Source organism: Microbacterium sp. p3-SID336 (genome assembly GCF_025143365.1).
In the GTDB taxonomy this organism is placed as follows: Bacteria; Actinomycetota; Actinomycetes; order Actinomycetales; family Microbacteriaceae; genus Microbacterium.
The window spans coordinates 1-51,586 of record NZ_JALXPE010000029.1; the positions used below are offsets into that span (position 1 = coordinate 1).

At 71.0% G+C, this 51,586-nt stretch carries 52 protein-coding genes and 1 pseudogene; 17 read left to right on the forward strand and 36 right to left on the reverse strand.

All coding sequences use genetic code 11. The annotated features are described in order from the left end of the window. Positions 1-7 precede the first annotated feature (7 nt). The 15 genes from rpsN to M3C17_RS10165 all read right to left on the reverse strand — a co-directional run bounded on the left by rpsN (position 8) and on the right by M3C17_RS10165 (position 13,837). Positions 8-313 carry a 30S ribosomal protein S14 gene (gene rpsN, locus M3C17_RS10095; protein ID WP_017829734.1) on the reverse strand — a complete coding sequence of 102 codons (306 nt, stop codon included), beginning with the start codon at positions 311-313 and terminating at the stop codon, positions 8-10. A 3-nt stretch (positions 314-316) separates the two neighbouring features. Further along, entirely contained in the window at positions 317-487 is a 171-nt protein-coding gene (rpmG, locus tag M3C17_RS10100; RefSeq protein ID WP_017203558.1) for a 50S ribosomal protein L33, read from the reverse strand. Then, positions 487-723 carry a 50S ribosomal protein L28 gene (gene rpmB / locus M3C17_RS10105; protein WP_025102729.1) on the reverse strand — a complete coding sequence of 79 codons (237 nt, stop codon included), beginning with the start codon at positions 721-723 and terminating at the stop codon, positions 487-489. The genes rpmG and rpmB overlap by 1 nt, the downstream gene beginning before the upstream one ends. 140 nt (positions 724-863) lie before the next feature. Beyond that, positions 864-1,589, reverse strand: coding sequence for a DNA-3-methyladenine glycosylase (locus tag M3C17_RS10110; protein ID WP_259977588.1), 726 nt, complete (start codon positions 1,587-1,589; stop codon positions 864-866). 1 nt (position 1,590) lies between these two features. Then, entirely contained in the window at positions 1,591-3,072 is a 1,482-nt protein-coding gene (locus tag M3C17_RS10115; RefSeq protein ID WP_259977642.1) for an Ig-like domain-containing protein, read from the reverse strand. Positions 3,073-3,616: 544 nt separating this feature from the next. Beyond that, positions 3,617-4,480, reverse strand: coding sequence for a DUF1980 domain-containing protein (locus tag M3C17_RS10120; RefSeq protein ID WP_259977589.1), 864 nt, complete (start codon positions 4,478-4,480; stop codon positions 3,617-3,619). After that, entirely contained in the window at positions 4,473-5,513 is a 1,041-nt protein-coding gene (locus M3C17_RS10125) for a permease (protein WP_259977591.1), read from the reverse strand. The genes M3C17_RS10120 and M3C17_RS10125 overlap by 8 nt, the downstream gene beginning before the upstream one ends. Next, the gene (locus M3C17_RS10130) at positions 5,510-5,926 is read right to left on the reverse strand and encodes a Fur family transcriptional regulator (protein ID WP_259977592.1); all 417 of its coding nucleotides are present in this window, start codon (positions 5,924-5,926) and stop codon (positions 5,510-5,512) included. The genes M3C17_RS10125 and M3C17_RS10130 overlap by 4 nt, the downstream gene beginning before the upstream one ends. Positions 5,927-6,108: 182 nt before the next feature. Then, the gene (locus M3C17_RS10135) at positions 6,109-6,987 is read right to left on the reverse strand and encodes a metal ABC transporter permease (protein WP_259977593.1); all 879 of its coding nucleotides are present in this window, start codon (positions 6,985-6,987) and stop codon (positions 6,109-6,111) included. Continuing rightward, positions 6,984-7,793 (reverse strand): metal ABC transporter ATP-binding protein, encoded by an 810-nt coding sequence (locus M3C17_RS10140; protein WP_259977594.1) that lies wholly within the window; start codon positions 7,791-7,793, stop codon positions 6,984-6,986. Before M3C17_RS10140 ends, M3C17_RS10135 begins: the two co-directional genes overlap by 4 nt. A 26-nt stretch (positions 7,794-7,819) precedes the next feature. Continuing rightward, positions 7,820-8,830: a metal ABC transporter solute-binding protein, Zn/Mn family gene (locus M3C17_RS10145; protein WP_259977595.1), complete on the reverse strand. Its 1,011-nt coding sequence runs from the start codon at positions 8,828-8,830 to the stop codon at positions 7,820-7,822. Between the two features lie 130 nt (positions 8,831-8,960). Beyond that, positions 8,961-10,652 carry a glycoside hydrolase family 13 protein gene (locus M3C17_RS10150; protein ID WP_259977596.1) on the reverse strand — a complete coding sequence of 564 codons (1,692 nt, stop codon included), beginning with the start codon at positions 10,650-10,652 and terminating at the stop codon, positions 8,961-8,963. Positions 10,653-10,689: 37 nt separating this feature from the next. Then, entirely contained in the window at positions 10,690-11,568 is an 879-nt protein-coding gene (locus M3C17_RS10155) for a carbohydrate ABC transporter permease (RefSeq protein ID WP_259977597.1), read from the reverse strand. Beyond that, a complete protein-coding gene (locus M3C17_RS10160) occupies positions 11,568-12,515 on the reverse strand; it encodes a carbohydrate ABC transporter permease (RefSeq protein WP_259977598.1) in 948 nt (315 codons plus the stop codon). The genes M3C17_RS10155 and M3C17_RS10160 overlap by 1 nt, the downstream gene beginning before the upstream one ends. Continuing rightward, complete coding sequence (locus M3C17_RS10165) at positions 12,512-13,837, reverse strand: ABC transporter substrate-binding protein (RefSeq protein ID WP_259977599.1); 1,326 nt, start codon at positions 13,835-13,837, stop codon at positions 12,512-12,514. The genes M3C17_RS10160 and M3C17_RS10165 overlap by 4 nt, the downstream gene beginning before the upstream one ends. A gap of 100 nt (positions 13,838-13,937) precedes the next feature. Here M3C17_RS10165 and M3C17_RS10170 point away from each other — a divergent pair, with 100 nt between their 5' ends. After that, complete coding sequence (locus M3C17_RS10170) at positions 13,938-15,158, forward strand: ROK family protein (RefSeq protein WP_259977600.1); 1,221 nt, start codon at positions 13,938-13,940, stop codon at positions 15,156-15,158. Between the two features lie 118 nt (positions 15,159-15,276). Here the strand turns inward: M3C17_RS10170 and M3C17_RS10175 are convergent, their stop codons facing one another. Together M3C17_RS10175 and M3C17_RS10180 are read right to left on the reverse strand one after the other, a co-directional pair. Continuing rightward, the gene (locus M3C17_RS10175; RefSeq protein WP_259977602.1) at positions 15,277-18,432 is read right to left on the reverse strand and encodes a DUF11 domain-containing protein; all 3,156 of its coding nucleotides are present in this window, start codon (positions 18,430-18,432) and stop codon (positions 15,277-15,279) included. Between the two features lie 220 nt (positions 18,433-18,652). Beyond that, positions 18,653-19,534, reverse strand: coding sequence for an aminoglycoside phosphotransferase family protein (locus tag M3C17_RS10180; RefSeq protein WP_259977603.1), 882 nt, complete (start codon positions 19,532-19,534; stop codon positions 18,653-18,655). 221 nt (positions 19,535-19,755) lie between these two features. Here M3C17_RS10180 and M3C17_RS10185 point away from each other — a divergent pair, with 221 nt between their 5' ends. Then, complete coding sequence (locus M3C17_RS10185; protein WP_259977604.1) at positions 19,756-20,259, forward strand: hypothetical protein; 504 nt, start codon at positions 19,756-19,758, stop codon at positions 20,257-20,259. 47 nt (positions 20,260-20,306) lie between these two features. On the opposite strand, the gene M3C17_RS10190 is transcribed toward M3C17_RS10185, so the two are convergent. The 4 genes from M3C17_RS10190 to M3C17_RS10205 form a co-directional block, all read right to left on the reverse strand. Further along, positions 20,307-21,659, reverse strand: coding sequence for a dihydrolipoamide acetyltransferase family protein (locus M3C17_RS10190; protein WP_259977606.1), 1,353 nt, complete (start codon positions 21,657-21,659; stop codon positions 20,307-20,309). Positions 21,660-21,781: 122 nt separating this feature from the next. Beyond that, positions 21,782-22,747, reverse strand: coding sequence for an alpha-ketoacid dehydrogenase subunit beta (locus tag M3C17_RS10195; protein WP_259977643.1), 966 nt, complete (start codon positions 22,745-22,747; stop codon positions 21,782-21,784). Positions 22,748-22,758: 11 nt separating this feature from the next. After that, the gene (gene pdhA / locus M3C17_RS10200) at positions 22,759-23,886 is read right to left on the reverse strand and encodes a pyruvate dehydrogenase (acetyl-transferring) E1 component subunit alpha (RefSeq protein WP_259977608.1); all 1,128 of its coding nucleotides are present in this window, start codon (positions 23,884-23,886) and stop codon (positions 22,759-22,761) included. A gap of 107 nt (positions 23,887-23,993) precedes the next feature. Continuing rightward, positions 23,994-25,061, reverse strand: coding sequence for a histidinol-phosphate transaminase (locus M3C17_RS10205; protein WP_259977609.1), 1,068 nt, complete (start codon positions 25,059-25,061; stop codon positions 23,994-23,996). Between the two features lie 216 nt (positions 25,062-25,277). Between M3C17_RS10205 and M3C17_RS10210 the strand changes: the two genes are divergently transcribed. Genes M3C17_RS10210 through M3C17_RS10220 form a run of 3 tightly spaced genes read left to right on the forward strand, consistent with a single transcriptional unit; the run spans position 25,278 to position 26,616 of the window. After that, positions 25,278-25,682, forward strand: coding sequence for a phage holin family protein (locus tag M3C17_RS10210; protein ID WP_259977610.1), 405 nt, complete (start codon positions 25,278-25,280; stop codon positions 25,680-25,682). A gap of 10 nt (positions 25,683-25,692) precedes the next feature. After that, on the forward strand, positions 25,693-26,343 hold the full coding sequence (locus M3C17_RS10215) for a hypothetical protein (RefSeq protein WP_259977611.1): 651 nt from the start codon (positions 25,693-25,695) through the stop codon (positions 26,341-26,343). Between the two features lie 45 nt (positions 26,344-26,388). After that, positions 26,389-26,616 carry a hypothetical protein gene (locus tag M3C17_RS10220; RefSeq protein WP_259977612.1) on the forward strand — a complete coding sequence of 76 codons (228 nt, stop codon included), beginning with the start codon at positions 26,389-26,391 and terminating at the stop codon, positions 26,614-26,616. Between the two features lie 42 nt (positions 26,617-26,658). Here the strand turns inward: M3C17_RS10220 and M3C17_RS10225 are convergent, their stop codons facing one another. From M3C17_RS10225 to M3C17_RS10235, 4 genes and pseudogenes are all read right to left on the reverse strand, one after another. Then, positions 26,659-27,060, reverse strand: coding sequence for a PIN domain nuclease (locus tag M3C17_RS10225; RefSeq protein ID WP_259977613.1), 402 nt, complete (start codon positions 27,058-27,060; stop codon positions 26,659-26,661). Beyond that, positions 27,057-27,218: pseudogene (locus M3C17_RS18785) on the reverse strand (type II toxin-antitoxin system VapB family antitoxin); the annotation flags it as partial. The pseudogene M3C17_RS18785 and the gene M3C17_RS10225, both read right to left, overlap by 4 nt. A 36-nt stretch (positions 27,219-27,254) precedes the next feature. Beyond that, positions 27,255-28,553, reverse strand: a complete 1,299-nt coding sequence (locus tag M3C17_RS10230) for a hypothetical protein (protein ID WP_259977614.1) — start codon at positions 28,551-28,553, stop codon at positions 27,255-27,257. Further along, positions 28,550-28,810 (reverse strand): hypothetical protein, encoded by a 261-nt coding sequence (locus M3C17_RS10235; RefSeq protein WP_259977615.1) that lies wholly within the window; start codon positions 28,808-28,810, stop codon positions 28,550-28,552. Before M3C17_RS10235 ends, M3C17_RS10230 begins: the two co-directional genes overlap by 4 nt. Positions 28,811-28,958: 148 nt before the next feature. On the opposite strand from M3C17_RS10235, the gene M3C17_RS10240 reads away from it, so the two are divergent. Next, positions 28,959-29,498 carry a low molecular weight protein-tyrosine-phosphatase gene (locus M3C17_RS10240; protein WP_259977616.1) on the forward strand — a complete coding sequence of 180 codons (540 nt, stop codon included), beginning with the start codon at positions 28,959-28,961 and terminating at the stop codon, positions 29,496-29,498. Beyond that, positions 29,495-30,877: an adenylosuccinate lyase gene (purB, locus tag M3C17_RS10245; protein WP_259977644.1), complete on the forward strand. Its 1,383-nt coding sequence runs from the start codon at positions 29,495-29,497 to the stop codon at positions 30,875-30,877. Before M3C17_RS10240 ends, purB begins: the two co-directional genes overlap by 4 nt. 48 nt (positions 30,878-30,925) lie before the next feature. Here the strand turns inward: purB and M3C17_RS10250 are convergent, their stop codons facing one another. The 3 genes from M3C17_RS10250 to M3C17_RS10260 all read right to left on the reverse strand — a co-directional run bounded on the left by M3C17_RS10250 (position 30,926) and on the right by M3C17_RS10260 (position 33,450). After that, a complete protein-coding gene (locus M3C17_RS10250) occupies positions 30,926-32,359 on the reverse strand; it encodes an MFS transporter (protein ID WP_259977617.1) in 1,434 nt (477 codons plus the stop codon). 72 nt (positions 32,360-32,431) lie between these two features. After that, positions 32,432-32,803 carry a hypothetical protein gene (locus M3C17_RS10255; RefSeq protein ID WP_259977618.1) on the reverse strand — a complete coding sequence of 124 codons (372 nt, stop codon included), beginning with the start codon at positions 32,801-32,803 and terminating at the stop codon, positions 32,432-32,434. Next, positions 32,800-33,450 (reverse strand): acyl-CoA synthetase, encoded by a 651-nt coding sequence (locus M3C17_RS10260; protein WP_259977619.1) that lies wholly within the window; start codon positions 33,448-33,450, stop codon positions 32,800-32,802. Before M3C17_RS10260 ends, M3C17_RS10255 begins: the two co-directional genes overlap by 4 nt. 293 nt (positions 33,451-33,743) lie before the next feature. Here M3C17_RS10260 and M3C17_RS10265 point away from each other — a divergent pair, with 293 nt between their 5' ends. After that, positions 33,744-34,676 (forward strand): hypothetical protein, encoded by a 933-nt coding sequence (locus M3C17_RS10265; RefSeq protein WP_259977620.1) that lies wholly within the window; start codon positions 33,744-33,746, stop codon positions 34,674-34,676. Here M3C17_RS10265 and M3C17_RS10270 read toward each other — a convergent pair. Continuing rightward, a complete protein-coding gene (locus M3C17_RS10270; RefSeq protein WP_259977621.1) occupies positions 34,664-35,503 on the reverse strand; it encodes a sulfurtransferase in 840 nt (279 codons plus the stop codon). The genes M3C17_RS10265 and M3C17_RS10270 overlap by 13 nt on opposite strands. Positions 35,504-35,599: 96 nt before the next feature. On the opposite strand from M3C17_RS10270, the gene ribA reads away from it, so the two are divergent. The 3 genes from ribA to M3C17_RS10285 are packed head-to-tail and all read left to right on the forward strand — an operon-like array spanning position 35,600 to position 37,166. Then, positions 35,600-36,259 carry a GTP cyclohydrolase II gene (ribA, locus tag M3C17_RS10275; protein WP_259977622.1) on the forward strand — a complete coding sequence of 220 codons (660 nt, stop codon included), beginning with the start codon at positions 35,600-35,602 and terminating at the stop codon, positions 36,257-36,259. 16 nt (positions 36,260-36,275) lie between these two features. Next, a complete protein-coding gene (locus tag M3C17_RS10280) occupies positions 36,276-36,746 on the forward strand; it encodes a MarR family winged helix-turn-helix transcriptional regulator (protein ID WP_259977624.1) in 471 nt (156 codons plus the stop codon). Between the two features lie 60 nt (positions 36,747-36,806). Beyond that, complete coding sequence (locus tag M3C17_RS10285; RefSeq protein ID WP_259977625.1) at positions 36,807-37,166, forward strand: helix-turn-helix domain-containing protein; 360 nt, start codon at positions 36,807-36,809, stop codon at positions 37,164-37,166. 50 nt (positions 37,167-37,216) lie between these two features. On the opposite strand, the gene M3C17_RS10290 is transcribed toward M3C17_RS10285, so the two are convergent. From M3C17_RS10290 to M3C17_RS10305, 4 genes are all read right to left on the reverse strand, one after another. Continuing rightward, positions 37,217-37,816, reverse strand: coding sequence for a ClpP family protease (locus M3C17_RS10290; protein ID WP_259977627.1), 600 nt, complete (start codon positions 37,814-37,816; stop codon positions 37,217-37,219). Then, positions 37,813-38,427 carry a ClpP family protease gene (locus M3C17_RS10295; RefSeq protein ID WP_259977628.1) on the reverse strand — a complete coding sequence of 205 codons (615 nt, stop codon included), beginning with the start codon at positions 38,425-38,427 and terminating at the stop codon, positions 37,813-37,815. Before M3C17_RS10295 ends, M3C17_RS10290 begins: the two co-directional genes overlap by 4 nt. A gap of 219 nt (positions 38,428-38,646) precedes the next feature. Beyond that, positions 38,647-40,077 (reverse strand): hypothetical protein, encoded by a 1,431-nt coding sequence (locus M3C17_RS10300; protein WP_259977629.1) that lies wholly within the window; start codon positions 40,075-40,077, stop codon positions 38,647-38,649. A gap of 151 nt (positions 40,078-40,228) precedes the next feature. Further along, the gene (locus M3C17_RS10305; protein WP_259977630.1) at positions 40,229-41,455 is read right to left on the reverse strand and encodes a PLP-dependent aspartate aminotransferase family protein; all 1,227 of its coding nucleotides are present in this window, start codon (positions 41,453-41,455) and stop codon (positions 40,229-40,231) included. Between the two features lie 112 nt (positions 41,456-41,567). Here M3C17_RS10305 and M3C17_RS10310 point away from each other — a divergent pair, with 112 nt between their 5' ends. Both M3C17_RS10310 and M3C17_RS10315 read left to right on the forward strand, forming a co-directional pair. Next, on the forward strand, positions 41,568-42,035 hold the full coding sequence (locus M3C17_RS10310) for an Lrp/AsnC family transcriptional regulator (RefSeq protein ID WP_259977631.1): 468 nt from the start codon (positions 41,568-41,570) through the stop codon (positions 42,033-42,035). Positions 42,036-42,104: 69 nt separating this feature from the next. Continuing rightward, positions 42,105-43,811, forward strand: coding sequence for an AMP-binding protein (locus tag M3C17_RS10315; protein ID WP_259977632.1), 1,707 nt, complete (start codon positions 42,105-42,107; stop codon positions 43,809-43,811). Positions 43,812-43,844: 33 nt separating this feature from the next. Here the strand turns inward: M3C17_RS10315 and M3C17_RS10320 are convergent, their stop codons facing one another. Further along, the gene (locus M3C17_RS10320) at positions 43,845-44,762 is read right to left on the reverse strand and encodes a LysR family transcriptional regulator (RefSeq protein ID WP_259977633.1); all 918 of its coding nucleotides are present in this window, start codon (positions 44,760-44,762) and stop codon (positions 43,845-43,847) included. A gap of 143 nt (positions 44,763-44,905) precedes the next feature. Here M3C17_RS10320 and M3C17_RS10325 point away from each other — a divergent pair, with 143 nt between their 5' ends. The 3 genes from M3C17_RS10325 to M3C17_RS10335 are packed head-to-tail and all read left to right on the forward strand — an operon-like array spanning position 44,906 to position 48,145. Continuing rightward, positions 44,906-46,279 carry an MFS transporter gene (locus tag M3C17_RS10325; protein WP_259977634.1) on the forward strand — a complete coding sequence of 458 codons (1,374 nt, stop codon included), beginning with the start codon at positions 44,906-44,908 and terminating at the stop codon, positions 46,277-46,279. A gap of 28 nt (positions 46,280-46,307) precedes the next feature. After that, a complete protein-coding gene (locus M3C17_RS10330; protein WP_259977636.1) occupies positions 46,308-47,528 on the forward strand; it encodes an FAD-dependent monooxygenase in 1,221 nt (406 codons plus the stop codon). Beyond that, entirely contained in the window at positions 47,525-48,145 is a 621-nt protein-coding gene (locus M3C17_RS10335) for an NADPH-dependent F420 reductase (RefSeq protein ID WP_259977638.1), read from the forward strand. The genes M3C17_RS10330 and M3C17_RS10335 overlap by 4 nt, the downstream gene beginning before the upstream one ends. A gap of 47 nt (positions 48,146-48,192) precedes the next feature. Here the strand turns inward: M3C17_RS10335 and M3C17_RS10340 are convergent, their stop codons facing one another. Then, the gene (locus M3C17_RS10340; protein WP_259977639.1) at positions 48,193-48,594 is read right to left on the reverse strand and encodes a hypothetical protein; all 402 of its coding nucleotides are present in this window, start codon (positions 48,592-48,594) and stop codon (positions 48,193-48,195) included. Positions 48,595-48,731: 137 nt separating this feature from the next. Continuing rightward, positions 48,732-50,204: an MATE family efflux transporter gene (locus M3C17_RS10345; protein WP_259977640.1), complete on the reverse strand. Its 1,473-nt coding sequence runs from the start codon at positions 50,202-50,204 to the stop codon at positions 48,732-48,734. Positions 50,205-50,423: 219 nt separating this feature from the next. Here M3C17_RS10345 and chvE point away from each other — a divergent pair, with 219 nt between their 5' ends. Next, complete coding sequence (gene chvE / locus M3C17_RS10350) at positions 50,424-51,575, forward strand: multiple monosaccharide ABC transporter substrate-binding protein (RefSeq protein ID WP_259977641.1); 1,152 nt, start codon at positions 50,424-50,426, stop codon at positions 51,573-51,575. Positions 51,576-51,586: the final 11 nt, after the last annotated feature.

A 51,586-nucleotide genomic window follows, 5' to 3' on the forward strand; every position in this document is an offset into this window, starting at 1 on the left:
TGGAGACTTACCAGCTCGACTTGGTCACGCCGGGCAGCTCGCCGCGGTGCGCCATGTCACGGAAGCGGACACGCGAGATGCCGAACTTCGTGAGGACGCCACGAGGGCGGCCGTCGATGACGTCGCGCGAACGGACGCGCGCCGGCGACGCGTTGCGCGGCAGCTTCTGCAGGCCGACGCGAGCGGCCTCGCGGGCCTCGTCGGTGGCGTTCGGGTCGACCAGGGTCTTCTTCAGCTCGGCACGACGCTCGGCGTAGCGCTCGACGATGACCTTGCGCTGCTCGTTGCGCGCGATCTTGCTCTTCTTAGCCATGGATCAACGCTCCTCTCGGAATTCGACGTGCTGACGGATGACCGGGTCGTACTTCTTGAGCACGAGGCGGTCGGGGGTGTTGCGGCGGTTCTTCTTGGTCACGTACGTGTAACCGGTACCCGCCGTCGAACGCAGCTTGATGATCGGACGGACGTCCTGAGCCTTCTTGGCCATTAGAGCTTCACACCCTTCGCCTGGAGGTCCTTGACGACGTTCTCGATGCCGCGCGCGTCGATCACCTTGATGCCCTTGGCGGACACGTTGAGGGTGATCTTACGGCCGAGCGACGGCACGAAATAGGTCTTCTTCTGCACGTTCGGGTCGAAGCGACGCTTCGTCCGGCGGTGCGAGTGCGAGACGTTGTGACCGAAGCCGGGAACAGCTCCGGTCACCTGGCACACTGCTGCCATGATGATGACTCCTTCATTACCGTGAGGCCGGACGGCCCCACCCAAGATCCCTTGTCTGCACGCGGCCTCGACCCGCCGATCTCTCGGCCGCGGAAGGGGAAGCATGCGAACTGCGCACAGGAGCGTGCGCAGACAAAGAGTCAGTCTAGCACGGGCGAAGCCGTGCGAAGGGCCGCGGCGTCGGCCGCCCCTCTCCCCCACCGGAACGCCGACACGGTGGGGTCGCCCGGGATCCAGAACCGCCAGGGGAAGGCATCCGTTCCCGCGATGCCGGCGACGCCCACCCGCGGCCCCTGCGCGATCTCCGCCGCCCGGGGCGCGAGCCACAGTTCCGCGCTGGCGCCGTCGCGTTCCTCGCCCGTGATCGCGTCGATGCCGTCGTGCTGCGCGTACCGGAGCCCCAGTGCCTGACCGAGCCGCCCTGGCCCGCGCGCGAGGTCCCGCCGCGCTGTCCTGCTCAGGGGAACCGCCGCCGACCGGCGTCTCGCCGCGTCGTCCGTTCCCGCCACGATCTCGCCGGCACGCAGCAGCACGCCGTCGCCCTGCCCCTCCGGCCCGCACGCCACGTTCACGCACGAGTGGATGCCGTGGCTCAGGTACACGTACAGGTGCCCCGGCTCGCCCCACATCGTGGCGTTGCGGGCGGTGCGCCCCATCCGCGCGTGCGAGCCGGGGTCGGCGAGGTCGCCCGTGCCCTGCCCGTGGTACGCCTCGACCTCGGTGATGCGCACGCGCACCTCGACGGGCACCCCGCCCTCGACGACGACCGTGCGCAGTTCTCCGCCGAGCAGCGTGGGCGCCACCTCGACGGCGGAGCGCATCACGTCGTCACGGGTCGCGCGGCGCAGGTTCACGAGGGCGGTCATGTCAGAACCGCGGAGCCGTCTGGCACCAGGACGCGTCGAACCCCGTGAGCGCCACGAGCTCCTTCCCGGAGTCCATGTCGATCAGGTGCGTCTCCACGTTCTCCGGCAGCGGCAGCAGCATGCCGTCGTAGGAGTTCTCTCGGAGATCGGGGGCGATCACCACCGCGGCGTACTGGCCGCTGGGCGACGCGCAGGCCTGCAGGATCGAATCCTCCGACCCGACCTCCACCAACGGCTCCGCGGCACCGGCCTCGTCCACGCGGATGACGGCCTGTCCGATCGGCAGACCGCTGTCGTCACGGGAGACCACGTGCCGCAGCGTCCCCCCGGGGAACGGCGTGATCGACGTGGCCGTGCCGTAATCCGGGTTCGAGGCGGCGAGCGGCTGCTCCGACCCGTCCGCGAGGTTCAGCTCCACGACCGTGCCGTCGAGCCGCTCGACGATCGCGGTGTACGTGCCGCGGGTGATGCCCTGGATCGTCGTCGCGAGACCCAGGGACTGCACGCCCGTGTCGGCGGAGCGGTCGATCAGGGCCAGCGCGCCGTCGAAGTCGATGAAGAGCACGGCCGCGCTGTCCGGCACGAACTGCCAGACGAACACACTCGCCTCCTCGCCGCCGACCTCGACGATCTGCGGGTCGTCGTCGCCGTTCAGCGACTGGGTCACGAGCACGCTCGCCCGACCCTCGGTGTCGCTCAGCTCACGGTCGGAGTAGTTGTAGCCGACGAGGTTGCCGCGCTCGGACACCTGGATCGCGCCCACGTACCCGTCCCCGGGCAGCTTCAGTTCACGCTGATCCGCGCCGTCGCGGTCCATCACCAGCAGGCGCGAGCCGTCGTCCTCCTCCACGGATGCCACGAGCTGGGTGGACGTGGCGCGGAAGTCGTTGATCCGCGGATGGGAGAACACGGGCACCGCGTTCTCGCCACCCAGGTCGGTGCGGAAGATGATGTCGTCCCCGTCGACGTCCCGCCGCAGCAGGTAGATGGTGGAGGCGGGAGTGGTGAAGCTGGTCGACAGCTCCGCGGACGGACCGCCGCCGACGCCGGTGACGTCGGCGACCGAGACCGTGTACGTGGTCTCGTCGTCGAGCGGCACCGTGAAGCGGACTCCGACCCCGCGGCCGGCCGCGTCGACCGTGAACGGCACCTCGGGTTCGACCGTCACCTGTGCAGGGTCGATCTCGGCGAGCGACTGGTTCGCGGTCAGGATGACCCGGCTGCCGGACGACTCGATGGCCTGCGCCTCGTCGACCTGGACGGCGGTCAGCCGCGGCCCCTGCAGCAGGCTGACGATGCCGAAGCCGGTGCCCACGAGCACCAGCACACCGAGGACGGCGCCGATCGTGAGCAGGAAACGGCGGCGCGACGTGAGGGGAGTGCGCCGTCCGTTGTCGCGGGAGCTTCCCCCCGGCAGGTCGTCTGTCGGGGTCCAGCCGGGCTCGGAGGGCTGGTCGGGTGCGGGGCCGGCGGCGGCGAGCACCGGTTCCGTCGCGCGCGGGATCGGCGGCGGGGTCGCACCGGTCCTGCGCGGCCCCGGCGGGCGCGGATCCTCGCCGCGCCCCGGGCGACCCCCGCGCGCCGGAGCCGGGGACTGGGCAGGAGCGTCTGACGACGCGGAACCCTCGGACGGGGTGGGAGCCTCAGACGGAGCAGGAACCTCGGACGGGGCGGGGGCATCGGACGCGGCAGGGGCCTCGAACGAGGTAGGGGCCTCGGACGGAACCTCGGACGGGGCATGAGCTCCTGACGGGGCGGGTGCCCCGGACGGGGCAGGAGCCTCAGACGGAGCAGGAACCTCGGACGGGGCGGGAGCCTCGGACGGAACCTCGGACGGGGCATGAGCTCCTGACGGCGCAGGAGCCTCAGACGGGGTGGGGGCCTCGAACGGGGCGGGGGCATCGGACGCGGCAGGGGTCCTGGACGGGGCAGGAGCCTCCGCAGCGGCGGCGCGCTCGGCGGCCTCCCTGGCGGCGCGCAGCTCGGCGCGGGTCCGTGGGACGGCGGGCTGCTCGGGGCGCTCGTCGTCAGTACTCATACGGGTCCTTCGGCTCGTCGATCGCGACGACGTCCGTCGGCTCGATGTGGAGCGAGCCGTCGGCGTCCGCGCGCACCGTCCCCTTCACCTCGACCCACTGCCCGGTGTCGTACTCGCCCGGGTCGACGTCCACGGGGAGGGCGGCGGTCTGCGCATCGATCACGCAGTGCGTGATGACCAGCCGCGTGAGGTTCACGCCGTCTCCCGAACCGGGCGTGACGAAGCCGGTCAGCGTCACCGGCGCGCCGTCGTACGCCGTGGTGTTGGTGGCGGCGGCGAACACGCTCGCCCAGTCGCCCACGCCGAAGGTCGACGTGTCGGCGACGCCCAGCGCCACGGTGTCAGCCCCGGCGAACAGCGTGGACTGCTCGCCCGCGCGCGACATCGCGAGCTCCACCGACAGCGATGCGGGGGGCAGCACCAGGGCCGCTGCGACGACGCCCGTCGCCACCACTCCCCCGGCGACCGCGCCGACACCCGCAAGCGAGCGGCGCGACGGCGCAGTGCTTCCCGCACCCGCCGCTTCCGCACCCGCCGCTTCCGCACCCGCCGCTTCCGCGTCTGCGGCCTTCGCCTCGGGGCGCGCAGAGGCGTGCGCAGGAGCCTGCGCGTGCCCATGGTCGTGCCCGTGGTCGCCCTCCGCGCCCAGCGGGAGGGTGCACGACCAGATCGCGCCTGCGAGGGTGACGACGGCCGCCGCGCACGCGAACCACACCGACTCCGGACTGATGTACAGGGTGAGCCGCCCGGTCACCGCGAGGCCGAGGGTGACCACCGCGACGACGGAGGCCAGCCCGACACCGAGCCAGCGCGTGGCCAGAGCGCGCCGGCGATCCACGTTCTGCTCAGACAAGGACGTTCACCCCGATCCCGATCGCGAACGCCGCGGCCAGCACGACGCCGGTGATCACCACGAGCGTGCGGGCGGTGAAGGTGGTGCGCATCAGCGCGAGCATCTTGATGTCGACGAGCGGCCCGACCAGGAGGAAGGCGACGATCGCGCCCGATGAGAAGGTCGAGGCGAACGACAGCGCGAAGAACGCGTCGACGTTGGAGCAGATCGCCACCACGATGGCGAGCAGCATCATCGCCACGATCGACAGCACGGGGTTGGAGCCGATGGCGAGCAGCACGTCGCGCGGGATGAGCACCTGCACGGCGCCGGCGAGCGCGGAGCCGATGACCAGCGCGGGCATCACGGCGCGCAGCTCGACGAGGAACTGCGTCAGACTGCGCCGCACCGGCGTGCCCGGCTCGTGCGTCACGCGCTCGCACGTGTCCACGAAGCGCTGGGTGAGCAGCGAGTCCGGCGAGGGGTGGCGGCTGTAGATCCAGCCGATGAGGTTCGCGATCAGGTAGCCGCCGACCAGGCGCGCCACGAGGATCCCGCCGTCCCAGCCGAAGGCCGCGTGCGTGGTGAGGATCACGATGGGGTTCACGATCGGCGCCGCGATCAGGAAGGTCAGGGCCTCCGCCGGGGCGAGGCCGCGCATCATCAGACCGCGCGCGAAGGGCACGTTGCCGCACTCGCACACGGGGATCAGCATGCCCAGCAGCGACAGTACGGCGCGACGCGCCCAGGCGCGGCGAGGAAGCCACCGGTGGATGACGTCGGCCGGGAGCCACACCTGCACGACGATCGACAGCAGCACGCCGAGGACGACGAACGGCAGGGCCTCGATCAGCACGCTGAGCGCGAGCGTGAGGCCGTCCTCCGCACGGGTCGGCAGGGACGCCGGGAACAGCGTGGGCAGGAAGGCGTCGATCAGGAAGAGGGCTGCGACGATCGCGGCGCCGATGCCGACCAGCGTCCAGGTCGAACGCGGCGACGGCGGCCGACGATGCGTGTGGCCCGGACGGGAGGCCGTTCGTGCCGACGAGGTCACGCTGTCGCTGCCCTGTCGGCCTCGCGCTTCTTGGCGCACGGGGTGCACAGCCCGAAGATGTCGACGACGTGCGCGGCGTCGGTGAAACCGTGCAGGGCGGCGGTGCGGTGCGCCCACTGCTCCACGTCCTTCGCCTCGATCTCGACCGTGAGCCCGCAGGACCGGCAGATGAGGTGGTGGTGGTGACCCTGCGTGGTGCAGGCGCGGTAGAGCGCCTCACCCTCGGGGCTCTGCAGCGAGTCGGCGTCTCCGGAGGCGGCGAGCCCCGCGAGAGCGCGGTAGACGGTGGCCAGGCCGATGCCCGTGTTGTCGTCGCGGAGGGCGGCGTGCAGGCTCTGCGCGCTCACGAAACCGCGCGCGTCGGCGAGAGCTTCGCGCACGCGTTCGCGCTGCCAGGTGTTCCGCTGAGCCATGCCCTCGATTCTAGGCCGGGCCGGGTTGGCGAGCGCTGGGAGCGCCCGCCGCCCCGCTCGCGCGGCGAAGACCGGCGATGCGCGAACGAACGGTTCGCGGCGTCGCCAGGCCCCTTCCGGCACCTGAACCCCACCGGGTCGCCGTCCCTCACGGATGGCGACCCGGTGCGTCGCCTCGCTGCTCAGGCCGCGAGGCGGCGGACGCGGGAGCGGGTCCTCTGCACGATCCAGCAGATGACGTAGATCGTGAACGACAGCGTGGTGATGTACGGACTGACCGGGAGGGTCCCCGCGAGCGCGAGCAGGATGCCGCCGACCGCCGAGACGAAGCCGAACAGCGCGGCGAGCAAGGGCACCGCCACAGGGCCCGCCGTGATCCGCATGGCCGCGGCGGCCGGTGTGACCAGCAGCGCCATCACGAGCAGCGCGCCGATGATGTGCACGCTCACCGCGACGATCAGACCCAGCAGCACCATGAAGAGCAGGCTCACCGCCCGGGTCGGCACGCCCCTGGCCGCCGCGGACTCCGGGTCGAGCGAGTCGAAGCGCAGCGGGTTCCACATCAGGAGCAGCCCCAGCAGCACCACGACGCTGATGCCGATGAGCCAGCCCAGGTCCGGGCTGGACACCGAGACGATCTGGCCCGTCAGCAGGCTGAAGCGGTTGGCGCTGCGGCCGTCGTACAGGGAGAGGAACAGGATGCCGAGCCCGAGCCCGAACGGCATCAGCACACCCACGATCGAGTTCCTGTCGCGAGCCTTGGCGCCGAGGATGCCGATCAGGATCGCCGCGACGAGAGCCCCGGCGAGAGAGCCGAACACGACACTGCCGCCGAAGAGCAGCGCCGCGGCGGCTCCCGCGAACGACAGCTCGCTCACCCCGTGGACCGCGAAGGCGAGGTCGCGCTGCATCACGAAGACGCCGATCAGCCCGCCGACGATGCCGAGCACGGCGCCGGCGATGATCGAGTTCGCGAGCAGGGCGACGAGCTCGCCGTAATCCTGGAACGAGAAGATGTCGTCCCAGCCGACGGCGGGGACGAGCGCGAGCGAGCCGGTCATGCGACCCCTCCGTGATCGTGGTGCTCGTCGTCGTGCACGTGGTGCGGCTCGGCGTCCGGCACGCCGACCACCACGAGGCGGTCCCCGGCACGGAGGACGAACACGGGAGTGCCGTAGAGATCGGTCAGCACGCGGGTCTGCAGCACCTCTTCCGGAGTGCCGAGCACGAAGCGGCCACCCGCGATGTAGAGGATGCGGTCGACTCGGCCGAGGATCGGGTTGATGTCGTGCGTGACGAACAGCACGGCGGCTCCGCGTTCGCGCCGCTGCCGATCGATGATGTCGGTGACGCCGACCTGGTTGGCGAGGTCGAGGTTCGACAGAGGCTCGTCGCACAGCAGCAGCGACGGCTCGTCCGCGAGGGCCTGGCCCACCCGGAGCCGTTGCTGCTCGCCACCCGACAGCAGCCCCACGCGGCGGTCGGCGTAGTGCGTGGCACCCACCGCCTGCAGCAGCGCGTCGACCTTGGCCCTGTCGCCGCGGTGCGGCAGCGGGAAGCCGAAGCGGCTGCCCTGCACCCCCAGCGCGACCAGGTCCCGTGCGCGCATGCTGGTGTCCGCCGCGATCGCCCGCTGCTGCGCGATGTAGCCGATGCGGGCGTTGCCGCGGTGCACGGGCTCCCCCGCCACCCGGATGGTCCCGCGCGACAGCGGCTGCAGCCCGAGGATGCTGCGCAGCAGCGTGGTCTTGCCGGATCCGGAAGGGCCGAGCACCGCGATGAACTCCCCCGGCTGCACGGTCAGGTCGAGGCCGGACCAGAGCTCGCGATCACCTCGCTGCAGTGCGCCGTCGGCGATCTCAAGCACGGGGGCGGGCCGCCCGCCGGCGTCGCTCACGGCTGGACGGCGGCGGCGAGGCTCTGGATCGCGTCACGCATCCACTCAGAGTACGACGATCCGTCCTCCAGCAGCTCCGTGAAGGCGACCACCGGGATGCCTGCGTCCTCCGCGGCCTTCTCGACGCGCTCGGTCTCCGCGCCTCCCGTCTGGGCGTTCGTCAGCAGCGCGGCGGCCTGACCCGAGCCGATCACGTCGAGCGCCTCGAGCAGCACGGCGGGGGCGACATCGCTGCCCTCTTCCACGGCCTCGGCGAAGCCCTGCGGGGTCACGTCGGTCAGACCGGCTGCGGCCGCGAGGTAGCCGGGCAGGGGCTCGGTCATGAACACGGGCGCTCCGGCGGCATCGGTCTTGAGGGTCTCCAGGTCGGCCTCGAACCCCTCCAGGTCGGCGATGAGCTCGTCGGCGTTCGCCGAGAAGGTGTCGGCACCGTCGGGGTCGAGCTCCGTCAGCTCGTCGGCGATGGCCTCGACCACGTGGATCATGGTGTGCGGGTCGAACCACACGTGCTCGTTGAACCCTTCGATGTGGTCGTGGCCGGCGTGGTCGCCCTCGTCCTCGGCATGGTCGTGATCGTGGCCGTCCTCGGCCGTCGCCTCCTCGTCGCCGTGGGCGTGACCCTCCCCCTCGTGCCCCTCGTTCCCGGGGTAGTCGTGCGAGAACTCGACCGCGGTCACCACGTGCGGACCGTCCGCATCCTGCAGCAGGCTGTCGATGAAGGCGTCGTACCCGCCGCCGTTCTCGACCACGAGGTCTGCCTTCTGCAGCGTGAGGCGGTCCCGCGCGCTGGCCTCGTACGAGTGCGGGTCCTGCGAGGCGGAGGTGATGATCGACTCGACCTCGACGCGGTCCCCGCCGATCTGCGCGGCGATGTCGCCGTAGATGTTGGTGCTCGCCACCACGGTGACGGTGTCGTCGTCCTGCCCCGTCGCGGCGGGGGTCGCGCATCCCGCCAGGGAGAGGGCGGCGACGGATGCGAGGGCGAGGGCGACGGCGGGCTTCTTCATGCCCTCACTCTAAACGCTAATGAGAACCATTATCAAATCAATGTCGAGAGCGCGGGGAACCGGCCGTACCGCGCGGCACACTCACCGAGTGCACCGCACGGCGATGACCGATCCCCCGCCGTCCCCGAGCTCAGTCGGCGATCCCGCCCGGGGCGATCCAGGCGGTGGCCTCTCCGGGAAGAGCCGTGCCCACGAGCGCCGCCGTCGCCAGCACCGCGTCCTCGGCCGCCGCGCCCAGGTCGAACGCCTCGGTGCCGAAGTTCGTCACGACCTCCCAGCCGTTCGGGCGGCGGAACCGCAGCACGTCATCCCGCCCGGTCTCGATCCACTCCAGGTCCTCCCCGGACTGGAGGATCCGGCGCAGCCGCAGCGCCTCGCGGTAGAGGTTGAGGGTGGACGCGGGGTCGGCGTCCTCCACCTCCACGGCGTGCTGCGCGAACCAGGACGGCTGCGGCAGATGCGCTCCGCCGCCGCCGAAGCCGTACGACGACCCGGACGCGGTCCACGGCAGCGGCACCCGGCACCCGTCGCGGCCGAGCCCGTCGAAGTCGGCTCCGCGGAAGAAGCCCGGGTCCTGGCGCTGCTCCGGCGCGATCTCGGCCACCTCGTGCAGGCCCAGCTCTTCGCCCTGATACAGGTAGGCGCTGCCGGGGAGCCCGAGCAGCAGCAGGGTCGCAGCGTGCGCGCGGCGCAGTCCGCCCTCGCGGTCGAGGCCCTCCTCCGGCCCGCCCGCGCGGACCCACTCGGTGCCCTGCTTCACGGCGCGGCCCCGCAGCGGCGGAAGGCCGTACCGGGTCGCGTGCCTGGTCACGTCGTGGTTCGAGAGCACCCATGTGGTCGACGAGCCCGCGGCGTGCGCCTGTGCCAGGTTGTCGGCGATGATGCGCGGGAAGTCGGCGGCGTCGAAGTCGGCCACGAGCAGGTCGAAGTTGAACGCCTGCCCCAGTCCATCGGCGGAGGCGTACTTCGCGCGGCGCTCGGGCGTCTCCACCCACGCCTCGGCGACGGCGGTGCGCGGCGGGTCGTACTCGTTGAACACCCGGCGCCAGTCGGCGTAGATCTCGTGCACGTCGTCGCGGTCGATCATCGGGTGGCTGCCGGACGAGCGATCCATCGCATCGAGCTGGGCGCGGGAGGGCAGCGGCTCGGTGAGGTCCTTCGTGAGCATGTGGGCGACGTCGATGCGGAACCCGTCGACGCCGCGGTCCGACCAGAAGCGCAGCGTGGTGAGGAAGTCCTCACGCACCTCGGGGTGGTCCCAGTTCAGGTCGGGCTGCTCCACGGCGAAGTTGTGCAGATACCACTGGCCGTCCTCCACGCGCTCCCACGCGCTGCCGCCGAAGATCGAGATCCAGTCGGTCGGCGGCTCGGAGCCGTCGGGCCCTGTCCCCTCGCGGAAGATGTAACGCTCGCGGGCGGCCGATCCGCGGCCGGCGGCGAGCGCCTCCTGGAACCAGGCGTGCTGGTCGGAGGTGTGGTTGGGGACGATGTCGACGACCACACGGATGCCGCGGGCGTGCAGCGCCTCGACCATCGCGTCGAAGTCGTCGAGGGTGCCGAGGCGGGGGTCGACGTTCCGGTAGTCGGCGACGTCGTAGCCGCCGTCGGCGAGCTCGGACGGGTAGAACGGGCTCAGCCACACCGCGTCGATGCCGAGCTCGGCGAGGTAGTCGGCTCGGGAGACGATGCCGGGGATGTCCCCGATGCCGTCGCCGTCGGCGTCCGCGAAGCTCCGCGGGTAGATCTGGTACACCGCGGCCTGGCGCCACCAGGTCGCGGTCTTGTCGTCTTCGCGGGTCTCGGTGAGCAGCGAATCGGTCATGAGGGGTGAAGCTCCTTGCTTTCGTGCGGTGGTCGGGTCAGCCCTTGACGGCACCCTGCGTGACGCCCTCCATCACCCAGCGCTGAGTGAAGAGGTAGGCGACGATCGCGGGCGCCATCGCCATCAGGTAGGAGGCGAAGGCGACGTTGTAGTTGTTGCTGAACTGGTTCTGGAAGAGGTTCTGCCGCACGGGCAGGGTCTGCAGGTTCGGATCGGAGATGATCAGCGACGGCATCATGAAGTCGTTCCAGGCGTACAGGAACGCGAAGATGCCGACGGTGGCGCTCATCGGGGCGAGCAGCGGGAAGATGAGCCGCCAGAACGTCTGCCACGTGCTGGCGCCGTCGATGCGCGCGCTCTCCTCGAGCTCGATCGGGATCGACCGCAGGAACGCGGTGAACAGCAGCACGCTGAAGCTGAGCTGGAACATCGTGGCGAGGATGATCACGCCGAACGGGTTGTCGAGCCCGACGCGGCCGGTGAGCTGGATCTGCGGCAGCGCCACCACCGGGAACGGGATGAACATCGCGGCGAGCAGATAGAAGAACGAGTAGCGGAACAGCCGCCGGTCCCAGTTGCGAACGATCGCGTAGGAGGCGAAGGCCGCCAGCACGATCGTGGCGATGACCGTCCCGGCGGTGACGAGCAGCGAGATGGCGGCGCCCACGGGGAACTTGGTGAGGGTCCACGCCTGCACGAATCCGTCGATGCTGAACGGCGCCGGGAAGGAGAAGGCGTTGCCGTCGACCGCCTGCCCCGTGGTCTTGAACGCCATCGAGATGGTCACGTACAGCGGGATGAGGACCGTCGCCGTGCACAGGATCAGGATGATGGTGCCCGACCAGTTGACGCGCTCCATCTTCTGCCGCTTCTTCCGCCCGGTCGCGGGAGCGGTCGTGAGGGTCTGCGTGGTCATCAGAACGTGTTCCTTCCACGGGTCAGCGAGAGCTGGAGGATGGAGATGAGGACGGCCACGATGAAGAAGATCGTCGCGTTGGCCATCTGATACGCGTAGTCGCCGCCGTTGAAGCCCGCGATGATCGTCATGGCGACGCTGCGGGTGGCGGTGCCGGGCCCGCCGTTGGTGAGGCCGACGATGATGTCGTACGCGTTCAGGAAGCCCTTGAACCCGAGGATGACGTTGATCACCACGTAGCCGGCGACCAGCGGAATCGTGATGCGGGTGAGCTGCTGCGTGCGGCTCGCGCCGTCGATGCTCGCCGCCTCGTACACCTCGCCCGGCACGGAGAGCAGCCCGGCGATGTAGATGAGCAGCGTGCCGGGAACGGCCTGCCAGGCGGTGACGATGACGATCGCGACCCACGCCAGGTCGGGGTTCGCGAGCAGGCTCGTCTCCAGCCACGGGATGCCGGCCGCCGCGCCGGCCGCGGGCAGCGAGTTCGAGAACAGGAAGTTGAAGACGTAGGCGATGATGATGCCCGAGATCACCATCGGGATCACGAAGATCGTGCGCAGCCCGGTCTTGAAGCGGATGCGGGAGGTGAGCCCGACGGCCAGCAGGAAGGCGATGACGTTCACGACGATCACGGTCGCGATCGAGAACCCGAACGTGAAGAGGTAGCTCTGCAGGATGGCCGGGTCGCTGAACAGGGCGATGTAGTTGGTCAGCCCGTTGAAGTTCCATTCGCCGAGGCCGATCGAGTCGGTGAAGCTGAAGAAGATGCCGATGACACCCGGGACCGTGATCGCCAGCGTGAAGATCACCAGGGTCGGCAGCAGGAACAGGTAGTAGATCGGCTCGACGCGGCGGGTGTGGCGGCGCATCTTCCGCTCCCCGCCGGTGACGATCGCGGTGGTGCTCGCGTCCGTCCGGGTGCTGGCGGTCGTGGTGCTGGTGCTCATGGCGCGGACTCCTCTGTCTCGCCCGATGCGGAATCCTCGGAGGTCGGGATGGGGGCGCGGAAGGCGATACGAGCCCAGTCGGCGTCCATGGTGCGGAGGATGGACGACGGCGGGGCGCCGAGCACCATGGCCTGCGCGTAGTTGAAGACCGGCAGCGTCTTGGGGACGAGCACCGAGGGGCCCTGATAGATCTGGCCGCCCTCGTAGTACGGGATCATGCCCTCGACGCGGGGGTCGTCGGGCGGAGCCGCCTCCGTGGTCGGGGTGAACCCGAGCTGCGACGCGTTGTACTCCTCGATGTTCTCCGGCAGGTAGAGGTACTCCAGGAAGTCGCGTGCGGCCTCTTGGTGTCGCGACTCCTCCGGGATCATCGCCGCGAGGTCCATGTTCACGCGCACGGCCAGGTCGTCGGGGTCGTCGGTCATCGGCAGGGGGAAGGTGCCGAGTTCCAGATCCGGGTCCGTCTTCGCGATCTCGCTGAAGGCCCAGGGGCCCTGCAGGTACATGGCGGCCTCGCCCTTCGCGAAGGCCAGGTTGCCATCGCCGTATCCGCGACTGGCGGCATCCTCGTTCGTGTAGTCGTTCACGAGCTGCATCATCTTGTCCATCGGCTCGGCGAAGTCCTTCTCGAAGGAGACCTCGGAGTCCGGACCGACCTCGGTGCCCTCGGCGGCGAGCGCGTCGAAGAACTCCAGCACGTCGAGTGAACCGCCCACGGCGTAGTCGTACCAGCCCTGAGCCACCGTCCAGTCGTCCTTGAACGTGCCGTAGAACGGGTCGATGCCGGCTTCGCGGAGCTGATCGCAGAGCGCGATGAGCTCGTCCCACGTCTGCGGCACCTCCAGGCCCTGCTCTTCGAAGATCTGCGCGTTGTAGATGACGGACGCCGCCATGACCGAGTAGGGCAGCGCGCTGGTGCGCCCCTCGCAGGAGCCGTACTGGTCCATGAGCGGCTGCAGGTCGTCGCGGATGTCCGCTGCGGCGTCGGTCTCGGAGAGGTCGGTGAGCGCACAGCGCTGCACGAAGCGTGCGACCTCGTAGTTGTAGTTGGCGAGCATGATGTCCGGCGGGTTGCCGCGGACGAAGCTCGCGGACACCACGTCGACGCCGGACGTGTCGATCTCGACGCGGACGTCGTCCTGCGACGCGTTGTACTCCGCCACGAGATCCGTCATGAAGGGGATGGCCTCGCGCTTGCTGAAGGTGAAGCGGATGGTCTCGGCCCCGTCGCCCGCTGCGCAGCTCGTGAGCGCGGCCCCGGTCAGCGCGAGGCCGAGCGCGCCGGCTGTCCAGCGCACCGCCCGTGTTCGTGATGCAGACACCGTCGTCCTTCCGTCCGTAGATGCGGGGAGTAAATCTAGTGAGCGAATTTAGTCCGTCAGGAGGTACTGTCTCATCTGGGCGACAGAAAGGTCAAGGGGAGTGACAGAGGTCTCGACAGGACTCGGCACCGGGCGCGCGAGCGTCAGCGCCGTGCTCGACTTCGCCTGGAACGCCGGCGAGTTCACCGCCACGGAGGCCATGGCCGGCACCTCCCTCACCCGTTCCACGGCCATCGACGCGATCGACACCCTCGTCGCCGCCGACGTGCTGCGCGAGCTGCCGAACGCGCGCGCCACCGGCGAGTACCGCTCCGGACGCCCCGCCCGCCGCTTCGCCCTCTCCCCCGACCTCGGCGTCGTGCTGGGCGTCGACGCCGGAGACACCCACCTCGCGGTCACCGTCGCCGACCTGCACGACCGCACCCTCGTCCATCACCGCGTCGACCTCGACCCCGCGCAGAGCGCCGCCGATCGCCGAAGCACGATCCTGCGACACCTCTCCGCGGCTCGCGAGGAGGCCGACGCGTCACCGGATCGCGTGCTCGCCGTGTGCGTCGGAGTGGCGGCGCCCGTCGACAGGGACGGGATCTCCCCTCCGCACCCCGACGGCTTCTGGGAGCGCACGAACCCCGGCCTCGCCGACGCCCTCCGCGACTGGGCGCCCGTGGTCCAGGTCAAGAACGACGCGCAGCTCGCGGCCATCGCCGAGGGCACGATCGGTGTCGCCGTGGACTGTCGCGACTACGTGGCCCTGCTCGCGAGCGAGCGCTTCGGCGGCGGGGTCGTGGTCGACGGGCACGTGCTGCACGGTGCGCACGGCGGTGTCGGCGAAGGAGTGGTGTTCGACCACATCGTCGGCGTCGGCTCGGCGTTCGGCCTCCGGTACGCGCTGCAGGAGCAGTCACGGGCTGTCGTCGAGAGCGGAGAGGCCGCGGCCGACGGGGCCCTCGGCCGACTCGTGGCGGACGGGCCCGTCGATCCCCGGCTCGTGCTCACCCTCGCGGCCTCCGGCGACCCCGATGCCCTGCGCGTGGCCGAGCGCGTCGGCGCCACGGTCGCCCGCGTGGTCGGCGTGCTCGGCAGCATGTACGACCCCGCGCGGGTCATCGTGTGCGGAGCGGTCGCGGAGAGCATCGAGCCCGTGCTCGCCGCTGCCCGCCGCATCCTCCCCGCGGAGCTGCACCTGCCGGCGCCCGAGATCCTCGCCTCGACGCTCGGCGCGGAGGTCGTGTCCGTCGGCGCCGTCGCGACCGCCCGCCGCGCCGCACGCGAGCACGCGGTGCCCCGGCTCGCCGCGCAGCGCCTCACCGCGACCGCCTGATCGCCGCTGGACCGACTGGGCATGAGCGGCCCGGTGAGTATGCCCGTCGACACAGCTCCGACTCGAGCAGCGCCCTCGATCGGCTCGTGCGGGCGCCGTTGGTCCGCGAGACCGACGATCAGGCGTGCGGGTCCCCGCCGACCTTCCTCCTGCGTGTGTATGCCGCGAGTGCACTGCCGGCGATGAGCAGGATCGCCGCGACCGTCAGCGCGATGAGCGGGACGGTTCCTCCCGTGTTGGAGAGACCCCCCTGAGATGGCCCTGGTGGCGGACTCGGGGGCGGTTCCGGCGCGGCGACGAGGACGGTCGTCGTCGTCGCCGGGTCGGATCCCACGGGATCGCCCGTCGGAGGCCGGCCGGTGGCCGTCGCGGTGTTCGTGACCGTTCCCCGGGTGATGTCGGCGGCCGTGATGGCGTAGGTGCTGGTAGCCGTGGCCTCCTCCCCGGCACGCAGCACTCCCGCCGCTCCGGGCCAGGTGTACGCCAGCGGCGGCAGACCTGCGAGCTCGTCGGTGACCACGACATCGGTGAGGGTCGTGTTCCCGGTGTTCGTGACGGTGAAGGAGTACACGACGGGCTGTCCGACTTCGGCCGGATCGGTGATTCCGCTGGCGTCCGCCGTCTTCACGAGCGTGAGGGACGGAGCCTGCACCAGTGGCGTCGTGGTGGTCGCAGGGCCCGAGTCGACGGGGGCACCCGTCGGGGGCTGCCCTGTGGCAGTGGCGTTGTTGGTCACCTCCCCGTCGTCGATGTCGGCGGCGGTGGTGAGGTAGGTGCTGGCGGCGGTGGCCTCCTGGCCCGGAAGCAGGACGCCGTCGGCCGCAGGCCAGGTGTAGGTCAGCGGCGGCAGGCCCGCGAGCTGGTCGATGATCGCGACGGCGGTGAGCGTCGTGTTGCCCGCGTTGGTCACCGTGAACGAGTAGACGATGGGCTGGCCCGGCTGGGCCGGGTCGGTGATGCCCGCCGCGTCCGCCGCCTTCACGAGGGTGAGAGCCGGCGCCTGCGCGAGGGGCGTCGAAGTGTCGGCCTCGTTGGAGGGGACGTCGGCGCCTCCTTCCGTGGTGCCGTTCGCGACAGCGGTGTTCGCGACGACACCGGCATCGATGTCGGCCTGCGTGATCGCGTAGGTGGCTGTCGCTGTGGCGTCCGCACCGGGTGGCAGGACGCCGGGATCGCTCGGCCACGTGTACGCGATGCTCGACAGTCCCGGGAGGCGGTCGGTGATCGCGACATCGCTGAGCTGGAGATTCCCGGTGTTGGTGATGGTGAACGAGAACGTGATCGGGTCTCCGGGGGCGGGCGGTGTGCTGAGCACCGGCGTTGCGGACTTGAGCAGCGACAGCGCCGGGGCCTGGTTCAGCGGCGTGGTCGTCGACTGGGGCCCGGCCGGGACGTCGTCGCCGTTCGGGTCGCGGGCTGTCGCGGTGGCCGTGTTCGTCACGGCGCCGGTCTCGATATCGAGCTGGGTGACGCTGTGGGTTCCGGTGACGGTGACGTCCTCCCCCGGGGCGAGAGTGCCTGGGACCCCTGGCCACACGGCGGTGATGGCACTCCCGAGGAGCGTGTCGGTCACGGCGACGCCGGTGAGTGTGACGTTGCCGGTGTTCGACACGAGGATCGTATAGGCGATGGGGTCCCCGACGCGGGTCGGCGACTGCACGCCGCTCGCATCAGCCGTCTTCACGAGGGAGAGCTGCGGCGCCTCGCTCCCGGAGATCACCGCATCGTCGCTCGCGGTGACCGGATCTCCCTCGGGCGGAGTGCCGGTCGCCTGCGCGGTGTTGGTCACCTCCCCCGCATCGATGTCCGCCTGCGTGAGGGTGTAGCCGGCGGTGCAGGTCGTCTCTTCGCCGGGCGCGAGGGTGGTCTGTGGACAGGAGGCTACCGGCGGAGTGCCCGCGCCGCTGAACGCCGTCTCGGCGACCGCCACCGCGGTGAGGTCGACGTTTCCGGTGTTGGTGACCAGGAACGAGTACGTCACCGGGGCCCCCAGCACGTACTGCGCCGGATCGGTGAGGTTCGCGGACTTCACGACGCTGATCGCGGGCGCATCCGCCGCCGTGAAGACCACCGTGCTCTCCCCGGGCTCGAGCAGGCCGCTGATCGGGCCTATGTTGGCCGGACCATTCGTGTAGGCGCCCTCGGTGTCGGACGTGATCGGGACCGTGAACGTGCAGGAGACGGTTCCCGCATCCATGTTGCCGGTCCCGCTGATGCTCGTGCCATCGACCGTGGCCACACCCGCGGGGCAGTCCGTGACCGGCTCGCCGGCGAAGCGGAGCCCCGCCGGGAGCGTATCGGTGAACGACCATCCGTTCTTCGCTTCGAGCTCGTCCGTATTCGTGATGGTGAAGGTCAGCGTGGAGGTCTGACCCACCTTCACCGTGGTCGGGCTGAAGACCTTGTCGAGCTGTGGCGTCGCATCGACGATCTGCGGGTCGTCGAAGCCGCTGTCGTTCCCGCGGAAGCCGCCGGCGGCGTTGAACAGCTGCACGCCGAGTGAGGTCGTGGTGGCGTCGGCCCGGAATCCCGCCGACTGCAGTTCCGCGACGTGGAACAGCCTCCCGCCGACGGTGATCTCGCGCGCTGCGGGGTCCGTGCACGGGTTGAGGCCGCTGGCGAGGGTCGTGACCGTGCCCCCTCCCGTGCCGGGAGCCGGTCCGCTGCCGGTCTGGTTCACGAGCAGGTTGAAGCTCAGCTGCGGGTCCACTCGGTTCAGCGTCGGGCCCTCTGACACGCAGTTCGCGGCGCCGTAGACCGCGCTGATGAGGTAGAAGTGACCCGGGACGATGCCCGCGGTGATCGGTTTCGCGGTCTGGAACTCGACGCCGGGTCCTGGCGCGGAGCCGCCGTTGGTGTACTCCGACAGGATCTGGTTCTGCTGCGCCGTCGTCAGCGGCTCCCCTATGTACAGCCCGATGGCGGTCGCCATCCCCTGGAGATAGGCCCAGGCGGTAGCGTCGCAGCCCGAATCGACGCCGGTCACCGTCGCGTTCCTCGGGGTGGACGACCGGAGGATCCAGCCGTTGCACTGATCGGCCGCAGGCGCCCAGTTCGGACTCGTGAGGTACGTCTCCGTGTTCGCCGCCGCGCCTCCGGTGTACTGGCCGATGCGGATGCCGCTGGTGGCCGTCTGGTTCTCGAAGGTCTCCAGGTACACGGCGGCGGCCGGCGCCTGCGGCACCCCCGGACTGCCGGGAGCGGCCACCGCAGCGGACACACCCCCGAGACCCGCAGCGCCGAGGAGGAGGGCCAACCCTGCTGCGATAAGCATCCGTGCGCGCCGACCAGCGCCCTGGATGTGTGAGACCTGCACCTGCGACGTGCGACTGGACATCTCGACTCACCTCGGTCGGATATCTCCCCCAGCCGGGAGGGTAGACCCGAGATCGAAGCCGTGCAAGGGACCTCACCCAGACCGGATGACGTGGCGGACCGCGCGCATCGAGCCCGTCCGCCGCCGCCTCCTCGCGCCCGGACGACTGTCGGTCGGGTCAGGTCAGGGCGTCGTCGAGGACCACGGCCGCGGGATCGATGAACGGCTTCCCGTCCTCGATGTCCCACAGCGTGTTCTGCAGCAGCCGCGCCCGCGTCCAGGTGGCGGCGCGCGGCCGCTCCAGCTCCAGGATGTCCGTCAGCAGGTCGAAGCGGCGCCGCACGATGGCCGCCGCGTCCACCGCCCTCGGGTCGCTGCTCCACCCGCTGTCCAGCGCGGGCCAGAGGTCGAATCCGGCATCCCCCACGAGCGGCTCCGGGTCGATCGCCAACCACGGCTCGCGCGTGCCGGCCAGCACATTGCCGAAGTGGAGGTCCCAGTGCAGGAAGCGCTCCCCCGCGTCGTGCGCGAGCTCCGCGACCGCTCCCGTCCAGCGGTCGACACGGCGGCGGTCCTCCGCCGGGAGCACGCGGGCCGTGTCCGCGGCGTCGAGCATCTCCTGCACGACGGCCTCCAGGCGGGGAAGACCCGCCACCGGCGGAGTGCTGTGCAGACGCGCGAGCAGGCCGCCCACCACGCGGATGGCCTCGTCCTCTCCCACGGACTCCAGGCTGCGATCCGCGTCCAGCCGCTCCAGCAGCATCGCGCCGCGCGCGGCCTCACTCCGCAGCATCCGGACGATCCCCCGCCCGTCCCACGCGGCCAGCCCGCGCACGGCCGCATCCACCTCCGGGCTCGGCGCCTGCACCTTCAGCGCCGCACGCTCGCCGTCCGCCGCGCGCACCGGCAGCAGCATCCCCGCCTCCCCGGAGCGCGCCGTGCCGTCGCGACGCAGGTCCCATGCGCGGAGGAACTCCTCCGCCGTCGCGCACAGCCGCTCCGCGCGGTCCGGTTCCTGCGCGCCCGCTCCCGTGTGGTCCGGTCCTTCGTGCGAGGTCATCGCTCCGTACGCCCCCCTCGGTCCGCTCCCGCCGTATGCCCTGCGATGTCGCTCCACCGTAGGCCGCCCGCCCCGCGTGCACATCCACCGGCAGGGGGACTCGCTCCGGGTGGCGACCGGCATGGGCCTGTCCTACTCCGCGCCTGCCTCGCCGGCCTTCCGGACGGGCGCGTGCCCTCACCGGTCTCGCGCTCGATGGAGGGCGCTATACGGTGATGACGATGACTGCGACGAAGCACCCTGCGGGGATGAAGTTCTACGAGATCCGCCCCACGAAGAGGCGACCGGTGTCCGGTGTCGGCACCACGGGACGCCTGGAGCCGACGGAGTTCGCCTACGCCCACTCGGAGCAGCGCGAATGCCCGAACTGCCTCCGCACCTGCATGCCCCGGCAGGATGCGCGGATCCGGAGTTCGAGCCGGAGGTTCCAGACCGTGATGACCGTCGCGTGCATCGTCACGGGGGTGTTCATGTTCTTCGTGTCGCTGATCGCGGAGGGCTGGCCGGTGCTGCCGATCGAGCCGAACTGGGGTCAGGCCGTGTGGCGCGGCGTGAGTGCCGTCATGGTGACGACCGGTGTGGTGTGGGCAGGAGCGCGCAGCGACTTCCGGAAGGACCCCATCGGCGACGTGCTGCGCGACTGGCGGAAGGCCGTGCCCTTCGCCTTCGCCCTCGTGGGCTGGGGCGCGTTCATGGTGGAGCTGCTCACCTCCGCCGCGCGCTGAGCGCACGCGGCTCGCGGCACCCCGCTCGCGCCGCTGCGCCCTGGCACTCAGTCGACGAGGAGGGCGGGCTCCTCCAGGATCGAGGCGACGTCGGCGACGAAGCGGCTCATGCCGTCGCCGTCGATCACGCGGTGGTCGAAGGAGCCGGCGACCGTGGTCACCCAGCGCGGGCGCACCTCGCCGTCCACGACCCACGGCTTCTGGCTGATCGTGCCCATCGCCACGATCCCGGCCTCGCCCGGATTGATGATCGGCGTACCCGCGTCCATCCCGAACACGCCGATGTTCGTGATCGTGATGGTGCCGCCCTGCTGATCGGCCGGCGGGGTCTTGCCCTCCCGAGCCGTGAGCGTCAGGCGGTTCAGCGCCCGGGCGAGGTCCTTCATGCTGAGGTCCTGTGCGTCCTTGATGTTCGGCACCAGCAGCCCCCGCGGCGTCGCGGCGGCGATGCCCAGGTTCACGTAGTGCCGCACGGCGATCTCGGCCCCGGCGTCCGTGTCGATCCAGGCCGCGTTCACCATGGGGGTGCGGCGGACCGCCCAGATCACGGCTCGCGCCATGATGAGCAGCGGCGAGACCTTGATGTCGGCGTAGTCGGGCGAGGCCTTGAGCCGCTTCACGAGCTCCATCGTCCGGGTCGCATCGACCTCCTTCCACACGGTCACGTGCGGAGCCGAGTAGGCGCTCTGCACCATGGCCGTCGAGGTGGCCTTGCGCACACCCTTAACGGGGATCGCCTCGGTGCGGTCGTCGCCGGCAGCCGAAGGCCGGAGCGGGGCGAGCCCGCGCGCCAGCCCCGAGGGTGCGCCCTGCGGCGCTGGCACCGTCTCCTCGCGCACCGTGCCCCACTCGGGCGTCTGGATGTTGCGGAACACGCTCGCCTGGGAGGCGTGCGTCATGACGTCGTCGCGCGTGACCTCGCCGTCCGCTCCGGTCGGAGTGACAGCGGTCAGGTCGACGCCGAGGTCGCGGGCGAGCTTGCGGATCGGCGGCTTCGCGATCACGCCGACCGACGAACGCACCGGCCGCTCGGCCGGGCGCTTGCGCCGCGAGGTCGCCCCGCCGCCGGAGCCGTAGCCCACCAGGACCGATCCGCCGCCCTCCTCGGGGGCAGGAGCCTCGGCCGTCACCACGGCACCAGGGCCGGCGTCGTCGCGCGCATCGGTCACGAAGGTGATGATCGGCGTTCCGACCTCGACCGTCGCGCCCTCGTCGACGAGCAGCTCCCCGACGACACCGGCGTGCGGCGACGGCAGCTCGACGAGCGACTTCGCGGTCTCGATCTCGCAGATCACGTCGTTGATCGCGACGCGGTCGCCCGGCGCCACCTTCCACGCGACGATCTCGGCCTCGGTCAGACCCTCGCCCACATCGGGCAGGGGGAAGTTCTGCGTGCTCATGGGTGATCCTCTCGTGGACCGCGTTCACAACTCAGGAGACTCGACCAGCTTGCGGCTCTCGGACCCCGTCTGAATGGGAGTCGGGGAGGAATCTCCTGAGTTGTGAACATGGACGGCGTGTGTCAGTAGGCGAGGGAGCGGTCGACGGCCTCGAGGATGCGGTCGGCATCCGGGAGGTAGGCGCCCTCGAGCTTGGCGGCGGGGAACGGGGTGTCATAGCCGGAGACACGCAGCACCGGAGCTTCGAGCGCGTAGAACGCCCGCTCCATCACGGTCGCCGCGATCTCGCTGCCCAGGCTCGTGTGACCAGGCGCCTCCTGCGCGTAGACCATGCGCCCGGTCTTGCGGATCGACCCCAGGATCGGCTCGTAGTCGACGGGCGACAGGGACCGCACGTCGATCACCTCGCAGCTCGTGCCCTCGGCCTCCGCGAGCGCGGCGGCCTGCAGCAGCGTCGTCACCATCGCGCCGTGGCCGACCAGGGTCACATCGCTCCCGGTGCGCACGACCCGCGACGAGTGCAGCGGGACGGCCGACGCGTCGAGCTCGACCTCGCCCTTCGGCCAGTACCGGCTCTTCGGCTCCAGGAAGATCACCGGGTCGTTCGACGCGATGGCCTCCTGGATCATCCAGTACGCGTCGTTCGCGGTCGACGGCGACACCACGCGCAGGCCGGGGGTGTGCGTGAAGTACGCCTCCGGGCTCTCCTGGTGGTGCTCGACCGCGCCGATGTGCCCGCCGTAGGGGATGCGGATCACGATCGGCAGGCTCAGCGCCCCCTCGTGCCGGTTCGTGAGCTTCGCGAGCTGCGTCGTGATCTGGTCGAACGCGGGGAACACGAAGCCGTCGAACTGGATCTCCACGACCGGCCGGAAACCCGCCATCGCGAGACCGATGGCCGTGCCGACGAGACCGGACTCCGCGAGCGGGGTGTCCAGCACGCGCTGCTCCCCGAAGTCGCGCTGCAGGTGCTCGGTGATGCGGAACACCCCACCGAGCTTGCCGATGTCCTCGCCCATCAGCAGCACCTTCGGGTCGTCCTCCATGGCTCTGCGCAGGCCGGCGTTGAGGGCCTTGCCGAGCGGCATCGTCTCCAGGGTCACCGGGCTTCTCCTTCGAACGACGCCTCGTACCGCGCGCGCCAGGCCTTCTGCTCCTCGATCAGCGGGTGCGGCTCGCTGTAGACGTGGTCGAACATGGCGTCGGGGCTGGGCGGCCCGAGCTGCACCGTGCGGGCACGCAGGTCCTCCGCGGCGTCCGCGGCCTCGGCGTCCACCTCGGCGAAGAAGCTCTCCGCGGCGCCCCGCCCCTGCAGGAACGCCCGCATGCGGACGATCGGGTCGCGCCGCTCCCACGACTGCTCCTCGTCGTTGCCCCGGTACTTCGTGGGGTCATCGCTCGTGGTGTGCGCGCCGAGGCGGTAGGTCACCGCCTCGATGGCCCTCGGCCCTCCGCCGGCACGCGCTTCATCGAGCGCGACGCGCGAGACCGCATAGCTGGCGAGCACGTCGTTGCCGTCGACGCGGACGCTGGGGATGCCGTAGCCGGCGCTCCGCTGCACGAGCGGCACGCGGGACTGGGTGGTGACGGGGACCGAGATCGCCCAGTGGTTGTTCTGCAGGAAGAACACCGTGGGCGCCTGGTAGCTCGCGGCGAACACCATCGCCTCGTGCACGTCGCCCTGGCTGGAGGCGCCGTCGCCGTAGTAGACGACGACCGCTTCGTCGCGCTCGGGATCGCCCGTTCCCGTGCGGCCGTCGAAGTTCAGTCCCATCGCGTAGCCCGCCGCATGCAGCACCTGCGAACCGAGCACGAGCGTGTACAGCCGCGTGTTGCCGTTCTTGGGGTCGGTGGGGTCCCACCCGCCGTGTGAGACACCCCGCATCAGCTTGATGATGTCGAGCGGATCCACGCCGCGGATGCGGGTGACCGCGTGCTCGCGGTACGACGGGAAGATCGTGTCCTGCGCGCGGGCGGCCCGACCGGAGCCCACCTGCGCCGCCTCCTGACCGCGACTCGGCGGCCACAGGGCCAGCTGCCCCTGACGCTGCAGGTTCGTGGCCTGGGTGTCGATGGCGCGGATGGTGACCATGTCGCGGTAGAACCGCTCCAGCTCCGCGTCGCCGAGCGCCTCGATCAGCGGCAGATAGCGCTCGGCCTCGGGGGTGGGCGCAAGGCGTCCTGTCTCGTCCAGGACGCGCACGAGGGAGGTGTCGGGGGTGCTCACGGCCCCCACGCTACTCGGCCCGGCATTCCGGGTCACGCATACCTAGGACGCCCGAATATCTGCCGGGAACTCGGAGGAATACGGGGAAGTCGGAGGCGCGAAGCCGATCAGCGAAGACCGGCGGCGACCTCCAGCACACGGTCGACCGAGGGCTCCTCGCCCACCGAGATGCGCAGGCCGTCGCCCGAGAACGGACGCACCACGAGGTCGGCCGCCACGAACGCCGCCGCGGCCTCGTCGGTGCGCGCGCCCGCGGGCAGCCAGACGAAGTTCCCCTGCGCGTCCGGCACGTCCCAGCCCTGCGCGCGCAGCCCTTCCACGAGACGCGTGCGCCGTTCGACGATGACTCCGACGCGCGCCATCAGCTCGGATTCGACGTCGAGGCTCGCGATCGCGGCGTTCTCGGCCGCGGAGGTCACGGAGAGCGGGATGCCGGTCGTGCGGGCGGCATCGAGCACCTTCTCGTTGCCGATCGCATAGCCGACGCGGAGTCCGGCGAGTCCGTACGCCTTCGAGAAGGTCCGCAGCACGACCACGTTCGGGTGCCGCTCGAACACGCGCTCCGCGAGCCCGTCGACCGCGTCGGGTGCGGTGACGAACTCCGCGTACGCCTCGTCGAGCACGATCAGCACGTCGGACGGCACGCGGTCGACGAACGCCGCGAACTCGGCGCTCGTGATGACGGGGCCGGTCGGGTTGTTCGGCGTGCAGAGCAGCACGGCCCTGGTGCGCTCGGTCACCGCGGCGGCCATCGCCTCCAGGTCGTGCCGCGCGTCAGCGGTCAGCGGCACCTGCACCCCGGTCGCGCCGGCGACGAGCGGCAGGCTCGGGTAGGCCTCGAACGACCGCCACGCGTAGACCACCTCGTCGCCCACGGAGGCGGTGGCGAGGATCAGCTGGTGCAGGATCGACACGCTGCCCGCGGCGACGTGCACCTCGTCGGGGCGCACGCCGAAGCGCTCGCCCAGTCGCGCACGCAGTCGCCCGGCCGTGGCATCCGGGTAGCGGTTGATCGGCGTGGTGTGCTCGAGCGCGGCCATGACGGAGGGCAGCGGGTCGAACGGGTTCTCGTTGCTCGACAGCTTGAACGCCTCGGGCCCTGCCTGCTTGCCCTGCCGGTACGGCGCGAGGGCGGCGATGGCGGGACGGATGCGGGGCAGGATCGGCTCGGTCACGCCTCGAGTCTACGAGGGCGGCCCTGCGCCTCTCCCCCGGCGCGAGAGCCCTTGGTACCATTCGGTTCACGACCGACGACGCGTTCGACCTGGTCGTCGGCGGCGCCGCAGGCGCGATCGACCTGGACGAATCGGAGCGTCGCATCCGCGCCAATCGCGTGCGGCGGAAGGTCGGCGGCTGACACGTCGGCGGGTCCGTGGGAGACTGATCGCACTATGCGCTTCATCATCCGCGTCGTCGTCAACGCCTTCGCCATCTGGGTCGTCACCCTGATCCCGGTGCTGCAGGTGACCGTGACCGCCTTCCCGCCGGCCCAGATGCTGCAGTTCGTGCTGACGCTGCTCGCCGTCGGCGCGATCTTCGCCCTGGTGAACACCATCATCGGCACGGTCGTGAAGATCGTCGCGTTCCCGCTGTACATCCTCACGCTCGGCCTGATCGGGTTCATCATCAACGGGTTCCTGCTGTGGCTCACGGCCTGGATCACGAGCGGCTTCGGGTGGGGTCTGTCGGTCGGCTCGTTCTGGTGGGGCGTGCTCGCGGCGCTGATCATCTCAATCATCAACGCGATCTTCGGCTTCGTCCTGCGCCCGCAGGAGAAGCGCTCGCGCCGCGACTGACGTGCCCGCTGTGCCGTCTGACGCCTCCCCCGAGCGACCCTTCGGGCTGACGCGGCGCACGCTCGTCGCGACCGCGTGGGCCGCCCCCGTCATCGCGTTCTCGGCAGCGGCTCCTGCGGCCGCCGCAAGCGCCGGCAACGACCTCACCGCGTGGCTGGTGACGGCCTGCGGCGCCCCCGACCGGCTGACGCTGAACCTGCGGAACGACTTCACCGCGCCGCTGCAGACCTACCTGGAACTGACGGGGGACGGCGAGCAGCCGAGCGCCGGGCCCGGACCGGTGCTCGCCCCCGGGGAGACCCGGTCCTTCGGGTTCGGCCTGCTGTCGAACGGCGGATGGACGGTCGGTGCGAGCACCGACGGCGGCCTCCGCTTCCGCGAGCGCACGGTGCTCTCCTGCCCGCCCCTCGGGCTCGACGCGCAGACCTCTTCCGCCGATGGCACGCTCACGGTCCTGCTGCGCAACGACGACCCGACCCCGAAAGACGTGCGCATCGAGTTCGACCTCGACGATGACGGCGTCGCCGACACCACCGACACGCTGACGCTCGCCGGCGGGGAGGAGCGCGCGGTGCCGTATCCCCTCCCCTCGACCGACTTCACGGTCCGGGTCGCGACCGACGGCGGCTACGCCCTCGTCGAGTCGTTCGCGTTCGCCTAGGCCGCGACCGTCGTTCCCGGTGCGGCCCTGCCGTAGCCTCGGACCATGCGACGGAATATCGGACTCGTTCTCGTGGGCGGCATCCTCATCGGAGTGTTTCTCACCTGGATGCTCGTCAAGGGAACGAACGCTGTTCAGGCGTGGATCGACCCGAATCCGTGGCTCGGCTTCGCCGCCTGGGGGCTCGCGTGGCTCTCCGCGCTCGGCGGGGCCGCACTGATCGCTCGCGTCGTGTTCCGTCCGGAGGGCGAACGGGGAGACGAGGTCGACTGAGACAGTCGGAACGACGAGCCGCCCGGGTGGATCCGGCTGGAATCACCCCGTCAGCTCGTCGCGCAGGGGACTGATCTCGGCGAGGAAGGCGAAGTCCCTGTCCTGGTGGAGGAGCGGGAGGTCTCGTCGGATCGCGACCGCGGCGATGACGCAATCGAGCATGCTGCGGATGGGGTGCCCGTTCAGAGCCGAGGATCGATACAGCTGGCCGGCGTCCCGGTAGTCGGTGACCGCGTCGACGGGGATCGACGGCAATCCGTCCGCCAGCGCTTCGACCCTGGCCAGCTCCTGAGGTCGAGTGGCTCCGGCGAGCAGCTCCACGACGATCGGCTCCGTGGTCGCGATCGCCGCGGACCGATCGATCAACTCCTCCAGACGTTCGACCGCCGGAGTCGCGTCCCCTCGCAGGTAGCCCACCCAGACCGAGGTGTCGACGAGGATCACTCGCGCCCCTGGGCGCGCGGGGCATCGTCACGGATCGCGTCGAGATTCCCGCTCCACCCCGACCCCTTCAGCCCCCGAAGGAACTCCGGGGTCAACGGCACGCCCACGAGCCGCCGCAAGGCCAGATCGACCGCCTCGCGCTTGGTGGTGAGGTCGAAGCGCCGCGCGCGGGGCTCGAGGCCATCGCCGCGACCTCACGGCGACACCCGCTCGGCGCGGTACTCGATGCGCTCCACGGCCACGGCCTCGCCGAGTTCGGCCCAGTACCCGTCGAGTGCCTCGGCGCGAGGGTCGACGGAGTCGTCCACCATCCGCGCGGTCTCCAGATAGGCGTCCCGCCCGTGCGCGCCGAGCCCGAGATCCTGCAGCCCCGGAAGGGGATCCACGGTCCGTCGCGCGGTGAAGCTGTCAGCCGAACCCGTGCCCGCCGCCGAACCGCCCGCGGCCAATTCGCTCACCGCGTCGTCCCAGTTCGCCAGTTGCACGAGCGTCTGGTCGTCGTCGAGCGTCTGGCCCACCGGGCTGCCGAGGGTGACCTGCATCGGCACCTCGAAGTCGCTCTCCATCGCCAGATGCGCCGCGATCATGCCCGATTGCGAGTGGGCGACAACATCCACCCGATCCCCCGCCTTCGCCCCGGAGGCGGCGAGCGCGTCGAGGGTCGCCTGATACGACGCCGACCGCTGCCCGGTGTACAGCTGCACGTTCGAGCGGTTGTCCCAGGGCTCCGCGCCCGCCGCATCCACGGAGGCGGAGCGCGTGCCCGACAGGTAGGCCACGTACCGGCTCGTGCCGTCGACCATGGTGTAGCGCTCGACGGCGACCTGAGCCCCCTTCCGCTCGGGGAGTCGGCGCAGCGCACCCACGAGGTCGGCGGGCGCTGACGGGGTGGAGGATGCGACCGGGCGTACGCGCACGGCATCCGCCCGCCCGCGCAGGGCGCCCCCGGGGCGCACCGTGGCGAGGCCGGTGGCGCTCCCGATCCCGTGGGCGAGGCGAGCCGTCGCAGGAAGCGCCACGATGCCGAGCACGTCGCGAAGGCTGGTGGGCGTCCTCGCGCCGAGGAGCTCCGTCTCCTCCCATCCGCGTGCGAGCAGGGTCGCCGCGATGCCCGCCTCGGGGTGCGCGGCGATCAGGCGGTCGAGCGCGACCTGCGCGGCCGCGGCTGCCGCGGCGTCCGTCTGTGCGAGCGCCTCGACCCTGGCGCGAAGCTCCACCACCTCGAACACGTCGGCCATGCGCTGTGCTCCGGTCGCCGCATCGTCGAGCTCGACGCCGAGCTCGTGCAGGGCCTGGGCCGCGGCGCGCAGCGCGGGGAGCGGCACCCCCGCGAAGGCCGCGGGCTCGGATGCGACGACCACCCTGGCCTCCTCGACGAACCCCGCGACGCGCTCGCACGAGGCCGCGGCGCCGGAGATCCGCACGGCCACCGCCCGCAGCTGAGCCGTGTCGACGGCGACCACCCCGCCGTGGTCGATGGTGAGGTCGCTCACGAGCCCGCCCGCATGCAGTGCTCCTGAACGCCGCGCAGCCGACTCAGCTCAGAGATCGCCGCGTGCCCGTGCTCCTCGAGCTGCTCGTGCAGCGCGCGCATGCCCGCGGATTCCCACGCCGTGTCGTCCCGGAGGGAACCCAGCGTCGCCGTGGTGTCGTGCAGCACCTCGATCGCCTCGCGCAGACGACCGTCCGCACGCAGACGGGCCCAGAGGTGCGAGGAGTCATCGAGTGCGAAGGCGGTGTCGGGGTTCATGGCCTCCACTCTGCGATGGCCCAAGCCCTCCCGCGGTGATCCGAGCGGGCGGCGGGCGGTGGCGGTGAAGAGCCCGCGGCATCGCACGGACGTGCAGGAAGGACGCCCTCCGCTGTGCAGGAGAGCAGAGGACGGGCAGAATGGATCCGTGACAGCCCAGGATCCCTTCCGCGTGATCTTCGTCTGCACGGGCAACATCTGCCGCTCCCCCATGGCCGAGGTCGTGTTCCGCGACCTGGCCGAGCGCCAGGGCCTCGGCTCGCGGATCGTCTCGCGCAGCGCCGGCACGGGCGACTGGCACCTCGGAGAGCGCGCCGATCATCGGACTCTCGACGCCCTGTCCCGCCGCGGCTACGACGGATCGCTGCACCGGGCCAGGCAGTTCACGTTCGCCTCCTTCGCCGAGAACGACCTCGTGGTCGCCCTCGACCGCACGCACGAGCGCATCCTGCGCGAATGGGCACGCGACGAGGACGAGGAGGGCAAGGTCACCCTCCTGCTGGCGTTCGACCCCGATGCCTCGACCCATGACGTCCCCGATCCCTACTACGCGGGCACGGAGATGTTCGATTCCGTGCTCGGTATGATTGAGAGCGCCACGCGGGGGCTGTTCCGTCAGCTCGAACCCGCTCTGCGCCTGCCCCGCACGCCCCGGACCTCCGGGGCCTCATCAGGAGGACTCCCCTGACTTTCCAGCCCTCGCTCCCGCCGCAGCCCCTGAGCCCTCTCGACGGCCGTTACCGCGGCGCCGTGACCGGACTCGCCGATTTCCTCTCCGAAGCCGGGCTCAACCGCGCGCGCGTCGAGGTGGAGGTCGAGTGGCTGATCGCTCTCACCGACCGCTCGCTGTTCGAGACGAGCCCGCTCGCGGAGGCCGACAAGGAGCGCCTGCGCGGCCTCTACCGCGACTTCGGTCAGGCGGAGATCGACTGGCTCGCCGAGAAGGAGGCCGTCACGCAGCACGACGTGAAGGCCATCGAGTATCTGGTCCGCGACCGGCTGTCGGCGCTCGGGCTGGACGGCATCGCCGAGCTCACGCACTTCGCGTGCACGAGCGAGGACATCAACTCCGCGTCCTACGCGCTCACCGTCAAGCGCGCGGTCGAAGAGGTCTGGCTGCCGGCGCTCGACACCGTGATCGCGAAGCTGCGCGAGCTCGCCGTCGAGCACGCCGACGCCCCCATGCTCTCCCGCACGCACGGCCAGCCGGCGACGCCCACCACGATGGGCAAGGAGCTGGCGGTGTTCGCGTGGCGCCTGGAGCGCGTGCGCGGGCAGATCGCCGCGTCCGAGTACCTGGCGAAGTTCTCCGGCGCCACGGGGACCTGGTCCGCCCACCTCGCGGCCGACCCCGATGCGGACTGGCCGACCATCGCGCGCGAGTACATCGAGGGGCTCGGGCTGGGCTTCAACCCGCTGACGACGCAGATCGAGTCGCACGACTGGCAGGTGGAGCTGTACGACCGCGTGCGGCACGCCGGCGGGATCCTGCACAACCTCGCGACCGACGTCTGGACCTACATCTCGCTCGGCTACTTCGCGCAGATCCCGGTCGCCGGCGCCACCGGCTCGTCGACGATGCCGCACAAGATCAACCCGATCCGCTTCGAGAACGCCGAGGCGAACCTGGAGATCTCGGGAGCCCTGCTCGCATCGCTCGGCCAGACGCTCGTCACGAGCCGCCTGCAGCGCGACCTCACCGACTCGACCACGCAGCGCAACATCGGCGTCGCCTTCGGGCACTCGCTGCTCGCGCTCGACAACCTGCGCCGCGGCCTGAACGCCATCTCCCTGTCGCGGGAGGTGCTGCTGGCCGACCTCGATGTGAACTGGGAGGTGCTGGCGGAGGCGATCCAGACGGTGATCCGTGCCGAGGTCGTCGCCGGGCGCTCCACCATCCAGGACCCGTACGCCCTGCTCAAGGAGCTGACGCGCGGGCACCGGGTCGGTGCGGCCGATCTGGCGGCCTTCGTCGAAGGACTGGAGATCGGCGACGCCGCGAAGCAGCGCCTGCTGGCCCTCACCCCCGCGGGCTACACCGGCATCGCCGAGCGCCTCGCCCGCTGACCCCGGCACGCGCTCGCACCGACGCATGCGGGATCCCGCACGCACCTCTCAGGATGCGGCTTCGCCGGAGTGCTCCTCCACGCGATCCCGCGGCATGAACCACGCGGCGATCAGCGTGAGGAGAGCCGTCACCGCGACCGCCACGAACACCCCGAACGAGGCCTGCACGATGGTGCCGGGGTCGTCCGGACCGCCGCCCGCGGCGAGCACCGCGTTGGAGATCGCCCCGAAGATGGCCACGCCCACGGCGCTGCCGGCTGAACGGGCGAAGGCGTTCATCCCGGTCACGGCGCCGCGCTCGCCCCAGCCGACCGAGGCCTGCGCGGCGATCAGCGTGGGCGCGGCCGTCCAGCCCAGCCCGAAGCCGAGCGCGAACGACACCACCGCGAGCACGTACGGGTTCGGCCACGGGGAGACCACGGCCAGCGCGACCGCCGCCGTCGAGGCGATGCTCAACCCGATCAGTGTCGTGCGGCGGAAGCCGATGCGCAGGTAGAGCCGCCCCACGTTCGCCGCGGCGATCGGCCACCCCACGGTGAGCGCGGCGACCGCGAGCCCGGACAGCAGCGGCGCGATGCCGAGCGAGCCCTCCAGGTAGGCCGGGGCGAAGCTGGTCACGCCGATCATCAGGGCTCCGACGCCCAGAGACACGATGGTCGTGGTGAGGATGAGCGGCCGCGCGACCAGGCGGAGGTCGACGATGGGCTCCGGTGCACGGCGCTCCACGAACGCGAACACGGTCAGCGCCACGACTCCCGCCCCGAAGCACAGCAGGCTTGGCACCGAGATCCAGTCCCAGGCGTTGCCGCCCTCGAGCAGGCCGAGGATGAGACCGGTCAGCCCGACCGTGAGCAGCACGGCCCCGGTGTAGTCGATGCGGTGGCGCTGCGTCTGCCGCTGCTCGGTGTACTTGCGCAGCAGCATCCACGCGGCGAGCAGACACAGCGGGATGTTGATCCAGAAGATCCACCGCCAGGCGTCCAGCTGCGCGAACACGCCGCCGAGCGCCGGACCGACGACGGAGGACACCGCCCACACACTCGCGATGTACCCCTGCACCTTCGCGCGCTCCGGCACCGTGTAGATGTCGCCGACGATCGTCATCGCCATCGGAGCGACCGCGCCGGCACCCAGGCCCTGCACCACTCGGAAGGCGATCAGCGCGGGCATGCTCCATGCGAACCCGCACAGGATCGAGCCGAGGAGGAACAGGGCGATGCCGAGCAGGATGATGGGCTTGCGTCCGACCGTGTCGGCGAAGCGCGAGTAGATGGGCACGCTCACCGCCTGCGCGAGCAGATACACCGAGAAGAGCCAGGGGAACTGCTGGTAGCTGCCCAGGTCGCGCACGATGCTGGGCACCGCGGTGGCGAGGATGGTCGCGTCGATCGCGATCAGCCCGGTCGAGAGCATGAGCGCCGCGAGTACGGGGCCTCGCTCCGACCGGAGTCCGATGGAGGCGCGATCGACGGGAATGCTCACCTCAGGCCCAAGCCGTCCCAGCGCACGACTATTCCGGATCGGCGGGAAGACGACACGACGATCCGCACGGCGTCAGGAAGCGCGAGGGTGTCCCGTGCCCTCGCCGCCGGACTCCCGCGGGCCGTCGGCCTCATCCTCGGAGTCCGCGTCGTACAGCACCGGCCGGTCGATGGTCTTGGTGACGTCGGCGGGGTCGACCGCGAGGATCAGCATCGCCAGGATCAGCAGCGTCGCGATGAAGGCGGAGCCGCCCACCACCAGGCTCAGCGCGAGCGGCGTGAGCCCCTCGTAGCTGCCGTTCGCGATCGCCTGGTTCACGCGCAGGGTGAAGGCGCCCGTCGACACGAGGGTCACGACCATCGCGAACACGCCGCAGCCGAGGGCGATGCCGAGCAGATGCAGGGGTCGCAGGATGTCCCGTCGGGTGGGCTTGTCGTCGCTCATCGTTCTCCTCCGTGCTCGACGGGGGCGGCGCCGTGCTGATCTGCGGGCAGCGTGCCGGCGGTGTCCGCGCGCTGGGGGGTCAGGCCGGCGATGCCGAGGAACACGGCGATGATCGCCGCGTACCCGCCGAACAGGCCGACGCCGAGGATGATGCCGGACAGCTCGAACGTGCCCGCCTCCTCGATCGTGTACTGCTGCACGAATCCGGACGGGACCAGCAGGAGGACCACGGCGAGCAGCAGCGTCAGCGCGCCGACGGTGATCGCATCGCGCGCGAGCGATCCGCCGGCGCGGCGGGCCCGGATACCGGCGAGAAGCTCGATGCCGCCGCTGAGCACCGCCCATGCGACGACGACGATGAAGAACATGTCGTCCGTGCGCCAGGTGGGGATGCCGCTGATCATCCCGGCGACCGCGCTCACCACGGCGAGCAGGACGGCGGGCCAGCGGGAGCCTGCGGGCAGCACCAGCCACGCCGCCAGCACGTGCACGAGCGCGGTGACCAGGACGAAGCCGCTGAACACGGCGAGGCCGACGGGCGCCGAGTGGTCGGACGAGAACGTGATCATCAGGGCGGCGACGGCGGCGAACAGCGCGCGCAGCAGTTGCACGTGGCGCATGGTGAATGCGCGGGCAGGGGCAGACATGACAGCCAGAGTCCTCCGGGGTTTCCCCCCAGTCTACGCGGGGGCGCGGAGCCGAAGCGCCGGGCGGATGCTCGTGAAGCCCGGCGGATCTCCCCAGATCGATTGCCGGGCCTCACGATGTACGCAGCACGGGGGGCATCACTGCGTCAGGCCGGACGATCGCGTGGTCGGGCACCCTTCCCGCGACATCGCAGCCCAGTGACCCACTTGCCCACCCGGTCCCCTGAGGTGCGCGCGTGCGGTCTTATGCTCACTTTAGAGAGGTGTTCTTCACATACCGGACGGGGGCTGTGATGGAGTACACGAATGGCGGGGGCCTGCACTCCTCACCCGATGGTTTCGCCGGCGCGCTGCGCGATGCGATCAACGCACGGCCAGTGACGCTGTCCTGGCTGCAGCGGCAGCTGAAGGACCGGGGCAACAGGGTCTCGATGGCGACGCTCAGCTACTGGCGCTCCGGCGCGCGCAGGCCGGAGGGGCCGCAGTCGCTCGCCGCCCTGGCCGACATCGAGGAGCTGCTGGGCCTGGAGGACATGGCCCTGACCCGGCTGCTCCGCCCGAACCGCACCGGGCCGCTGGGCCCGAACCAGTTCCCCATCGACCAGCTCGAGCTCGAACGGGCGGTCATGGACGTGTACGCGGCCCTGGGCACGCCCTATCCGGACACCTCCCGCGAGGTCACGACGCACTCCGTGACCGATGTGGATGCGCAGGGCGAGGTCTCCTTCTGCTCGACGCGGAGCATCGTGCAGTCGACCGTCGGCACCATCACCGCGATCCCGTTCCTGGAGATCACCCCGGGCGTCCGCACCACCGCCCCGCGGATCGAGGCCGTCGCCGGAGGGCGCATCGCCGCGCGCTCCTCCCACCCGAACGGCGAGGTGCACGGCGCCCTGTTCGAGCTCGACGTGCCGCTCGCGGCGCCGGACACCGCGATGGTGGAGTGGTCGGTGGCCTATCCGTCGGGGGTGCCGTCGTCGCGCGACACGGGTCACGCCGTCGCGCGGCAGTGCCGGGAACTGCTGGTGTGGACCCGATTCCACCCGGATGCCGTGCCCGACTGGTGCGAGGAGATGGTGGAGACCCCGTCCGGGCTGACCGTGACCCCGCTGCCGCCCATCCAAGGCACGTCGGTGCATCAGGTGCGCCGGGCGTTCGGGCCCGGGGCGCTGCAGCTGCGGTGGGGGTACGGTCCGCGCGATGCGCAGGAGGATCAGCCGGGCTGAGCGCCCGTGGCGACCGGACGGCCAGGAGTGTTCGACCACTGGCTCCACGACCCGGGGAAGACGGAGGCGTCGATCCCGACCTCCGCGAGCACGAGGGCTGTGTGGGCCGCCGTGACGCCCGAGCCGCAGTACGCGGCGACCGGGGTGCCCGGGGTCACGCCGACCTCGGCGAACGACGCCAGCACGGTGTCGCGGTCGAGGAGCTTCCCGTCCGGGTCGAGGTGCCGCAGGGTGGGCAGGTTGCGTGCGCCGGGGATGTGTCCTGCCACCGGATCGAGCGGCTCGCTCTCGCCGCGGTACCGCTCGGGTGCCCGCACGTCGAGCAGCACCCCGGTGCGCGGGAACGCCGCGGCCTCATCGATCGTGAGCGCCCCGCGGCCGAGTTCACGCAGCACGACATCGCCCTGCTCCGGCTCGACGTCGTCGGTGGTGAGCGGGAAGCCCGCCGCCGTCCAGGCGCGCAGGCCCCCGTCGAGCACGCGCACGTCGACGCCCGCCTGCTGCAGCAACCACCACGCGCGGGCCGCCGCAGTGCCCTTGGCGTCGTCATAGGCGATCACCGTGTCACCTTCCCGCACTCCCCACCGCCGGGCGGCCGCCTGCAGTGTCGCCGTCGAAGGGACCGGATGCCGCCCGTCGGAGGGCTCGCCGTGCGTGGAGAGCTCCCGGTCGAGCGAGACGAACACGGCGCCGGGCAGGTGGCCCGTGAGGTAGTCGTCGTGCCCCGCCTCGGGGCGGTCGAGACGCCACCGCACGTCGATCAGTCGGACGGGGGCGTCCTGCGCGAGGAGGTCGTGCAGTTCGGTCGCGCTCACGAATCGGCTCATGCTGCGAGGCTACCGACTGCGCGCCCGGCGGAGCGGCCTGGCGCCTCGCAGGGACACACGCGGGAATAGAAGCACGTCGCGGGCGTTGCACCGGACATGATTGAAACTTCAACCGTCGCGCCTGCCGCCACCGAACGGACACGCGTGCAGGTGCCGCTGCGGTTCGGCGACGGCTACGCCACGATCGCCGAGGTCGTCACCTTCGACGGGCTGGTCGACGGCCGCGAGCACCTCCTGCTCGGGCTCGGCGACTGGCGCGCGGCACTCGAGCGCGGCGCACGCGGAGAGGCGGCGCCGCTGGTCCGCCCGCACAGCGAGTGCCTGACGGGCGACGTGTTCGGCTCGGAGCGCTGCGACTGCGGGCCGCAGCTGCGCGAGGCCGTCGAGCGCATCGCCGAGGACGGCGGCTTCCTGCTGTACCTGCGCCAGGAGGGCCGCGGCATCGGCCTATACGCCAAGCTCGACGCCTACGCGCTGCAGGACGCGGGGCTCGACACCTACGAGGCGAACGTGGCCCTCGGTCGCGGCGAGGACGAGCGCGACTACACCGTGGCCGCGCAGATGCTGCGCGCGGTCGGCGTCGACGCGATCCGGCTCCTCAGCAACAACCCCGACAAGGCCGCGCAGCTGGAGGCCCTCGGCATCCGGGTGACCGAGCGCGTGCGCACCGAGGTGCACGTGTCGGAGGCGAACACGCGCTACCTGCAGGCCAAGCGCGACCACACCGCCCACACGATCGACCTCACGGCGGCGTGACACCAGGGAAGGCACGATGATGGCACAGCGGCTCGACCGACGACTCGACGACGCGGAGATGGAGACCTGGCTCCCCGTCATCCGGTTCGTGCAGCTGCTGCCCCAGGTGCTCGACCGCACCCTCAAGGACGAGGTCGGCCTCAACCACGCGCGCTACGCCATCCTGGTGACCCTCGCGGGCCAGGGAGAGGGCTCGGTGACGATGACCGAGCTCGCCCGCATCGCCGGTCTCAGCCGGTCGCGCCTGAGCCATGCGCTCGACTCCCTGGAGGAGCGCGGCTGGGTCGAGCGCACGTCGTGCAGCACCGACAAGCGCACGCTCTCGGCGGCACTGACCCCGGCGGGGCGGGAGATGCTGCGCACCGCCGCCCCCGTGCACGTCCAGCAGGTGCGCGAGCTCGTGCTCGATCCGCTGGACGACGAGGAGCGGGCCCAGCTGCGCACGATCCTCGAGAAGCTGCTGCCCCGGGTGACCGCGGCGCTGTGAGGGATTCTGCTCTGAGCAGAACGCCTCGAAGCCGCAGGTCACGGCGGATTATCGTGAGGCATGGCCGACATCGTCCCGTTCCCGCGCGCCCCGCGCCCCACCCGCACACCGTCCCCCGACCCCGAACCGCTGTGGCGTCAGCTCCTCGGCGAGCAGCTGCGGCGCCGCCGTCACGACCGCGGTGAGACGCTGACCGAGACCGCCGAGAAGGCCGGAGTCTCCCCGCAGTACCTGTCCGAGGTCGAGCGGGGGCTGAAGGAGGCGTCGAGCGAGATGATCGCGGCGATCGCCGGAGCCCTCGACGCGGGTCTGCTCGACCTGACGAGCGCCGTGGCTGACGAGCTGCGCAGCACCGCGGCCTCCGCCGCGACACCGGCTGCGGTCTCCGCCAGCCGTGGGGCCTTCGCCCTCGCCGCCTGAGCGCTAACGACGGGACAGGACCGACACGGCATCGGTCCTGCCCCGCGCGTTCACGCGTGGGCGTCGCGCGCGCCGAGGACCGTATCGATCAACCCGTACTCACGGGCGGCCTCCGCGGTGAAGACCCGGTCGCGGTCCGTGTCGATGCGCAGCTCCTCGATCGTCCGCCCGCCGTGCCTGGCCAGGATCTCCTCCATGTCCGAGCGCACGCGCACCACCTCGTCGGCCGCGAGGATCAGGTCGGGGATCGCGCCGCGCGACTGCCCTGCGGGCTGATGCAGCACGATCCGCGCATGCGTGAGCGCGGCGCGCTCCCCCGGCGCCCCGGCGGCGACGAGCAGCGCGGCGGGACCGATCGCCTGGCCCACGCACGTCGTGGCCACGCGGGGACGGATGTGCTGCATGGTGTCGTAGATCGCGAGCGCCGCGCCGGGGTCGCCGCCCTCGCTGTTGATGTAGAACTGCACGCCGGTCTCCGGGCTGTCCGCGTCGAGGTGCAGCAGCTGCGCGATGAGGGCGTTCGCGACGCCCGCGTCGATACCGGTGCCGAGGTAGATGACGCGTTCGGCGAGCAGGTGCGAGTACACGTCCATGACACGCTCCCCGCGGGGGTGCTGGGCGATCACGTTGGGGATCGTGTAGCTGCTCATGCGCCGGCCCCCAGTCCCACGCGCGCTCGTCGGCGCGGCATGATGTCGCCCGCCGACTGCACGATCTCGTCGATGAAGCCGTACTCCTGCGCCTGCACCGCCGTGTACCAGCGGTCGTGCAGGGAGTCCTCGAAGATCCGGTCGATGGGCTGCCCGGTGTCGTCGGAGATCAGACCGAGGACCGTGTCGCGCATGTGCCGCAGGTCGTCCGCCTGCGCCTCGATCTCCACCGCGGAGCCCCCGATTCCGGCGGACCCCTGATGCATCAGGATCCGCGCGTGCGGCAGCGCCCGCCGCTTCCCCGGCTCCCCCGCCGAGAGCAGGAACTGCCCGGCGCTGCACGCGAGGCCGAGAGCCAGGGTGGAGACGTCGTTCGGGATGAGGCGCATGAGGTCGCGGATCGCGAGCATCGACGGCACCGAGCCTCCGGGAGAGTGGATCCAGAGGGCGATGTCGGTCGCCGGGTCCTCCGCCGAGAGGGTGAGCAGCTGCGTCATCAGCAGCGTGCCGTTGTCGTCGTCGAGGGGGCCGTCCAGCACCAGCACGCGCTCGTGGAACAGGGCGCGTCGGGCTTCCGGTCCGAACTGCGGGATGGGTTTCTCTTCGCTCATGCCCCCAGCATCGAACGACTCGATCCCCGCAGATCCGGAATCTGCCCGGGGCGGATCCGCCCGGAGCAGAGGGCGGTGCGACCTGCGCATCGAACCCTGCCCGCACGCCTCGCCACGCCACGCGTCGCCCCGCCACACCACGCTCCGCGTGCACCTGTGCTCGCCCGCACGCACGTCCCGAGCGGGCGCCTCGGGGGGATGGCGCCCGCTCGGTACAGCTCACGCGGTGGCGAGGGCCACGGCGCGTCGGTGGCTCACGCGGTGTCCCACCCAGAACCCGATCGCGATCAACCCCGCCAGCGCCACCCCGAGGATCCAGGGCAGCATCGACGGCGCGGCGCCAGCGGTCGCCGTCGCGAGGGTGCCGGAGCCTTCGGCGATGCGGCCGTTGCCCGAGGCGAGGTCAGACGCCCCGGTCTCGACCCTGGCGCCGCCCGCAGCGAGGTCGCCCGAGCCTGCGGCCACGGCGTCCGCTCCGGCGGTCAGCTCGCCCATGCCGATGTTGAGCGTGCTCGCACCGGACTGGAGGGTGCCGATGCCGGTAGCGAGGGTGCTGGCGCCGTCGTCGAGCTTCGTGGCCCCGGCGTCGAGTCGCACGGTGCCGGCGTGCAACGTCGAGGCACCGGTCGACAGCGTGCTGAGGCCCTGCGTGAGCCTGGCGGCCCCGGCGCTGAGCTGCGCGGTGCCGGCCTGGAGCGACTGCGTGCCGGCGACGAGCGCGGGGGCGCCCTCGGGGGCGACGAGGGCGACCGTGCCCGGCCACCCCAGCGCAGCGTCGCCGTTCGCGATCGCGTTCACCCCGGCGGTGACCCGCGTGGCACCGTCGGCGGCGCCGATGAGTCCCTGCGCCAGCGCCGGGGCCGCAGCGGCCGGAGCCGCGAGGGCGTCGACGGCCTGGTCCACGCCGGCCGCGAGCTGCGCGAGCTGCTGCAGCTGCACGTTGGTCGGGTCGGCGGCGAGCATCCCGGCGAGGCTGTCCGCCAGCTGCTGCGAGCGTCCGGGGGCAGCCGCTGCCGCGTTCTGCAGCGCGGTCTTCGTGTCGGGGTGGGCGAGCGTCTGCACCGCGGGCGTCACGCCCGCGCTCAACGTGTCGCGCAGCGTGGTCGCTCCGGCGAGGACACCCGTCGTGTACTGGTGGGCGCCCGCCACGCCGGCGGAGAGCCGGGTGGCACCCGCGACGAGCTGCTGCGCACCGGCATCGGCCGCGGCGGCACCGGCGGCCAAGTCGCGCGATCCGGCGAGTGCCGTCTGCGCACCGCCGCTGACGCGACTCGCGCCGTCCTCCGCGCTGGCCGCACCCGCCGCCAGGTCGCTCGCACCCGCGGCGAGCGTCGTGGCTCCGGCGGCGGCCGTGGTGGCACCGTCGCTCAGCCGCTGGGACCCGTCCTGCGCGCTCGCGGCACCCGCGGCGAGATCCTGCGTCCCGTCGGCGAGGGTCTGTGCGCCATCGGACAGTTCGGCGGCACCGGCTGCGAGCTGCGCGGAGCCGTCCTCCGCAGTCGTGGTGCCGTCGGCGAGTTCCGCGGCACCGGCCGCGATCTTGCTCGTCGTCGCGAAGAACAGCAGGACCATGGCGGCCAGCAGCAGGCTGAGCACGATCACGGCGATGCGCATGCCGAGGCCGTGCGCGTGGGGTCTTGCACTCGTCATTGAGGACTCCCGAGGTCGGTGGCGTCGTTGCCACCCGCGACTGTAGGGCGCGGAGGGCGTCCGCCTCAGGAATTGCCGACCGGGACCAAGTTCCAGAGGGCGCGGCACTGAGTTTCTTGTCGCTCCCGCACAATCCCGCCGGCCCGCGTCGTCAGGAGCGCACGCGCCCCCGCTCCTCGACGGCAGGCGCGTCATCGGAGGACGCGGCGAGCGCGACGAAAGCGCGCTCCAGGTCGGCGATGAGGTCTCCGGCATCCTCCAGCCCGATCGACAGGCGCAGCACGTCCGCGCCAGGGCGGGCTTCGGCGGGCACCGGGCGGTGCGTGAGAGCCGCGGGGTGCTGGATCAGGGAGTCGACGCCGCCGAGCGACACCGCGTGCGTGAACAGCTCGGTCGCACCGACCACGGTCGCCGCAGCCGCGTAGCCCCCGCGCAGGCGCATCGCGATCATGGCCCCCGTGCCGCGCATCTGCCGGGCGAGGATGCCGCGCGGGTCGCCGTCGAGCCCCGGATAGAACACCTCGGCGACCTCGGGACGGTCGATCAGCCACTGCACGATGCGGCGCGCGCTCTCCTGTTGGCGCCCCACCCGCAGCGGCAGCGTCGTCAGACCGCGGTGCAGCAGGTACGCGCCGAGCGGGTGCAGCAGCCCCCCGGTCACCGCCCGCACGCGGCGCAGCGCCTCCGCGGTCCTCTCGTCGCAGGCGACGACTCCGGCGATGACGTCGCCGTGGCCGCCGAGGTACTTGGTGGCGCTGTGCAGCGACATCGCCGCGCCCAGGTCGATCGGGTTCTGCAGCACCGGAGTCGCGAAGGTGTTGTCGACCACGACGGGCACGCCGCCTGCCTGCCGCACGACATCAGCGATGTCGGCGATGTCGAGGGTGGGGTTCGCCGGGGTCTCCACGACGACGAGACCGGTGTCGGCGCGGACCGCGGCGGCGACCTCCTCGGGCTGGCAGTAGGTGACATCGACGCCCAGCAGCCCGGAGCCCAGCAGGTGGTCGGTGCCGCCGTACAGGGGCCGCACGGCGACGACGTGCCGGGCGCCCGTGGTGCCGGTGTGGGCCAGGATCACCGCGGTCATCGCGGCCATGCCGGAGGCGAAGGCCACCGCGGCCTCCGCGTGCTCGAGCTCGGCGAGGGCCTCTTCGAAGCGGGCGACCGTGGGGTTCCACAGGCGCGCGTAGACCATGCTGCCGTCGGCGGGCGGACGGCCTCCGGTGGCCATGGCCTCGTAGGACTCGCCGCCGCGCTCGATGTCGGGCAACGGGTTCGTCGTGGACAGGTCGAGCGGCAGCGCGTGGACCCCGAGGGCGGTGAGGTCGGAGCGGCCGCTGTGGACGGCGACGGTGTCGGGATGCAGCGGGGCGGTCATGCTTCCACGTTGCCGGAATCGCGATGAAGCCGCTCCTGATCGACAGAATCCGTCAGAGATTACTGGAAAGCCGATATTCTGTGCGGGATCTGATGACGGAAGGCGGGCGACCTTGGCGAAACCGCAACTCGACGAGATCGACCTCGAACTGCTCGCGGTCCTGACCCGCGATGCGGGGATCACGAACAAGGCGCTCGCCCACCGCCTCGGCCTCGCGGAGTCGACCTGCGCGCATCGCGTGCGGTCCCTGCGTGAGCGCGGCGTGATCCGTGACACCCGCATCCGCGTGGACGGCGCCGCCCTGGGCTTCCCGCTGCAGGCGATCATCAAGGTGCGGCTGGCGAATCACACCGGCCCCAAGGTGACGGCCCTGTTCGACGCCCTCGTCGCGATCCCCCGGGTGCTCCAGGTGTTCCATGTCGCCGGCGTGGACGACTTCCTCGTGCACGTGGCGGTGCAGGACGCGACGGCGCTCCGCGACATCGTGCTCGAGCACATCACCGTCCACCCCGTGGTGCGCGGCACGGAGACCCAGCTCGTCTTCGAGCTGCGCGACGGCACCGGCCTCCTCCCCCGGTGACACGCCCGTCGCTGCCAGGCGAACGACGTCGAGCGGGGAAGATGGAGGGCAGGTCAGCAAGGGAGCACCATGAGTCGTACAGCCACCGCCGCCACGCACGCCATCCGCGAGATGCGCGACTTCCTCTTCGCGAACGCCACGGACTATGACGCGGCCAGAGCCGGCTTCGCCTGGCCGGAGCTCGCGGAGTTCAACTTCGCGCTGGAGTGGTTCGACGTCATCGCCGGGGAGAGCCCGGATCGGCCGGCCGTGCAGATCGTCGAGGCCGACCTGAGCCTGCGGTCGTGGACGTACGGCGAGCTCTCCACCCGCTCCGACCAGGTCGCGTCGTGGCTGTCCTCGCTCGGGATCCGCCGCGGAGACCACGTCATCGTGATGCTGAACAACACGATCGAGCTGTGGGAGGTGATGCTCGCGATCACCAAGCTCGGCGCCGTCTCCATCCCGACCTCGACGCTGCTGTCTGCCGCCGACCTCGCCTACCGCGTGGACCACGGCCGAGCCCGCGCCGTGGTCACCCTCGGGTCGCTCGCCGACCGGCTCGACGGCATCGCCCCGAGCCTGCTCCGCATCGGCGTCGGCGAGACCCCGGACGGATGGGCCCGCTTCGCCGACTCCGCCTCCGCCCCCGCCCCCTTCGAGCCGGACGCCACCACCCCCGCCTCCGACACGGCGCTGCTGTACTTCACCTCCGGCACCACGAACCGGCCGAAGCTCGTGCAGCACACCCACGTGTCCTATCCGGTCGGGCACCTGTCGACCATGTGGTGGCTCGGGCTCCGGCCGGACGACGTGCACCTGAACATCTCGTCCCCGGGCTGGGCCAAGCACGCGTGGTCCAGCTTCTACGCGCCGTTCCTGGCCGAGGCGACCGTGTTCGTGTACACCTACGACCGCTTCGACGCGAACACCCTCATGCAGGTCATGGACACGCACCACGTGTCGACGTTCTGCGCTCCGCCGACCGTGTGGCGCATGCTCATCCAGGCCGACCTCAGCCGCCTGACCCACCCGCCGCGGGAGCTCGTCGGAGCCGGGGAGCCCCTCAACCCCGAGGTGATCGACCGTGTGCGCGAGGCCTGGGGCGGCACCATCCGCGACGGCTTCGGGCAGACCGAGATGACCGCGTGCATCGGCAACTCCCCTGGTCAGCCCGTGAAGGTCGGCTCGATGGGGCGCCCGCTGCCCGGCTACCCGGTGGTGCTGCTCGACCCGGCCACGGGTGACGTCGTCGAGCGCGAGGGCGAGATCGCGCTCGACCTGTCCACGCCGCCAGTCGGCCTGATGGCCGGCTACTACGAGGACCCGGCGAAGACCGCGGAGTCCCGCGCCGGCGGCTACCACCACACGGGCGACATCGCCGTGCGTGACGACGACGGCTACCTGACGTACATCGGCCGCTCCGACGACGTGTTCAAGGCCTCCGACTACAAGATCTCGCCGTTCGAGCTGGAATCGGTGCTGCTGGAGCATGAGCTCGTGATCGAGGCGGCGGTGATCCCCAGCCCCGACCCGACCCGGCTGGCCGTGCCGAAGGCCTACGTCTGCGTCACCCCCGAGGCGGCCGCCGACGAGGCCGCCGCCGCGCAGGCCGTGTTCGCGTACGCCCACGAGCGGCTGTCGTCGCACCTGTGGGTGCGCATCATCGAGTTCGTGCCGGAGCTGCCCAAGACGATCTCGGGGAAGATCCGCCGCGTCGAGCTGCGTGCCAGGGAGGCCGAGCGGGTCGCCGCGGGCGATGAGGCGGGCCAGCACCGGGACCGCGACTACCGCTGAGCGCCGAGGGGCGACGGCGGGTGGGCGCCGCCGTCAGCTCGCAGCGCGCCCGAAGTCCCCGAGCCTCTCGATCGCGAAGTCGAGCAGAGCCTCGGCGCGCGCGGTGAGCTCGCCGTCCTCCGGCCAGATGCCCACGACCTGCGTGACGGACACCGGCGGGTCGAACGGCCGCACCACGACGGGCCGCCCCTCGACGCTCATCGGCAGCGCGTTGGGCCGCGCCATGAGCAGGCCGTACCCGACGCCGCGCCCCACCAGTGCTTCGACGAGGCTGATCTGGCCGACCCTGGCCTCGATGGTCGGCTCGATGCCCCGTGCGGCGAAGGCGTTCAGGTCATTGCGGATACCGGGCGTCGCGTCGTACTGGATGAACGGCTCGTCGGCGAGGTCGGCGAGGTCGACGGTGGCGGCAGCCGCGAGCGGATGCTCCGGATGCAGGTGCACCTGGAGCTCGGTTCCGTAGACGCGCCGCTTCGCGTACCCGAGCGGCAGCGACACGTCGTAGACCAGCGCGACGTCGAGGTGCCCGGCATGGAGGGCGGACAGCAGCTCCTCGTTGGTGCCGACAAGGACATCGAGGTCCACTGCGGGGTGCCGCCGGCGGAAGCCGTCGACCAGCTCGGGCACCACATTGGCAGCGAAGCTGGAATAGCAGCCGAGCTTCACGGGTCCGCGCAGCTCCTCACCGCCTCCGGCACTCAGCACCAGCTCACGGGTGTCGGCGATGATCCGCCCGGCTCGCCGTGCGAACTCCTGCCCCGTGGGCGTCAGCGTGAACCCCCGCGCCTTGCGTCGCACGCACAGCTGCTCGCCGACCGCCTTCTCCAGCACGGTGATGGCCTGCGAGAGCGCGGATTCCGAGATGTGCAGGTGGGCGGCGGCCGCACTGAGCGTCGGGAAGTTCGGCAGCGCGGCGAACAGCTCCAGCTGCCGGAGGCTCACGTCGGTCACGTCGGGCACCTGCTTCCTCGATTGCACTGAACTATATCTCCGGATAACCGTGATTTACATTCAATGGCCGCCCTCCCACGATGGAGGGATCCGCATCCCGAACCCCTCCACCCGGAGGGATGACAATGACGTTAGGGACGACCATGACCTCCTCAGCCACCCGCGGCGCCTCCCAGCGGCGCATCGCCTTCGCGACCATCATCGGCACCACGATCGAGTGGTACGACTTCTTCATCTACGCCACCAGTGCAGGCCTCGTCTTCGCCCAGCTCTTCTTCCAGCCCGCGGGCGAGGAGATCGCGCTGCTGCTGTCGTTCGCGACGGTCGGCATCTCCTTCCTGTTCCGCCCGCTCGGCGCCTTCCTCGCCGGCCACTTCGGCGACGTGATCGGACGGAGGGCGATGCTCGTCGCCACCCTCGTGCTCATGGGCGCCGCGACGACGCTGATCGGCGTGCTTCCGACCTTCGCGCAGATCGGCATCGCGGCACCGATCCTGCTGCTCACCCTCCGCATCCTGCAGGGACTCTCGGCCGGCGGCGAATGGGGCGGTGCCGTCCTGATGGCGGTCGAGCACGCCCCCGCCGACCGTCGCGGTCGCGCCGGATCCTGGCCCCAGCTCGGCGTGCCGCTCGGCTTCCTGCTCGCCTCGGGCATGACCGCGCTGATGACCGGCGTGATCTCGCCCGGCGCGGCGTTCCTCGAGTGGGGCTGGCGGGTGCCGTTCCTGATGAGCGTCGTGCTCATCGTCGTGGGCTTCGTGATCCGCCGCTCCGTCGACGAGAGCCCCGTGTTCGCCGAGATCGCCGCCCGCGGCAAGCAGGCGAGCGTGCCCATCGTGACACTGTTCCGCCGGCACTGGCACCTGGTGCTCCTCGCCGCCCTGGTCTTCGTCGGCAACGGCACCCTGGGCTACATGACCACCGGCGGTTTCCTCAACAGCTACGCCATCAACGTGCAGCAGCTCGACACGACCTCGGTGCTCGTCGCCGCGGTGTTCGCCGCCTCCGTCTGGTTCTTCTCCACCCTCATCGCCGGCGTCCTCGCCGACCGCATCGGGCGGCGCCGCACCTTCCTGATCGGGTTCGGCGTCCAGGCGGTCGTGGTGTTCCCGATCTTCTGGCTCGTGGACAACGGCGGGCTTCCCGGCCTCTACACGGCCCTGTTCCTGATCTCGATCGGCCTCGGACTCACCTACGGCCCGCTCGCCGCCTGGTACGCGGAGATCTTCCCCGCCTCGATCCGGTTCTCCGGCGTCTCGGTCACGTATGCGATCGGAGCCGTGCTCGGCGGAGCGTTCGCGCCGATGATCGCGCAGATGCTGCTGGGTGCCACCGGCACCACTGCGGCGGTCTCGGGCTACCTCCTGCTGACCACCCTCCTCGGCGGCATCGCGACGTTCTGCCTCCGCGATCGTCCCGGCATCCCGCTCGGTCCCGATCACGAGGCCGAGCAGGCCACGGGAGCCACGATCTTCGCGCCGCCGGCGCCCGCGACCGCGCCCGCCCCGGTGCGATGACCCCTCGATCCGTCAGCTAGGAGTACCCATGGTCAGCAGCGACACCAGAATCGCCATCATCGGCGGAGGGATGGGCGGGCTCACCGCCGCGATCGCCCTCACCCGCATCGCCGGCGTACAGGTCACCGTGTTCGAGCAGGCGAGCCGGCTCGGCGAGGTCGGCGCCGGTGTGACGGTCGCCCCCAACGCCTCGCGCGTCCTCGACCGGCTCGGCGTGCTCGAGCAGATCCGCGCGGTCGGAGCCGTGCCGGACGGTCACGGCGTGTACCTCGATGCGAGGGGCGAGATGGTGACGGATGCCGCGTGGGAGGACTCCGGCCGGCAGTACCGCAACATCGGGATGTACCGACCGGACCTCATCGACGCCCTGGCGCGCGCGGTGGACGGCGACACCATCCACCTCGGCCACCGGCTGACCTCGCTCGAGACGACAGCGGACGGCGTGCGCGTCGAGTTCGAGAACGGCGTGCACGACGTGTTCGATGCTGTCGTCGGCGCCGACGGCATCCACTCCGCCGTGCGACCGCACATCGGCCAGTTCCCCGAACCCGTGTACTCGGGCTACATCGTGTACCGCGGCGTGGTCGACGCCTCACGCCTCCCGGACGACTGGCCCATGATCAGCCAGGTCTGGATGGGCGACAGCCGACACTTCATGTGCTATCCGCTGCAGCAGCGCAAGCTGTTCAACTTCGTGGCCGGGGTGCCGAGCGACCGCCCGCTCGAAGGCCCCTGGTCGGGACCGTGCGAGGTGAGCGAGCTCGCCGCCGAGTTCGCCGGCGACGGGTGGGACCCGCGACTCCAGCAATTCATCAGCCTGATCGACAAGACCTTCTGGTGGGGGCTGTTCGACCACGAGCCGCTCACGAACTGGTCGCGAGGGCCGGTGACCCTGCTCGGCGACGCGGCGCACACGATGCTGCCGCACCAGGGCCAGGGGGTGAACCAGGCGATCGAGGACAGCATGGCGCTCGCCACGTTCCTCGCGGCCGCCGAGACCGTGGCCGACATCCCGGAGGCGTTCCGCCGGTACACGGCCGTGCGGATGCAGCGCACGGCCATCCTTCAGCACGGCTCGCGGCGGGCGGGCGCCATGTTCGACGCCCAGTACGAGTTCGCGGATCTCGCGAAGCGCGACGCGGACATCAGGGTCGGGCGCGACTTCCGCCGCAGCGCCGTCTTCGACTACGACGCAGAGAAGGTCGCCACCAGGGCGCTCGCTCGATTCCGAAAGGTCCAGTACGCATGACATCGATCAGCATCATCGGGAGCGGCAAGATGAGCGCCGCCATCGCCGAGGTCGCGACCCGCGCCGGAGCGAGCATCCAGATCGTGAAGCGCAGCGCGACGAGCATGTCGGCGGCACGCCCCGGCCTCACGTACGGGGTGATGGGCGACCGGCTGACCGGAGACCTCGTCGTGCTGGCGGTGCCGTTCGCGGCGTACCCGAGCGTGCTCGAGCACTACGTCGACCAGCTCGCCGACAAGGTCGTGATCGACATCAGCAACCCGATCGACTTCATGACCTACGACCAGCTGACGTCGCCCGCCGACTCCTCGACCGCGGCGGAGCTCGACCGGATGCTGCCCGAGGGTGCCGCGGTCGTGAAGGCGTTCAACGTCAACCTCGGCGACACGCTCATCGCCGGGACGAACGGGACGACCCGGACGACCGTGCTGTTCGCGGGTGACGACGCCGCGGCGAAGATCGCCGTCGCAGGACTCATCGAGGGCGCCGGGATGCGCGCCGTCGATGTGGGGCCGCTGACGCGCGCCCGCGAGCTGGAGGCCATGGGCTTCCTGCAGATCATCATGGCCGCGCTGGGCAAGACCCGATACGAGTCGGGGTTCGCCCTGCTCGAGTGATCACGCACGGGCGCGCTGGCGCACCCGGCGCTCGCCGAGGCCCGTGCTCAGGAGATGACGGCGACCGGTGCGGTCGGGGTGGCCTTCGAGGCCGCCTTGACCACCGGGTTGGTCTTCGCGAGCGCGCTCGTCTGCGTGACCGGCAGCGCTTCCGGCGCGGTGCGCGGCGTCCGCTCGACGCCGGCGGCGGTGACGAACCCGCGCACCACTGCGCCGATCACGAGCATCGCCGCGAGAGACGCGCAGGCCACGATCAGCGGGATCCACTGCTGACCGAAGGACGCGGTCACGCTGAGCAGCGCGCCGACGATCCAGACGCCCACGGCGCCCCCGACGAGCCCGCCGGCACCGCGGACGATCGCGACCGCCGCGACGATCGCGCACAGCACGGCGATCACCGCTCCGGCCCATCCGATCGGTACCAGTACCGCTGCCAGATCACTGGCCATTCTCGATGTCGTCATATTGACCCCCCGGTCTGCGGAATACCCGCATTCTCGACACTAGAAGTGTGTGCCCTGGAGGCCATCCGTCTCAAGTCCGACGTGCGTCATCCTCCAGACTGATATTTCGGCACATCGCAGAGTCAGCGGCGCGTGGGCCACCGCAGACGCCGTCGGCGGATCACCGGAACGGGCTGGGTGATCACGGCATCGACCACCATCGACCCGTCCGTGGGGCCGACGATCGCGATCGCCGACGTCTCCGTCGCCTCCGCCGGCGCGACCGGGAGCTTCGCGAGCTCGCGGTGGGCGCGGACGTATGCGGGCACGAGCAGCAGGATCGCGCCGACCCATGCAAGCGGATTGCTGAGGGCCACCCCCGGGAACCCGATCATGGCGCCGAGCACGACGGCAGCGCCCACGCGCATCACCAGCTCGATCACGCCGGTAACGGTCGGGACGAGCGTGTGCCCCAGCCCCTGCAGCGCCCCGCGCAGCACGAACAGCATGCCGAGGGCCCAGTAGCCGCAGCCGTTGATGATGAGCATGAGGTGCGCGAGCTCGACCACCTCGTCCGAGCCCTCGCCGATGAACAGCCGCACCATGGGCGTGCCGAACGCCACCAGCAGGCCGCCCAGCACGATGCCGGAGACGACAGCCATCCACGTGGCCTCGACCACGCCGCGGCGGATGCGGTCGGGCCGCCGGCCGCCGTGATTCTGCGCGGCGTACATCGAGACGGCGAGGCCGAGGGAGGAGAGCAGGGCGACCGCCAGGCTGTCGACGCGGGAGGCCGTCGTGTACGCCGCCACCGCGTCGGCGCCCAGGGTGTTCAGCGCGACCTGCACCGTGAGGGTGCCGATCGCGATGATCGAGGCCTGGAAGCCCATCGGCAGCCCGAGCCGCAGGTGCTCGGCGATGTCCGACCCGGTGATGCGCCAGTCGGAGCGGCGCAGGTGCAGCATCGGCAGGCGGCGGCGGACGAAGTCGAGGCACAGCAGCACCGACACCGCCTGCGCCACGACCGTGGCGAGCGCGGCGCCGGCGACGCCCCACTCCAGCGGCCCCACCATCAGCACCACGAGCCCCACGTTCAGCGCGCACGACACCGTGAGGAACACCAGCGGCGTGCGGGAGTCGCCGATCGCGCGGATGATCGCGGAGAGGTAGTTGAAGAACATCGTGGCGCCGGCGCCGAGGAAGCTGATCTGCGTGAAGACGGTGGCTTCGGCCATCAGCTCGGGGGGCGTCTGCAGCAGAGCGAGGATCGGCCCCGCGATGAGCGGCGCGACCGCGGTCAGCAGGACGCTGGTGATGCCGCTCAGGAGCACGCCGGTCGCGACGGAACGGCGAACGGCCGCATCGTCGCGCGCACCGAACGCCTGGGCGATGGGGATCGCGAACCCGCTGGTGAGACCCCAGGCGAAGCCGAGGAGCAGGAAGAGCAGGCTGCCCGTGGCGCCGACGGCCGCGAGCGACTCGACGCCGAGGTGACGGCCGACGACGATGGCGTCGGCGAACTGGTAGAGCTGCTGCACGACGTTGCCGAGCAGGAGCGGGATGGAGAAGGCGAGGATGACGCGCCACGGGCGGCCCGTGGTGAGGGTGGTGGCCATGAAGGAAGCGGCTCGCAGAAGACGAAGGGGTGGATCGGGGGTCGGACCAGTTTATCGAATCGATTCGGCCGAGCGATACACGCTTCATACCGGAACGCTGGTCAGAACTCATTGACTCCCGGAGCAGTCTGACAAAAAGTGTCCTAGGTGGTTCGTGCGGGCGGCCATCGTGCGGGGATTTTTCCAGGTCACGACACCCGGCATCCAAGGAGCCACCTCATGAAGAAGACGTACACGCATGCCCTCGCGGCACTCGGGCTGATCGGCGCTCTCGCCCTCGCCGGCTGCGGCGGTGGCGGGGCCGGCTCCGCCGGGGGCGCGAAATCCGAGAAGCCGGGCGACCTCCTGATCGGCGTCTCCATGCCGACGCAGACCTCGGAGCGCTGGATCGCCGACGGCAAGGCCGTGGAGGACGGCCTGAAGAAGGACGGCTACCAGGTCGACCTGCAGTACGCGGGCGACGACATCCCTACGCAGGGGCAGCAGATCGACCAGATGATCACCAAGGGCGCCGACCTGCTCGTGATCGCCGCGATCGACGGCACCGCGCTCTCCTCGCAGCTCGACGCGGCAGCGGCCGCGCACATCCCGGTCATCTCCTACGACCGGCTGATCCGCGACAGCAAGAACGTCGACTTCTACGTCACGTTCGACAACTACAAGGTGGGCGTCCAGCAGGCCACCTCCCTGCTCAAGGGCCTGGGCGTGCTCGACGCGAGCGGCAAGGAGACCGCGGCGAAGGGACCGTTCAACGTCGAGCTGTTCGCCGGCTCCCTCGACGACAACAACGCCCACTTCTTCTGGAACGGCGCGATGGACACACTCAAGCCCTACCTGGACAAGGGCGTGCTGACCGTTCCGTCCGGACAGACCAAGATCGAGCAGGCGGCCATCCTGCGCTGGCAGCAGGAGACGGCGCAGAAGCGCATGGAGGACCTGCTCACCTCGGCGTACAGCGACGGGAAGAAGCTGAACGGCGTCCTCTCGCCGTTCGACGGCATCTCGCGCGGCATCATCACCGCGCTCCAGGGCACCGGCGGCTACGGCACCACCATCGCCGACGGCCTCCCCGTCGTCACCGGGCAGGACGCCGAGATCGGCTCCGTCGCGCTGATCGATCAGGGGGTGCAGTACTCCACGATCTTCAAGGACACCCGCAAGCTCGCGAAGCAGGCCGTCATCGTGTCGAAGGACATCCTCGACGGCAAGAAGCCCGAGGCGAACGACACCAAGAGCTACGACAACGGCGCCAAGGTCGTGCCCTCGTACCTGCTCCAGTCCGACACGGTCGACAAGGCCCAGATCAAGCCGCTGCTCATCGACTCCGGCTACTGGACCGAGGCCGAAGTGGCCTCCGGCGTGGCCCAGTAGGACTCCGATCG

Excerpts from the sequence above, each read along its gene's own strand:
- M3C17_RS10145 (WP_259977595.1), bottom strand. The coding sequence starts at position 8,830 with ATGAAGAAGCCCGCCGTCGCCCTCGCCCTCGCATCCGTCGCCGCCCTC.
- M3C17_RS10190 (WP_259977606.1), bottom strand. The coding sequence starts at position 21,659 with ATGAGCACGCAGAACTTCCCCCTGCCCGATGTGGGCGAGGGTCTGACC.
- M3C17_RS10150 (WP_259977596.1), bottom strand. The coding sequence starts at position 10,652 with ATGACCGATTCGCTGCTCACCGAGACCCGCGAAGACGACAAGACCGCG.
- M3C17_RS10330 (WP_259977636.1), top strand. The coding sequence starts at position 46,308 with ATGGTCAGCAGCGACACCAGAATCGCCATCATCGGCGGAGGGATGGGC.
- M3C17_RS10300 (WP_259977629.1), bottom strand. The coding sequence starts at position 40,077 with ATGACGAGTGCAAGACCCCACGCGCACGGCCTCGGCATGCGCATCGCC.
- M3C17_RS10265 (WP_259977620.1), top strand. The coding sequence starts at position 33,744 with ATGGAGTACACGAATGGCGGGGGCCTGCACTCCTCACCCGATGGTTTC.
- M3C17_RS10305 (WP_259977630.1), bottom strand. The coding sequence starts at position 41,455 with ATGACCGCCCCGCTGCATCCCGACACCGTCGCCGTCCACAGCGGCCGC.
- M3C17_RS10220 (WP_259977612.1), top strand. The coding sequence starts at position 26,389 with ATGCGACGGAATATCGGACTCGTTCTCGTGGGCGGCATCCTCATCGGA.
- M3C17_RS10325 (WP_259977634.1), top strand. The coding sequence starts at position 44,906 with ATGACCTCCTCAGCCACCCGCGGCGCCTCCCAGCGGCGCATCGCCTTC.
- M3C17_RS10135 (WP_259977593.1), bottom strand. The coding sequence starts at position 6,987 with ATGACCGGCTCGCTCGCGCTCGTCCCCGCCGTCGGCTGGGACGACATC.
- M3C17_RS10110 (WP_259977588.1), bottom strand. The coding sequence starts at position 1,589 with ATGACCGCCCTCGTGAACCTGCGCCGCGCGACCCGTGACGACGTGATG.
- chvE (WP_259977641.1), top strand. The coding sequence starts at position 50,424 with ATGAAGAAGACGTACACGCATGCCCTCGCGGCACTCGGGCTGATCGGC.
- M3C17_RS10175 (WP_259977602.1), bottom strand. The coding sequence starts at position 18,432 with ATGCTTATCGCAGCAGGGTTGGCCCTCCTCCTCGGCGCTGCGGGTCTC.
- ribA (WP_259977622.1), top strand. The coding sequence starts at position 35,600 with ATGATTGAAACTTCAACCGTCGCGCCTGCCGCCACCGAACGGACACGC.
- M3C17_RS10285 (WP_259977625.1), top strand. The coding sequence starts at position 36,807 with ATGGCCGACATCGTCCCGTTCCCGCGCGCCCCGCGCCCCACCCGCACA.
- M3C17_RS10235 (WP_259977615.1), bottom strand. The coding sequence starts at position 28,810 with ATGAACCCCGACACCGCCTTCGCACTCGATGACTCCTCGCACCTCTGG.
- M3C17_RS10345 (WP_259977640.1), bottom strand. The coding sequence starts at position 50,204 with ATGGCCACCACCCTCACCACGGGCCGCCCGTGGCGCGTCATCCTCGCC.
- M3C17_RS10160 (WP_259977598.1), bottom strand. The coding sequence starts at position 12,515 with ATGAGCACCAGCACCACGACCGCCAGCACCCGGACGGACGCGAGCACC.
- M3C17_RS10280 (WP_259977624.1), top strand. The coding sequence starts at position 36,276 with ATGATGGCACAGCGGCTCGACCGACGACTCGACGACGCGGAGATGGAG.
- M3C17_RS10185 (WP_259977604.1), top strand. The coding sequence starts at position 19,756 with ATGACTGCGACGAAGCACCCTGCGGGGATGAAGTTCTACGAGATCCGC.
- M3C17_RS10335 (WP_259977638.1), top strand. The coding sequence starts at position 47,525 with ATGACATCGATCAGCATCATCGGGAGCGGCAAGATGAGCGCCGCCATC.
- M3C17_RS10255 (WP_259977618.1), bottom strand. The coding sequence starts at position 32,803 with ATGAGCGACGACAAGCCCACCCGACGGGACATCCTGCGACCCCTGCAT.
- M3C17_RS10180 (WP_259977603.1), bottom strand. The coding sequence starts at position 19,534 with ATGACCTCGCACGAAGGACCGGACCACACGGGAGCGGGCGCGCAGGAA.
- rpmB (WP_025102729.1), bottom strand. The coding sequence starts at position 723 with ATGGCAGCAGTGTGCCAGGTGACCGGAGCTGTTCCCGGCTTCGGTCAC.
- M3C17_RS10315 (WP_259977632.1), top strand. The coding sequence starts at position 42,105 with ATGAGTCGTACAGCCACCGCCGCCACGCACGCCATCCGCGAGATGCGC.
- M3C17_RS10260 (WP_259977619.1), bottom strand. The coding sequence starts at position 33,450 with ATGTCTGCCCCTGCCCGCGCATTCACCATGCGCCACGTGCAACTGCTG.
- M3C17_RS10290 (WP_259977627.1), bottom strand. The coding sequence starts at position 37,816 with ATGAGCAGCTACACGATCCCCAACGTGATCGCCCAGCACCCCCGCGGG.
- M3C17_RS10155 (WP_259977597.1), bottom strand. The coding sequence starts at position 11,568 with ATGACCACGCAGACCCTCACGACCGCTCCCGCGACCGGGCGGAAGAAG.
- M3C17_RS10210 (WP_259977610.1), top strand. The coding sequence starts at position 25,278 with ATGCGCTTCATCATCCGCGTCGTCGTCAACGCCTTCGCCATCTGGGTC.
- rpmG (WP_017203558.1), bottom strand. The coding sequence starts at position 487 with ATGGCCAAGAAGGCTCAGGACGTCCGTCCGATCATCAAGCTGCGTTCG.
- M3C17_RS10295 (WP_259977628.1), bottom strand. The coding sequence starts at position 38,427 with ATGAGCGAAGAGAAACCCATCCCGCAGTTCGGACCGGAAGCCCGACGC.
- M3C17_RS10270 (WP_259977621.1), bottom strand. The coding sequence starts at position 35,503 with ATGAGCCGATTCGTGAGCGCGACCGAACTGCACGACCTCCTCGCGCAG.
- rpsN (WP_017829734.1), bottom strand. The coding sequence starts at position 313 with ATGGCTAAGAAGAGCAAGATCGCGCGCAACGAGCAGCGCAAGGTCATC.
- M3C17_RS10130 (WP_259977592.1), bottom strand. The coding sequence starts at position 5,926 with ATGGCTCAGCGGAACACCTGGCAGCGCGAACGCGTGCGCGAAGCTCTC.
- M3C17_RS10340 (WP_259977639.1), bottom strand. The coding sequence starts at position 48,594 with ATGGCCAGTGATCTGGCAGCGGTACTGGTACCGATCGGATGGGCCGGA.
- M3C17_RS10195 (WP_259977643.1), bottom strand. The coding sequence starts at position 22,747 with ATGCCGCTCGGCAAGGCCCTCAACGCCGGCCTGCGCAGAGCCATGGAG.